Origin of the sequence: Massilia atriviolacea, assembly GCF_003953935.1 — a bacterium.
GTDB classification, from domain to species: Bacteria; Pseudomonadota; Gammaproteobacteria; order Burkholderiales; family Burkholderiaceae_D; genus Telluria_A; species Telluria_A atriviolacea.
The window spans coordinates 1-57363 of record NZ_RXLQ01000011.1 but is presented as its reverse complement, the minus strand read 5'-3'; the positions used below and the strand labels follow the sequence as shown (position 1 = coordinate 57363).

46 protein-coding genes and 1 pseudogene (1 of these 47 only partly in view) are annotated in these 57363 nt (G+C 65.7%); 19 read left to right on the top strand and 28 right to left on the bottom strand.

All coding sequences use genetic code 11. The features are described 5' to 3' along the window. From acnD to EJB06_RS20425, 3 genes are all read left to right on the top strand, one after another. Window positions 1-2379: the 3' portion of a Fe/S-dependent 2-methylisocitrate dehydratase AcnD gene (acnD, locus tag EJB06_RS20435; RefSeq protein ID WP_126075871.1), read on the top strand. The gene continues 219 nt to the left of window position 1, outside the view; only the last 2379 of its 2598 coding nucleotides appear in the window; the start codon falls outside the window, past its left edge; the stop codon is at window positions 2377-2379. After that, window positions 2379-3569 carry a 2-methylaconitate cis-trans isomerase PrpF gene (gene prpF, locus EJB06_RS20430; RefSeq protein WP_126076001.1) on the top strand — a complete coding sequence of 397 codons (1191 nt, stop codon included), beginning with the start codon at window positions 2379-2381 and terminating at the stop codon, window positions 3567-3569. The genes acnD and prpF overlap by 1 nt, the downstream gene beginning before the upstream one ends. Window positions 3570-3747: 178 nt before the next feature. Continuing rightward, the gene (locus tag EJB06_RS20425; RefSeq protein ID WP_126075870.1) at window positions 3748-7368 is read left to right on the top strand and encodes a sensor domain-containing protein; all 3621 of its coding nucleotides are present in this window, start codon (window positions 3748-3750) and stop codon (window positions 7366-7368) included. A 249-nt stretch (window positions 7369-7617) separates the two neighbouring features. On the opposite strand, the gene xth is transcribed toward EJB06_RS20425, so the two are convergent. Beyond that, a complete protein-coding gene (gene xth / locus EJB06_RS20420) occupies window positions 7618-8388 on the bottom strand; it encodes an exodeoxyribonuclease III (RefSeq protein WP_126075869.1) in 771 nt (256 codons plus the stop codon). 473 nt (window positions 8389-8861) lie between these two features. On the opposite strand from xth, the gene EJB06_RS20415 reads away from it, so the two are divergent. The 4 genes from EJB06_RS20415 (at window position 8862) to EJB06_RS20400 (ending at window position 10496) form a co-directional block, all read left to right on the top strand. Continuing rightward, entirely contained in the window at window positions 8862-9239 is a 378-nt protein-coding gene (locus tag EJB06_RS20415) for a phiTE_015 family protein (RefSeq protein WP_054267055.1), read from the top strand. Then, window positions 9239-9427 carry a DUF1653 domain-containing protein gene (locus tag EJB06_RS20410; protein ID WP_126075868.1) on the top strand — a complete coding sequence of 63 codons (189 nt, stop codon included), beginning with the start codon at window positions 9239-9241 and terminating at the stop codon, window positions 9425-9427. Before EJB06_RS20415 ends, EJB06_RS20410 begins: the two co-directional genes overlap by 1 nt. A 60-nt stretch (window positions 9428-9487) precedes the next feature. Beyond that, entirely contained in the window at window positions 9488-9955 is a 468-nt protein-coding gene (locus EJB06_RS20405; RefSeq protein WP_370660142.1) for a CreA family protein, read from the top strand. 88 nt (window positions 9956-10043) lie between these two features. Continuing rightward, the gene (locus tag EJB06_RS20400; RefSeq protein ID WP_126075866.1) at window positions 10044-10496 is read left to right on the top strand and encodes a hypothetical protein; all 453 of its coding nucleotides are present in this window, start codon (window positions 10044-10046) and stop codon (window positions 10494-10496) included. Window positions 10497-10681: 185 nt separating this feature from the next. On the opposite strand, the gene EJB06_RS20395 is transcribed toward EJB06_RS20400, so the two are convergent. Then, the gene (locus tag EJB06_RS20395; protein WP_126075865.1) at window positions 10682-12175 is read right to left on the bottom strand and encodes a leucyl aminopeptidase; all 1494 of its coding nucleotides are present in this window, start codon (window positions 12173-12175) and stop codon (window positions 10682-10684) included. Between the two features lie 59 nt (window positions 12176-12234). Between EJB06_RS20395 and lptF the strand changes: the two genes are divergently transcribed. Genes lptF through EJB06_RS20380 form a run of 3 tightly spaced genes read left to right on the top strand, consistent with a single transcriptional unit; the run spans window position 12235 to window position 14926 of the window. After that, window positions 12235-13377: an LPS export ABC transporter permease LptF gene (gene lptF / locus EJB06_RS20390; RefSeq protein WP_126075864.1), complete on the top strand. Its 1143-nt coding sequence runs from the start codon at window positions 12235-12237 to the stop codon at window positions 13375-13377. After that, window positions 13374-14555, top strand: a complete 1182-nt coding sequence (lptG, locus tag EJB06_RS20385) for an LPS export ABC transporter permease LptG (RefSeq protein ID WP_126075863.1) — start codon at window positions 13374-13376, stop codon at window positions 14553-14555. The genes lptF and lptG overlap by 4 nt, the downstream gene beginning before the upstream one ends. After that, a complete protein-coding gene (locus tag EJB06_RS20380; RefSeq protein WP_126075862.1) occupies window positions 14555-14926 on the top strand; it encodes a sirohydrochlorin chelatase in 372 nt (123 codons plus the stop codon). Before lptG ends, EJB06_RS20380 begins: the two co-directional genes overlap by 1 nt. Window positions 14927-14936: 10 nt before the next feature. Here EJB06_RS20380 and EJB06_RS20375 read toward each other — a convergent pair whose 3' ends face one another. After that, window positions 14937-15956, bottom strand: coding sequence for a LacI family DNA-binding transcriptional regulator (locus tag EJB06_RS20375; RefSeq protein ID WP_229427180.1), 1020 nt, complete (start codon window positions 15954-15956; stop codon window positions 14937-14939). 176 nt (window positions 15957-16132) lie between these two features. On the opposite strand from EJB06_RS20375, the gene EJB06_RS20370 reads away from it, so the two are divergent. Continuing rightward, complete coding sequence (locus EJB06_RS20370) at window positions 16133-17776, top strand: alpha-amylase family glycosyl hydrolase (protein ID WP_126075861.1); 1644 nt, start codon at window positions 16133-16135, stop codon at window positions 17774-17776. Here EJB06_RS20370 and EJB06_RS20365 read toward each other — a convergent pair. From EJB06_RS20365 to EJB06_RS20350, 4 genes are all read right to left on the bottom strand, one after another. Further along, window positions 17773-18099, bottom strand: a complete 327-nt coding sequence (locus tag EJB06_RS20365) for a hypothetical protein (protein ID WP_229427179.1) — start codon at window positions 18097-18099, stop codon at window positions 17773-17775. The two genes, EJB06_RS20370 and EJB06_RS20365, sit on opposite strands and share 4 nt — an antisense overlap. A gap of 70 nt (window positions 18100-18169) precedes the next feature. Then, window positions 18170-18346: a hemin uptake protein HemP gene (hemP, locus tag EJB06_RS20360; protein ID WP_126075860.1), complete on the bottom strand. Its 177-nt coding sequence runs from the start codon at window positions 18344-18346 to the stop codon at window positions 18170-18172. A 33-nt stretch (window positions 18347-18379) separates the two neighbouring features. Further along, window positions 18380-19435 (bottom strand): AraC family transcriptional regulator, encoded by a 1056-nt coding sequence (locus EJB06_RS20355; RefSeq protein WP_229427178.1) that lies wholly within the window; start codon window positions 19433-19435, stop codon window positions 18380-18382. A gap of 7 nt (window positions 19436-19442) precedes the next feature. After that, window positions 19443-20369, bottom strand: a complete 927-nt coding sequence (locus EJB06_RS20350) for a GGDEF domain-containing protein (protein WP_126075858.1) — start codon at window positions 20367-20369, stop codon at window positions 19443-19445. Window positions 20370-21567: 1198 nt separating this feature from the next. Between EJB06_RS20350 and EJB06_RS20345 the strand changes: the two genes are divergently transcribed. From EJB06_RS20345 to EJB06_RS20335, 3 genes are all read left to right on the top strand, one after another. Beyond that, window positions 21568-24144, top strand: a complete 2577-nt coding sequence (locus EJB06_RS20345) for a TonB-dependent receptor (protein WP_126075857.1) — start codon at window positions 21568-21570, stop codon at window positions 24142-24144. 7 nt (window positions 24145-24151) lie between these two features. After that, complete coding sequence (locus EJB06_RS20340) at window positions 24152-25723, top strand: phytase (RefSeq protein ID WP_229427177.1); 1572 nt, start codon at window positions 24152-24154, stop codon at window positions 25721-25723. 216 nt (window positions 25724-25939) lie between these two features. Continuing rightward, on the top strand, window positions 25940-26383 hold the full coding sequence (locus tag EJB06_RS20335; RefSeq protein WP_126075855.1) for a hypothetical protein: 444 nt from the start codon (window positions 25940-25942) through the stop codon (window positions 26381-26383). Here EJB06_RS20335 and cobA read toward each other — a convergent pair. Genes cobA through EJB06_RS20305 form a run of 6 tightly spaced genes read right to left on the bottom strand, consistent with a single transcriptional unit; the run spans window position 26372 to window position 32499 of the window. Next, entirely contained in the window at window positions 26372-27139 is a 768-nt protein-coding gene (gene cobA / locus EJB06_RS20330) for a uroporphyrinogen-III C-methyltransferase (RefSeq protein ID WP_126075854.1), read from the bottom strand. The genes EJB06_RS20335 and cobA overlap by 12 nt on opposite strands. A 44-nt stretch (window positions 27140-27183) precedes the next feature. Next, the gene (locus tag EJB06_RS20325) at window positions 27184-28518 is read right to left on the bottom strand and encodes a sulfate adenylyltransferase subunit 1 (protein ID WP_126075853.1); all 1335 of its coding nucleotides are present in this window, start codon (window positions 28516-28518) and stop codon (window positions 27184-27186) included. Beyond that, on the bottom strand, window positions 28518-29456 hold the full coding sequence (cysD, locus tag EJB06_RS20320) for a sulfate adenylyltransferase subunit CysD (protein ID WP_126075852.1): 939 nt from the start codon (window positions 29454-29456) through the stop codon (window positions 28518-28520). The genes EJB06_RS20325 and cysD overlap by 1 nt, the downstream gene beginning before the upstream one ends. Window positions 29457-29502: 46 nt before the next feature. After that, window positions 29503-30228, bottom strand: coding sequence for a phosphoadenylyl-sulfate reductase (locus tag EJB06_RS20315; protein ID WP_126075851.1), 726 nt, complete (start codon window positions 30226-30228; stop codon window positions 29503-29505). Window positions 30229-30236: 8 nt separating this feature from the next. Beyond that, on the bottom strand, window positions 30237-30818 hold the full coding sequence (locus tag EJB06_RS20310; protein ID WP_126075850.1) for a DUF934 domain-containing protein: 582 nt from the start codon (window positions 30816-30818) through the stop codon (window positions 30237-30239). Then, complete coding sequence (locus EJB06_RS20305) at window positions 30811-32499, bottom strand: nitrite/sulfite reductase (RefSeq protein WP_126075849.1); 1689 nt, start codon at window positions 32497-32499, stop codon at window positions 30811-30813. The genes EJB06_RS20310 and EJB06_RS20305 overlap by 8 nt, the downstream gene beginning before the upstream one ends. 214 nt (window positions 32500-32713) lie before the next feature. Here EJB06_RS20305 and EJB06_RS20300 point away from each other — a divergent pair, with 214 nt between their 5' ends. Beyond that, the gene (locus EJB06_RS20300) at window positions 32714-33655 is read left to right on the top strand and encodes a CysB family HTH-type transcriptional regulator (protein WP_126075848.1); all 942 of its coding nucleotides are present in this window, start codon (window positions 32714-32716) and stop codon (window positions 33653-33655) included. 32 nt (window positions 33656-33687) lie between these two features. Continuing rightward, window positions 33688-34338, top strand: coding sequence for a class I SAM-dependent methyltransferase (locus EJB06_RS20295; RefSeq protein ID WP_126075847.1), 651 nt, complete (start codon window positions 33688-33690; stop codon window positions 34336-34338). A gap of 1 nt (window position 34339) precedes the next feature. Here EJB06_RS20295 and EJB06_RS20290 read toward each other — a convergent pair whose 3' ends face one another. From EJB06_RS20290 to EJB06_RS20265, 6 genes are all read right to left on the bottom strand, one after another. Beyond that, a complete protein-coding gene (locus EJB06_RS20290) occupies window positions 34340-35503 on the bottom strand; it encodes an MFS transporter (protein ID WP_126075846.1) in 1164 nt (387 codons plus the stop codon). 28 nt (window positions 35504-35531) lie between these two features. Beyond that, entirely contained in the window at window positions 35532-36317 is a 786-nt protein-coding gene (locus EJB06_RS20285; protein ID WP_126075845.1) for a DeoR/GlpR family DNA-binding transcription regulator, read from the bottom strand. Between the two features lie 141 nt (window positions 36318-36458). After that, a complete protein-coding gene (locus tag EJB06_RS20280; RefSeq protein ID WP_126075844.1) occupies window positions 36459-37469 on the bottom strand; it encodes a porin in 1011 nt (336 codons plus the stop codon). 250 nt (window positions 37470-37719) lie between these two features. Further along, window positions 37720-38967, bottom strand: a complete 1248-nt coding sequence (locus EJB06_RS20275; RefSeq protein ID WP_229427176.1) for a PAS domain-containing sensor histidine kinase — start codon at window positions 38965-38967, stop codon at window positions 37720-37722. 217 nt (window positions 38968-39184) lie between these two features. Then, window positions 39185-39946: a LytR/AlgR family response regulator transcription factor gene (locus tag EJB06_RS20270; RefSeq protein ID WP_126075843.1), complete on the bottom strand. Its 762-nt coding sequence runs from the start codon at window positions 39944-39946 to the stop codon at window positions 39185-39187. Window positions 39947-40053: 107 nt separating this feature from the next. Beyond that, window positions 40054-41307, bottom strand: coding sequence for a sensor histidine kinase (locus EJB06_RS20265; protein ID WP_126075842.1), 1254 nt, complete (start codon window positions 41305-41307; stop codon window positions 40054-40056). A gap of 299 nt (window positions 41308-41606) precedes the next feature. Between EJB06_RS20265 and EJB06_RS20260 the strand changes: the two genes are divergently transcribed. After that, window positions 41607-42545, top strand: a complete 939-nt coding sequence (locus EJB06_RS20260; RefSeq protein ID WP_126075841.1) for an exopolyphosphatase — start codon at window positions 41607-41609, stop codon at window positions 42543-42545. A 42-nt stretch (window positions 42546-42587) separates the two neighbouring features. Here the strand turns inward: EJB06_RS20260 and EJB06_RS20255 are convergent, their stop codons facing one another. The 3 genes from EJB06_RS20255 to EJB06_RS20245 form a co-directional block, all read right to left on the bottom strand. After that, entirely contained in the window at window positions 42588-44975 is a 2388-nt protein-coding gene (locus EJB06_RS20255) for a sensor domain-containing protein (protein WP_126075840.1), read from the bottom strand. 132 nt (window positions 44976-45107) lie between these two features. Then, entirely contained in the window at window positions 45108-46373 is a 1266-nt protein-coding gene (locus tag EJB06_RS20250) for a nitronate monooxygenase (RefSeq protein ID WP_126075839.1), read from the bottom strand. Between the two features lie 239 nt (window positions 46374-46612). Further along, window positions 46613-47098, bottom strand: coding sequence for a YajQ family cyclic di-GMP-binding protein (locus EJB06_RS20245; protein ID WP_126075838.1), 486 nt, complete (start codon window positions 47096-47098; stop codon window positions 46613-46615). A gap of 115 nt (window positions 47099-47213) precedes the next feature. Here EJB06_RS20245 and murB point away from each other — a divergent pair, with 115 nt between their 5' ends. Together murB and EJB06_RS20235 are read left to right on the top strand one after the other, a co-directional pair. Further along, window positions 47214-48254, top strand: a complete 1041-nt coding sequence (gene murB / locus EJB06_RS20240) for a UDP-N-acetylmuramate dehydrogenase (RefSeq protein ID WP_126075837.1) — start codon at window positions 47214-47216, stop codon at window positions 48252-48254. A 169-nt stretch (window positions 48255-48423) separates the two neighbouring features. Further along, on the top strand, window positions 48424-51546 hold the full coding sequence (locus tag EJB06_RS20235; protein ID WP_229427175.1) for a glycoside hydrolase family 3 protein: 3123 nt from the start codon (window positions 48424-48426) through the stop codon (window positions 51544-51546). 69 nt (window positions 51547-51615) lie between these two features. On the opposite strand, the gene ppnP is transcribed toward EJB06_RS20235, so the two are convergent. The 6 genes and pseudogenes from ppnP to EJB06_RS31945 all read right to left on the bottom strand — a co-directional run. Beyond that, window positions 51616-51927: a pyrimidine/purine nucleoside phosphorylase gene (ppnP, locus tag EJB06_RS20230; RefSeq protein WP_126075836.1), complete on the bottom strand. Its 312-nt coding sequence runs from the start codon at window positions 51925-51927 to the stop codon at window positions 51616-51618. A 12-nt stretch (window positions 51928-51939) separates the two neighbouring features. Continuing rightward, window positions 51940-52938 (bottom strand): diguanylate cyclase, encoded by a 999-nt coding sequence (locus tag EJB06_RS20225; protein ID WP_307720465.1) that lies wholly within the window; start codon window positions 52936-52938, stop codon window positions 51940-51942. Window positions 52939-52991: 53 nt separating this feature from the next. After that, window positions 52992-54011: a chemotaxis-specific protein-glutamate methyltransferase CheB gene (gene cheB, locus EJB06_RS20220; protein WP_126075834.1), complete on the bottom strand. Its 1020-nt coding sequence runs from the start codon at window positions 54009-54011 to the stop codon at window positions 52992-52994. Further along, window positions 54008-56284 carry a hybrid sensor histidine kinase/response regulator gene (locus tag EJB06_RS20215; protein WP_126075833.1) on the bottom strand — a complete coding sequence of 759 codons (2277 nt, stop codon included), beginning with the start codon at window positions 56282-56284 and terminating at the stop codon, window positions 54008-54010. Before EJB06_RS20215 ends, cheB begins: the two co-directional genes overlap by 4 nt. Continuing rightward, entirely contained in the window at window positions 56281-56967 is a 687-nt protein-coding gene (locus EJB06_RS20210; RefSeq protein WP_126075832.1) for a chemotaxis protein CheW, read from the bottom strand. The genes EJB06_RS20215 and EJB06_RS20210 overlap by 4 nt, the downstream gene beginning before the upstream one ends. Beyond that, a pseudogene (locus EJB06_RS31945) lies at window positions 56964-57363 on the bottom strand (CheR family methyltransferase); the annotation flags it as partial. The gene EJB06_RS20210 and the pseudogene EJB06_RS31945, both read right to left, overlap by 4 nt.

Genomic DNA, 57363 nt, shown 5'->3' with positions numbered 1-57363 from the left:
CCGGCGCGCGTGGTCTGCCACGACATCCTGGGCCAGACCGCGCTGGTCGACCTGGCCGGCCTGCGCGACGCCATTGCCCTGCAGGGCGGCGACCCGGCCCTGGTCAACCCGGTGGTGCCGACCCAGCTCGTGGTCGACCATTCGCTGGCAGTCGAATGCGGTGGTTTCGATCCCGATGCCTTCGACAAGAACCGCGCCATCGAGGATCGCCGCAATGAAGACCGTTTCGACTTCATCAACTGGACCAAGAAGGCGTTCAAGAACGTCGACGTGATCCCGCCGGGGAACGGCATCCTGCACCAGATCAATCTGGAGCGCATGTCGCCGGTGGTCCAGGTGCAGGGCGGCGTGGCCTTTCCGGACACCCTGGTCGGCACCGACTCGCACACGCCGATGGTCGATGCGCTCGGCGTGATCGCCATCGGCGTGGGCGGCCTGGAAGCGGAAAGCGTGATGCTGGGCCGCGCTTCGTGGATGCGCCTGCCGGACATCATCGGCGTGGAACTGAGCGGCAAGCCGCAGCCGGGCATCACCGCCACCGACACCGTGCTGGCGCTGACCGAATTCCTGCGCCAGCAGAAGGTGGTCTCGTCCTACCTCGAGTTCTACGGTGAAGGCGCGGCCCACCTGACCCTGGGCGACCGCGCCACGATCTCCAACATGGCGCCGGAATACGGCTCGACCGCGGCGATGTTCTACATCGACGAGCAAACCATCGCTTACCTCAAGCTCACCGGCCGCGACGACGAACTGGTCAAACTGGTCGAGCAGTATGCGAAGCACACCGGCCTGTGGGGCGACACGCTCAACAACGCCGAGTACGAGCGCGTGCTGCGCTTCGACCTGTCGACGGTGGTGCGCACCATCGCCGGCCCGTCCAATCCGCACAACCGCGTGCCGACCTCGGAGCTGGCCTCGCGCGGCATCAGCGGCGTGGTCGAGAACGAGCCGGGCCTGATGCCCGACGGCGCCGTCATCATCGCGGCCATTACCAGCTGCACCAACACCAACAACCCGCGCAACATGATCGCCGCCGGCCTGCTGGCGCGTAACGCCAACAGGCTGGGACTGACGCGCAAGCCATGGGTCAAGAGCTCGCTGGCGCCGGGCTCCAAGGCCGTCACCCTGTACCTGGACGACGCCGGCCTGATGCCGGAACTCGAAAAACTGGGTTTTGGCGTCGTCGCCTACGCCTGCACCACCTGCAACGGCATGTCCGGCGCGCTCGATCCGGCGATCCAGCAGGAAGTGGTGGCGCGCGACCTGTACGCCACCGCCGTCCTGTCGGGTAACCGCAACTTCGACGGCCGCATCCACCCGTACGCGAAACAGGCCTTCCTGGCCTCGCCGCCGCTGGTGGTGGCCTACGCCATCGCCGGCACGATCCGCTTCGACATCGAAAAGGACGTGCTGGGCATCGGCGCCGACGGCCAGCCGGTCACGCTCAAGGATATCTGGCCGAGCGACGAGGAGATCGACGCCCTGGTCGCCTCGAGCGTCAAGCCGGCGCACTTCCACAAGGTCTACATCCCCATGTTCGCCAGGCAGGAAGACGACGGCGTCAAGGTCAGTCCGCTGTACGACTGGCGTCCGAATACCACCTACATCCGCCGTCCGCCGTACTGGGAAGGCGCGCTGGCCGGTGCGCGCACCCTGGCCGGCATGCGTCCGCTCGCGGTCCTGGGCGACAACATCACCACCGACCACCTGTCGCCGTCGAACGCGATCATGCTCGATTCGGCCGCCGGCGAATACCTGGCCAAAATGGGCCTGCCGGAAGAGGACTTCAATTCCTACGCCACCCACCGCGGCGACCACCTGACCGCGCAGCGCGCCACCTTCGCCAACCCGACCCTGAAAAACGAGATGGTCATTGTCGACGGCAAGGTCAAGGCAGGCTCGCTGGCGCGCATCGAACCGGAAGGCACTGTCACGCGCATGTGGGAAGCGATCCAGACCTACATGGAGCGCAAGCAGCCCTTGATCATCATCGCCGGCGCCGACTACGGCCAGGGTTCCTCGCGCGACTGGGCCGCCAAGGGCGTGCGCCTGGCCGGCGTGGAAGCGATCGTGGCCGAAGGCTTCGAGCGCATCCACCGCACCAACCTGGTGGGCATGGGCGTGCTGCCGCTGGAGTTCCTGCCTGGCGAGAACCGCATCACCTTGGCGATCGACGGCAGCGAAACCTTCGACGTGCTGGGCGAGCGCACCCCGCGCGCCACGCTCACCCTGGTGATCACGCACGTCAATGGCGAGGTGGTCGAGGTGCCGGTGATCTGCCGCCTCGACACCGCCGAAGAAGTGGCGATCTACGAGGCCGGCGGCGTGCTGCAGCGCTTCGCCCAGGACTTCCTCGAATCCACCGCGAAGGCTGCATGATGGCGCACGTACCGCAAATCCGCATTCCCGCCACGTATATGCGCGGCGGCACCAGCAAGGGCGTGTTCTTCCGCCTGCAAGACCTGCCCGAGGCCGCGCAGGTGGCCGGCGCCGCGCGCGACGCGCTGCTGCTGCGCGTGATCGGCAGCCCCGACCCCTACGGCAAGCAGATCGACGGCATGGGCGGCGCCACCTCGAGCACCAGCAAGACGGTGATCCTGTCCAAGAGCGCAAAGCCCGGGCATGACGTCGACTACCTGTTCGGCCAGGTCGCCATCGACAAGGCTTTCGTCGACTGGAGCGGCAACTGCGGCAACCTGTCGGCCGCCGTCGGCGCGTTCGCCATCGGCGCCGGGCTGGTCGACCCGGCCCGCATTGCGCAGGACGGCGTGGCGGTGGTGCGCATCTGGCAGGCCAACATCGGCAAGACCATCATCGCGCACGTGCCGGTCAGCGGCGGCGCGGTGCAGGAAACGGGCGACTTCGAACTCGATGGGGTGACCTTTCCGGCCGCCGAAGTGCAGCTCGAATTCATGCATCCGGCGGCGGAGGAAGAGGGCGCCGGCGGCGCCATGTTCCCGACCGGGCAGGTGGTCGACAACCTCGAGGTGCCGGGCCTGGGCACGCTCAAGGCCACCATGATCAACGCCGGCATCCCGACCATCTTCGTCAACGCCGAGGCGATCGGCTACAGCGGCACCGAGCTGCAGGACGCGATCAACGGAGACCCCAAGGCGCTGGCCATGTTCGAAGCGATCCGCGCGCACGGCGCGGTGCGCATGGGCCTCATCAAGCACGTCGACGAAGCGGCCGCGCGCCAGCACACGCCCAAGGTGGCCTTCGTGGCCCCGCCCAGGGACTACGTGTCGTCGAGCGGCAAGGCGGTGGCCGCGGGCGATATCGACCTGCTGGTGCGCGCCATGTCGATGGGGAAGCTGCACCACGCGATGATGGGCACCGCCGCCGTCGCCATCGGCACCGCCGCCGCCATTCCCGGCACCCTGGTCAGCCTGGCGGCCGGCGGGGGAGGGCGTAACGCGGTGCGCTTCGGCCATCCGTCCGGCACCCTGCGCGTGGGGGCCGAGGCGACCCAGGCCGGCGGCGACTGGAGCGTCGCCAAGGCCATCATGAGCCGCAGCGCGCGCGTGTTGATGGAAGGGTGGGTCAGGGTGCCCGGCGACGCCTTCTAGGGGCCTCTGCGGCCCTGCAGCCGCGTTCCGATACAACGCCCACCCCGCCCGGGCGTGGTGGGCGTTTCCGTTTTTTGGGTTTTCCCCGCTTTTCCGGCAAATTCGTCCCAATTGTGGTTTATGATCGAGTTCACCGTTGCCCATCGCAGAGGCGGCGGACCAACGCCGTCGTGGGGACATGGATCGCTTATCAACCAAGCCAGATTTCGTCGCTGAAGCGCTCCAGTTAATCGGGTCGCCCGCCTGCGCCTGCGACGCCGACGGCATCGTCCATGCCGCCAACGCGGCCCTGTGCGGCCTGCTCGGCGCCGCCCCGATCGGGGATCCCCTGCTCGACCTGTTCGCGCCGGAAGCGCGCCACGACGCCTTCCTGCGCATCAATGACGGCAACGGCGCCGACCAGCTGTGGGAGAGCGCGCTGCATGCGCACGGCCGGCCGGTCGCGGTCCAGGTGCTGGCCAAGTCGCTGCCCGGCGGCGGCGCCACCTTCGTCTTTACCGACCTGCGGCGCTTCGAGCGCGACCAGGCTTCCCTGCGCCGGACGGTGATGGAGCAGAAAGCCATCCTCGAAAACGCGGCGGTCGGCATCATCCTCAGCAAGAACCGCGTCATCCACGAATGCAATATCCGCGCCGCCGAGATTTTCGGCTACGGCGCCGAAGAACTGGTCGGCGCGGCCACGGTCACCGTCTTTCCCAGCCCGCGCAGCTACGAGCAGATGAGCAGCGAGGCGGGCCCGCGGCTGGCCGCCGGCGGTTCGTACGCCGGCGAACTGCGGCTGCGCCGCAAGGACGGCGTGCTGCTCTGGTGCCGCCTGTACGGGCGCGCGGTCGACACGCGCGACGCCTCGCACGGCACCATCTGGATCATCGAAGACATCGACGACCTGCACCAGAACGAAACGCGCCTGCGCCGCGCCCTGCTCGAAATGCAGGCCATCATGGACAACGCCCCGCTGGGCATCGCCTTCCAGCGCGACAACCGCATCCTGCGCTACAACCAGCAGTTCGGCCGCTGCTTCGGCTTTACCGGCGAGACGGCGCAGGGCCACGCGGCGGCCGAGCTGTTTGCCTCGGGCGCCGCCTACGAGGCCCTGCAGCGCGAAGCGCAGCCGCTGCTGCGCGCCGGGCGGGCCTACCAGGCCGACATCGAGATGCTGCGCCAGGACGGCAGCGTGTTCTGGGCGCACGCCTACATCTATGCCATCAACGCCGGGCGCGGCAAGCAGGACACGATCTGGATCGTGGACGACCGCAGTGCGCAAAAGGCGGCCGAGGAAGCGACCCGCCAGCTGCTGCTGGAGCAGAAGGCGATTCTCGACAACGCCTCGGTCGGCATCCTGTTCAGCCGCAACGGGATCATGTTGTCCTGTAACCCGCGCATGGCCGAGATGTTCGGCTACACGCGCGAAGAGATGACCGGGCGGCCGGCGGTGGAGGTCTTTCCTTCGCCCGAGGCCTACGCGGACTTCGGGCGCGACGCCACGCCGCTGCTCGGCAACGGCCTGCCGTTCGAAGTTCCCGAATACCAGTTCCGCCAGCGCGACGGCACCCTGTTCTGGTGCCGCGTGCGGGCCCAGACGGTGGACGCCGAACGGCGCGACCAGGGCACCATCTGGATCCTGGAAGACGTGACCGAAGCGCGCCAGACGCTGGTGGAGGTGCAGGCCATCATGACCAACGCCTCGGTCAGCATCCTGTTCACCAAGAACCGCATCATCACGCGCTACAACCGCGGCTTCGCCGACATGTTCGGCTACCAGGGCAACGAGGGCCTGGGGCTGCCGGGGCGCGCGCTGTACCCGAGCGACGAGGTCTACGCCGCCATCGGCGCCGCCGCCGGCCCGCTGCTCTCGGTCGGCAAGCCGTTCCATACCGAAGTCGGCATGGCGCGCAAGGATGGCAGCGTGCTGTGGGCGCAACTGATCGCCTACGTCGTCAATCCGGCCGACCCGGCGCAGGGCACGATCTGGATCATCGAAGACCGCACCGACGCCAAGCGCGCCGAAGAATCGCTGCGCAACGCGCTGCTGGAAAACCAGGCCATTCTCGACAGCGCGGTGCTCGGCATCGCGGTGGTCGAACACGGCATGAACCTGCGCTGCAACGCCAAGATGGAAGAACTGTTCGGCTACGGGCCGGGCGAAGTGGCGGGGCTGTCGGTGCGGGCGCTGTATCCCGACCGTGCCAGCTGGGACCTGGCGCGCGCCGAGACCTCGCGCGACTTCCACGCCGGGCGCGTGCACATGGCCGAATACCGGCTGGTGCGCAAGGACGGCAGCAGCTTCTGGGCGCGCCTGTCGGGGCGTCCGTTCGACCTGGCGCATGCCACCGGACGCTCGGTGTGGCTGGTCGACGACGTGACCGCGCGGCGCGAAGCCGGCGAAGCGGTGCGGCGCGCGCGCGACGAGCTGGAGGTGCGGGTGCTCGAGCGCACCGCCGAACTGGCCGGCGCCAATGCCCTGCTGCAGGGCGAGATCGTGGAGCGGCGCCAGGCCGAAGCGCGGGTCAAGCACATGGCCTATCACGACAGCCTGACCGGCCTGCCCAACCGCGCCTTGCTGTCGGACCGGCTGGACCACGCCATGCTGGGCGCGAAGCGCTCCGCCAGCAAACTGGCCGTGATGTTCATCGACCTCGACCGCTTCAAGACCATCAACGACTCGCTCGGTCACCTGATGGGTGACCTGCTGCTCAAGGAAGTGGCCGGGCGCCTGTGCCATGCGGTGCGCGAGAGCGACACCGTGGCGCGCCTCGGCGGCGACGAATTCGTGGTCCTTGTGCCGGGCATCGCCAGCGCGGACGAAAGCAGCCAGGTGGCGCAAAAGATCATCGACGTGCTGGCGCTGCCGTTCCAGGTCGACGGGCGCCTGCTGCACATCACGCCATCGATCGGCATCTGCCTGTATCCGGACGACGGCACCGACGTCGCGACGCTGATGCGGCACGCCGACGCGGCCATGTACCACGCCAAGGCGAACGGGCGGAATAACTACCAGTACTTCACCGAGCGAATGAACCTGGCGGCGGCCCAGCACTTCGAGCTGGAAAGCGCGCTGCGCGGGGCACTGGCGCACGAAGAATTCGAACTGTTCTTCCAGCCGATCATCGACATCGGCACGCGCCGCGTGCACACCATGGAAGTGCTGCTGCGCTGGCGCCGTCCGGGGCACGGGCTGGTGCTGCCGGACCACTTCATTCCCATCATCGAAGAAAACGGCCTGATCGTGCCGATCGGCGAATGGGTGATGCGGCGCGCCTGCGAGCAAAGCATGGCGTGGCAGCGCGAGGGCATGACGGCGCTGCCGCTGGCGGTGAACCTGTCGCCGCGCCAGTTCATGCACCGGGGGCTGATCGAATCGATCCGGCGCGTGCTGGACGAAACCGGGATCGACCCGGCGCTGATCGAATTCGAGATCACCGAAACGGCGCTGATGCAGCATGGCGAGCAGACCATGGAAATCCTGGGGCAGATCAACGCGATGGGGATTCGTCTGTCGATCGACGATTTCGGCACCGGCTATTCGAGCCTGGCCTACCTGAAGCGCTTTCCGGTCAAGAAGATCAAGATCGACCGGGCCTTCATCAAGGACCTGGAGGAGAGCGCGGAAGACCGCGCGATCGTGGCGGCCATCATGGCGCTGTCGAACAGCCTGCAGCTGTCGGTGGTGGCGGAGGGGGTCGAAACCGAAGCCCAGTACGCGCTGCTGAGCGGCCATGGCTGCCAGTACGCGCAGGGCTACCTGTTCGCCCAACCGCGTCCCGCCGGCGAGGCTCGCAAGCACCTCTCCAGCAACTGATCCCCTCACCGCAATCAGCCCCTTCCTACAGCCGGAGTCAGACCTTTACTACAACCGGGGTCAGAGCTTTAAGTCGAAACATTTTCGATCTATCAACGCCAATCCTCGCCTGTCGGAAAGCCGTTTGGTGCGCACCGGGCATGCGGCAGGCGCCCGCCGCAGCAAGCTTGCCGGGCGGACCGTCGGACGGTCTTTTCGGCCAAAAAGTTGCAAGTTAAAGCTCTGACCCCGGTGTGGGGGCGGTGGGGGTCAGTCGAGGGTGGCGATGACGGGGGCGTGGTCGGACGGCTGCTCCCATTTGCGTGGAATGCGGTCGATCGCGCACGCCGTGCAGCGCTTCTTCAACGCGTCCGACAACAGGATGTGGTCGATCCGCAGGCCTTTGTTTTTCTGGTAGCCGAGCTGGCGGTAATCCCACCAGCTGAACGATTTGTCGGCCTGCTCGAACAGGCGGAACGCGTCGCTCAATCCCAGGTCCGCCAAGGCCGTCAGGGCCGCGCGCTCCAGGTCGGAGCACAGCACCTGGCCAGCCCACGCGACCGGGTCGTGCACGTCGCGGTCTTCAGGGGCGATGTTGTAGTCGCCCAGGATCGCCAGGCCGCCCTCCGCATGCACGCGCATCTCTGCCGCAAGCCATTCGCGCAAGGCGGACAGCCACGCCAGTTTATACGCGTATTTATCGGTGCCGACCGCCTGCCCATTGGGCACGTAGGCACTGATAAAACGCACCCCGCCGATGGTCGCCGCGAGTATCCGCTGCTGCTCGTCGGGAAACAAAGGATTGTTTCTCACGATGTCAGTTAATGGCAGTTTAGATAATATTGCAACGCCGTTATAGGTTTTCTGTCCGCTAAAGGCAACTTGATAGCCTGCAGAATTAATTTCAGAAACCGGGAACTTATCGTCGGTGAGTTTGGTCTCTTGTAGGCAAAGTACGTCGACGGGATTGGCTTCGAGCCATTGCAGCAGGTGAGCGAGTCGTACTTTGAGGGAATTTACATTCCAGGTTGCTATTTTCATAGGAGGGTTTCACGCACCATTGAGGCTAAAAACACGCAGTATCGCGTTAAATGTGGCGTTCGTGCAAGAACATGCTCGGAGTTAACAATCTTGCCCTTGTATGCCCCTTGCATACGCTTGTGTTATCAACACTTTTATCGAAAAAATACCGTGGAGATGTTAAACTTTGTTGTCCCCGGGATTTAACCACTCGCGAGATGTAATTAGATGTAACAACAGGCGGACAAAACAACGATTTTGGACTATTGTTACTCATGGGGAATAAAAAATTGCATTCTTATAACGCACGGAGTAATATACTCAAATCTGGCCGGTGGTGGTGAGAACCAACGGTCGGAATCCGTAGCGTGAAGAGTTACACGCCCTTAAAGTTTGTGACGGCTTCATGACACATTCTGCAAGGTGGTACTAGTTAAAACAATTCTGTTTTGATTAGTGGAGAAATGCGAAGACAGCATTTGTAAAGGATTAAAATGCGAAGTGCATTTGAAGCATGGGCGCAGCGCGATGGTCATATCGTTCGACGCCGAGAAGATAAGCCCGATGAATATCTGGTGTTTGAAACACAACGCCGCTGGGTAATCTGGCAAGCGGCGCTGGCGCACGGCAAAACGGCCGCGGCGACAGCGAAATATTCGGCGCAAAAAGCCGCCTCGAAAGAGTCGGCCGAACCGGTACGCGCAAGCGCACCGGCGTCGGATGAAACCGCAGTGCGCAACCGGGTTCTGAATGAAGTTCTTGACGCTTTTAGCGACCTCGACGATACCGCCGGTATCGAAGGTGTCCTGAAGGTCATCCAGGGCTTGAAGAAGAAGCAGAAAGCTCTCGCCGAAGACAAGACTGAGAGTTGATGCAATACCGGCACTACAAGGGTGGCCTGTACGAATTGGTGTGCGTGGCCACTCTTGAATCGGATCTCTCGGAGATGATCGTGTATCGCGCAGCGGACGGTTCTATTTGGACGCGGCCGAAGGACGTGTTCTTCCAGCTGGTCGACGTCGACGGCATTCTCGTGCCGCGCTTCGCGCCGGTCTCCTAGTCATGCCCGCCGTTCCGGCATCGATCTCCCGTACCATTTTCCAGGAATAACACTATGCGCATGATCCGCCTCGCTCTGAGCCTCGCGCTGTCCGCTGCCGCCGTCGGCGCCGCCGCGGAAACCGTGGGCTCGGTCGATACCGCTTTCAAGCTGATCGGCCCCGACCACAAGGTCGTGGTCGAAGTCTTCGACGACCCGCTCGTCGGCGGCGTGAGCTGCTACCTGTCGCGCGCCAAGACCGGCGGCATCAAGGGGGCCGTGGGACTGGCCGAAGACAAGGCCGAATCGTCGGTGGCCTGCCGCCAGGTCGGCCCGATCGCCTTCAAGGGCAAGGTGCCGCGCCAGGAAGAAGTATTCAGCGAGCGCGCCTCGATCTTCTTCAAGCACGTGCGCGTGGTGCGCATGGTCGACACCAAGCGCAATGCGCTGGCCTACCTCGTGTATTCGGACCGCCTGATCGACGGCAGCCCGAAAAACAGCGTGACCGCCGTACCGGTGCCGGCCAACCAGCCGATTCCGCTCAAGTAGCCGTGCTCCGGTAGTATTCAGGAATCCCGGGCTGCTGCCGTAAACGGGATGGAAGCGTTGGATCGAACGACTACCCTGGATGGACACGATGGCGATTATTTTACGGACCGGCGCGCTGGCGCTGCTTGCTGCCCTGGGCGGCTGCGCGACGATCAGCGAATCGAACCAGCAGCCCCTGATGGTGCACACGATCCTCGACAACCGCGAGATCGGCGGCGCCGGCTGCGTGCTGACCAACGACAAAGGGCGCTGGTTCGTCACCTCGCCCGGCCATGTGACCGTGCAAAAAAGCGCGGGCAATCTGTTCGTCGACTGTAAGAAGGATGGCATGGCCGTCGGGCGGGATGTGGTGGCGTCGAGTGCGAATGCCAGCGCCACCGTCGGCAATGCGGTGCTGACCGTGGGCCTCGGCTACCTGCTCGACAAGCGCACCGGCGCCGGCTTCGATTATCCCGCGACCCTGACGGTGCTGATGCGCCGCACCGGCGAGCGCGATTACCGCAACGATCCGCCGGAGATGGCGGGCAGCGCGCTGCACTAGGGTACCCGCCCAGGAATCAATCCGATTTTTGGCTTCCATCGGCGGCGCGTCGGGCGCCTGGCATCGCATCCGGCGATGTTCGCCAGAATTTCACATGGATGTCTGTCCGGGTCCTTGGCGCGCCGCGTCCGGCGCAAAGAAAAAGCGGCCGCCGGGCCGCTTTTTCGTTTCTGCGAGGTTTGCGCTTACACGCGGTTGATCAGGAAGGTCGACAGCAGCGGCACCGGACGGCCGGTCGCGCCCTTGGCGCCACCCGATTTCCATGCGGTGCCGGCGATGTCCAGGTGCGCCCAGGTGTACTTGCGCGTAAAGTTCTCCAGGAAGCAGGCCGCCGTCACGCTGGCGCCGCCCGGCGTGCCGATGTTGGCCAGGTCGGCGAAGTTGGACTTGAGCTGCTCGTTGTAGGCTTCTTCGATCGGCAGGCGCCATGCTGTATCGCTGGCGGCCTTGCCGGCGGCCAGCAGTTCGCCGGCCAGCTGCTCGTGGGCCTCGTCGCTGCGCGTGAACAGACCGGTGTTGTGATGGCCCAGGGCCACCACGCAGGCGCCGGTCAGGGTGGCGATGTCGATCACCGCGGCCGGGTTGAAACGCTCGCAGTAGGTCAGGGCGTCGCACAGCACCAGGCGGCCTTCGGCATCGGTGTTGAGCACTTCGATGGTCAGGCCGTTCATCGAGGTGACGATGTCGCCCGGCTTGGTGGCGCGGCCCGACGGCATGTTTTCGCAGGCGGCGATCACGCCGATCACATTGAGCTTCAGCCCCATTTCGCCGATCGCGCGGAAGGTGCCCAGCACCGAGGCGGCGCCGCACATGTCGTACTTCATTTCATCCATGCCCGGACCGGCCTTGATCGAAATGCCGCCCGTGTCGAAGGTGATGCCTTTGCCGACCAGGACCACCGGCGCATCCTTGGCCTTGCCGCCCATGTGCTTGAGCACGATGAACTTGGGCGCTTCTTCGCTGCCGTTGGTGACCGACAGGAAGCTGCCCATTTTCAGGGCCTGCAGCTGCTTGCGGTCCAGGACTTCGACGTCGAACTTGTAGTCCTTGGCCAGCTTGCGCGCGGTGTCGGCCAGGTAGGTCGGGGTGCACACGTTGGCCGACAGGTTGCCCAGTTCCTTGGTCAGGTCCATGCCGTTGGCGATCGCAATGGCCTGCGCCAGCGCGGTCTTGACTGCGGCCGTGGCGTCCGTCGCCAGGGTGATCTTGCGCACGCCGGCCGGAGCCGGGTCCTTCTTGCTCTTCTGGCCGTCGGTGCGGAAAACGCTCTCGTGGGCGGCGCAGACGATGGTGCGCACGGCCCAGGAAACGTCGCGCTCTTTCACATCCGTCATGGGTAGTGCGATAATGGCGTCCGCGGCGCCCAGCGAGGCGAAAGCCTTGAGCGTCGCGTTCACTGCGGAAGTGAAGCTTTTTTCGCTGACCGTTTCGTCGTTGCCCAAGCCGACCAGCAGCACGCGCGCCGCGCCGCTGCCGGACATGCCGCGCAACAGCAGGGTCGAACCGGCCTTGCCGGTAATGTCGCCGGACTTGAGCGCAGCCGTGATGTCACCACCCTGGTCGAGGGCTTTTGCAGCCGCCGACAGTTTTTTGTTTTCGAATACCGCAACCGCGATGCATCCGGTTTTGGCCGACGTGATGGTGTTCTTTGTGTCGAATGCTTTTATGCTAAAGTCCATTTGAATCTCCGTTTCGTGTTTGTGACGCGCACTGCCTAACCTGTGATTATAACTTTCGAATGATCTTTCAACGCGCCTTGCAACGTGAATTGGCCAGTTCGGCCGGAACGACTTTCACTGTGCTGTTTTCCATCGTCGCCACCTGGACCCTGATCTCCATCCTCGGCAAAGCCGCGGGCGGAAAGGTCGGTTCGAGCGACGTGCTGGCGTTGATCGCCTTCGCAACGCTGAATTATCTGCCAACTATCCTGACTCTCACCAGCTTTATTTCGGTGCTGGCGGTGGTCACGCGCAGCTACCGCGATTCCGAGATGGTGGTGTGGTTCGCCTCGGGCCTGTCGCTGACGCGCTGGATCCGTCCCATCCTCACCTTCGGCATTCCGATGATGGTCCTGACCGGGGCCCTGAGCCTGTTCGTGACGCCATGGGCCAAGATGAAAAGCACCGAATTCGTCCAGCGCTTCGAAAAGCGCGAGGACCTCAAAAAAGTCTCGCCCGGCCAGTTCAAGGAATCGTCGTCGAGCAACCGCGTGTTTTTCGTCGAAGCCGTGACCGGCGAATCGACCGTGGTGCAGAACGTGTTCGTCAACACGGTCGACAAGAACGTCAACTCCGTCATCGTCGCCAAGGAAGGCGTGATCGAATCGGACGGCAAGGGCGGCCAGTTCCTGGTGCTCAAGAACGGCCGCCGCTACCAGGGCGTGCCGGGGCAGGCCGATTTCCAGTCGATGGAGTTCGGCCGCTACAGCATGCGCGTGGCCAGCAAGAGCGCCTCGATGGATGGCGATGTGTCGTCGGACGCCATGTCGACCCGCGAGCTGCTCGAAACCCCGAACCGCTTCACCCAGTCCGAACTGCTGTACCGCATCGCCGCGCCGATCACCTGCCTGCTGCTGGTGCTGCTGGCGGTGCCGCTCGGCTTTGTCAATCCGCGCGCCGGCAGTGCGGCCAACCTGATCATCGCGCTGCTGATCTTCTTCACCTACATTAACCTGACCAAGCTGGCCGAAGCCAATGTCCGCCAGGGCAAGGCCGATTTCTACATGGCCTGGTGGCCGCTGCACCTGATCGTCGCCATCTGCATCGTCGTCATGTTCGCGTGGCGCCTGAACGTCAACCACCGTTACCACCCGCTGGTGCTGTGGGCGGCGATGAAGCGCGGCCGCATCGACCACGCCGCACCTGCGGGAGGCGCGCAATGAAGGTCCTTCAACGCTATTTCGCGGTCTCGATCGCGCAGGCCGTCGCCTTTGTGCTGGTCGCCTTCCTGGCGCTGAGCGCCTTCATGGACCTGACCGGCGAACTGCCTTCGGTCGGCAAGGAAGGCTACGCGATCCAGCACGCCTTCCTGTACGTGCTGCTGCGCGTGCCGTTCCACGTGTACGAGGTGATGCCGGTGGCGACCCTGATCGGCACCATCTATACGATGGCGCAGTTCGCGTCGAGCTCCGAGTTCACCATCATGCGGGCGTCGAGCATGTCGACCCAGATGGCGGCCTGGATGCTGTTCAAGATCGGCTTCGTGTTCGTCATCATCACCTTCGTGTTCGGCGAGCTGATTGCGCCGCGCACCGCGCCGCTGGCCGAAAAGCTCAAACTGAGCGCGCGCGGCGCCACCGTGTCGCAGGAGTTCCGCTCCGGGATGTGGACCAAGGATATCGTGCGCAGCGAAGGCACCAAAGGCGCCGTCACCGGTTCGCGCTTTTTCAACGTGCGCCAGTTCCGCACCGACGGCCAGATGCTCGATGTGCGCCTGTACGAGTTCGATACCAACTTCCGCATGCGCTCCCTGATCACCGCCGCGCGCGCCGTCTTCACCGGCAACAGCACCTGGCGCCTGGAAGAGGTGACCGAGACGCGCTTTACCAACACGCGCGAACTGCCGCCGCCGGGCGGCAAGATCGCCGCCGCCGGCACCCAGGGCACCTTCGGCCAGGAGACCAGCATGGTCGCCACGCGCAAGCTGCCGAGCATGGACCTGGTGTCCGAGATCACGCCGAAGATCATCTCGGTGTCGGCCTCCGACCCGGTGCGCATGTCGGCCACCGAGCTGGCGATCTACACGCGCCACCTGTCCGAGAACAAGCAGGAGACCGAGCGCTTCAAGATCGCGTTCTGGAAGAAGCTGTTCGACCCGCTCGCCATTTTCGTGCTGATGGCGCTGGCGCTGCCGTTCGCCTACCTGCACACCCGCAGCGGCGGCGTGAGCCTGAAGATCTTCATCGGCATCATGATCGGGGTCGGCTTCATCCTGATCAACAACCTGTTCGCCCACGTCGGGCTGCTCAGTTCCATGCCTGCCGTGCTGACGGCGATCGCCCCGAGTTTGCTATTCCTGCTATTGGCCCTTGCGGCGCTATGGTGGGTGGAAAGACACTGATGACCCGCGCCCTGATCCTGTTTGCCCACGGCGCCCGCGCCGCCACCTGGGCCGCGCCGTTCGAGCGCTTGCGCGAGCTGACCCAGGCCCGCGTACCAGGCGTGCCGGTGTCGCTGGCTTTCCTCGAATTGATGGAGCCGCGCCTGCCCGAGCGCGTGGCCGAACTGGCGGCGCAGGGCGTGACCGCGCTGACGGTGGTGCCGGTATTCCTGGGGCAGGGCGGGCATCTGCTGCGCGACCTGCCGCTGATCGTCGAGGAACTGCGGCGCGATCACCCCGGCATGGCCATCACGGTGTCCGGCGCGGTCGGTGAAGACGCCAGCGTGCTGGCGGCGATGACCGATTTCTGCGTGGCGCAGCTGTCGACGTAGACCGGCGGGGTTAACGCACCCGGCGCGTGGTTTCGCGCACCACCAGTTCGAGCGGCGGGATCTGCGCCATCACCGGTTCGCCGTTGATCAATGCCAGCAGGGCATTGGTGGCGATGCGGCCCATGTCGTACAAGGGCTGGCGGATGGTGGTCAGCGGCGGCGTGGTGTACGAGGACCCCGGCAAATCGTCGAAGCCGACCAGGGAAATATCGTCCGGCACCCGGATGCCCTTGCGGTACAGGCACAAGCGCACCCCGTACGCGCTCAGGTCATTCGCCGCGAACACCGCCGTGAACTGCTGGTTGGTCTCGAACAGGTGGTTCACCGCCAGCAGGCCGCCGGACTCGTGGAAGTCGCCGCCGACCACCAGTTTCTCGTCATACTCCAGGTCCGATTCGGCCAGCGCGCGCTTGTAGCCGACCAGGCGTTCGTCGGCGTCGCGGTGATGCGACGGCCCGGTGACGAAGGCGATGCGGCGGTGGCCCAGTTCGACCAGGTGGCGCACCGCCATGAAGGCGCCGTTTTCGTTATCGAGCTTGAAACCGAGCGCGCTTCTGGTGCGCAGATCGCGCCCGGTGGAGACGATCGGGCGGTGGTTCGCGAACTGCAGGATGGTGTCGTCTTCCAGATGGCCCGACAGCAGGATGATGCCGTCGACCTTGCGCGCCAGCAGAAGGCGGATGCGCTCCGTTTCTTCCACCGCGTTCCAGTGGCCGGAGACGATCACCGAGGCGTAACCGGTGCCCTTCAAGCCATCGTCGACGCCGCGCAGGGTCTCGTCGAAGAAGGGGCTCGAAATGTCCTGCACCACGATCCCGATGGTCATCGAACGCCCCTTCTTGAGGCCTTGCGCCATCTGGTTCGGGGCGAAGTGCATCTTCTCGATCGCGGCCATCACGGCGGCACGCTTGTCGTCGGAGACTTTGGCGGTGCCGTTGAGGATGCGCGATACGGTGCTCGGCGAGACGCCGGCGTGACGCGCGACATCGATCAATGTGGAGGGTGGGGCAGCGTTGTCGTGGTCGGTCAAGGGATGGTCCTGGTAGGGTGCGGAACGGCTGTCACCGCGAGATTACCATAACTGGAACGACCCACGAAATAAACAGCCGCCCGTAGTGTACACAGCTTGCCGACCTTTGAAAACGTTTTCATGCACGCCGGCTGGATCGACGGCCGGTGCAGCCCCGGCGCGGTAGAATACCGGCCATGATCGCACCCGTCCGCACCCCCAGACGCACCCCCACCCGCACCCGCTCGTCGCTGCTGCCGCACCGCGGTGCCCACGGCGTGCGCTTTACCTACAACGGCGCGCCCGGCACAAGCTCGGTGGCGCTGGCCGGCACCTTCAACAGCTGGTCGGGTCAGGCGGCGCCGCTGGCGCGTGTCGGCCCGCTCACCTGGCAGCTGGACTTGCCGGTCGCGCCGGGACGACATCATTACAAGTACGTGATCGACGGCGTCGACTGGATCGCCGATCCGGCCAATGGCTGGATCTCGGAAGACGGGCAGGGTAACTCCTGCTTTACGGTGTACGACGCGGGCGAGGTGTTCGTGCGCGACGGCGCGGCCTCGCGCGCGGCGCCCGGCACGCTGTATCGCGAGTGCGCGGCCGTGGCCAGCCCGGCATGGCTGAACGATGCCGTCGTCTACCAGCTGTCGGTGCGCGCGTTCGGCGGCACGTTCAAGGGCATGCGCGCGCGCCTGGCTTACCTGCAGGACCTCGGCGTAAACACGGTCTGGATGATGCCGGTCCATCCGGTCGGGCTGCTGCGCCGCAGCGGCGCCCTGGGCGATCCTTACGCGGTGCGCGACTTTACCGCCATCGACCCGGCGCTGGGCGAAGCGCACGATCTGTGCGCGCTGATCGCCGACATGCAGCAGCGCGGCATGCGCGTGATCTACGACTGGACCCTGAACCGCGCCAGTTGCGACAATGTGCTCACGGCCGACCACCCGGACTGGTTCACGCGCGATGCCGATGGGCAGATCATGTATGCGGTGCCGGGCCGCGACAGCTTTGCGGGTTTCGATTTCGGCCACAGCGACTTGCGCGCCTGGCTGATCGCGGCCATGCAACAGTGGATCAAGCGCTTTTGCTTCGACGGCCTGCGCTTCGACGATGCCGATATCACCCCGCGCGACTTCCTGGAGCAGATCCGCGCCGCGCTGCTGCCGGTGCGCCCCGGCCTGGCGCTGATCGCCCACTCGTGCGACGAACTGCATCACCTGGCCGCCTGCGACCTGACGCACGACGGCAGCCTGCGCGAGACCATCGACGGCATCGCCGCCGGCCGCGCCACGGTGGCCGACCTGCACGCGCTGTGGGAAGAGTCGACCTACACCTTCCCGCGCGGGGCCTTGCGCCTGCGCTGGCTGGAAGAAAAAGAGCAGGGCCGCGCGCTGGCCTTCTTCGTCGCGCAACCCTACCGTTGCCCGTCGCTGCACATCGCCGCCGCCGCCGTGCTGCTGACCATGGACGGCGTGCCGCACATCATGATGGGACAGGAATTCTGCGAGCCGCGCTGGCGCGGCTGGACGTCGCTGTTCGACGATTTTTCGCTCGACTGGAACGGCTACGACGCCTACACCGCCGGTCATTACCGGCGTTTGATCGCGCTGCGCGCCGCCTGTCCCGCCCTGCGCGAGGGCACGCTCGACTTTGTCGATACCGGCTCGCCCGGCGTGCTGGCGTACTGGCGCAGCACCGCCGCCCAGCGCGTGCTGGTGGTGGTCAGCCTGACGGCGCAAGGCGGCGTGCCGCCGGCCGCGCTGGACGGCTTGACCATCCTGGCGGCCGACCATGCCGACGCCGGCGACCTGTGCGGCTTCGGCTACCTGATCGCAGCCTAGTGCTGGCGCGCGCCGCCCACGAAGCGCTTGAACAGGGTCGGGCGCGCCGGGCGCGGAAGCGCCTGGTCGACCACCGCCGCCCACTGCTCCGACAATTGCTGGCAGGTCGCGCGCAGCACAGGATTGAGGTCGCCATGGCTGGCCAGCGCCTTCAGGTGGCGCTCGATGACCGAGGCCAGCTTCAGGCACGGCCCGGCCTGGGCGGCATTCGCACTGTAATGGGACATCAGGTGCAGCGCGGCCGAGACCAGCAGTTCGGGCTGGGGCGGCGCGCCGGCCGGTGCGGTAACTGCGGGTCCTGCCATGTCGATAGCGATAGCCATTGCGTTGCTCCTGTCGAAAAAAGGGGGGCTGGCTCGCGGGTGCAACGCTGGCTGGCTGGGGGTTGGTGGTTCAGGCGGTCAGGATCAATTTGCCCAGCCGGGTGACCCGCAGTTCGTAGATTTTGCCGTCGTGTTCGATCTGGATCGACTTGCCCTGGCGCAGCAGTTCCTGGCTGTTGACGCGCAGCGGAAGCGCAGGTGCGGCTGGCGCCGGGATCGCGCGCACGGGTTGTTGGGTAGTATTCATCGCTGCCTTTCAGTGAATGAGAACAATTCTCATTTAGATTATGGCCGATGTGTCTCCCGATTGCAAGCGATAAGCGTCCAGGCTCTGTCTTAACAGCATGGGCGTCATGCCGGTCCAGCGTTTAAATGATCTACGGAAATTATTTGCGTCATGGAATCCGAGATGGCGCGCCACCGCATCGTTGTCGTGGCGCCCGCCGTGGAACAGGTGCAGGGCGACATGGGCGCGCACCTGGTCGAGTTCGGCCTGGAAGTGGCTGCCGTGGCGCGCCAGGTGGCGTTTCAGGGTGGCCGGGCTGACCCCGAACTTGAGCGCGCACTGTTCCAGCGTGGGCGCGCTGCGGATATGCGCGAGCAGGTAATCGTAGAGGGCGCACAGGATGCTGCGCTGGCCGCCGGCGTGCGCCGCATCGACGCTGCGCCGCGCCACCGCCGCCGCCATCGCGTTGGCGCGCGGCCAGGGGCGGTCGAGCCAGGCCGCGTCGATCAGCATGGCGTCGAGGTGGCAGTGAAAGCGCAGCTGCTCGCCCAGGTGCACCTCGTGCTGTTCGGTGTAGCGCGGCGGGGTGCGGTTGAAGCAGTAGCGCCACGGCAGGCGCTCCCCGCTCAGCCAGCGGCACATGGCCGTCATGGCCGTCATGTGCATCTCCACCAGGAAGCCGCGCTGCTGGCCGGCGCCGAAACTGTCGGTCCAGTACAGCACCGCCAGGGCGCCATCGTCGCGCAGGCGCGGCGACAGCAAAGGGCACAGCTGCATCTGGAAGCGCACCAGCAGGGCGATTGCCTCGCGCAGGCTGTGGGCGTGCATCAGCGCGTGGCTCAGGGCCCCGAAGTGCCCGGGCAGCATCTGCTGGCCCAGCATGAAACTGGTCTCCGGGCTTTTCAGCCCGGCCGCCACATTCGCCAGCAACTGCAGATATTCGGCGGGGCTGATGGCTTGCTGCGCGTCCGGCGCCTGCAGGTCGTCCATGCCGGTGCCGGCCAGGATCGCGCGCGGCGCCAGCTCGCGCGAACGCGCGTAGTCGAGCACCAGCGCCGGCTGGTGCTGCGCCACGATGCAGGCGTCGCCCGCTTGCAGAAGGCGGCTCAAGACCGGCTCACGCGGGCGCGGCGAAGCTGCTGGCATCCTCCGTCGCCGCTGGCGGCTGCGGCATGCGCCGTTCCAGCGCGCGGTTGATTTCCTTGAGCAGCTGGCGCGGCTCGATATCCACATGGCGCACCGCGTAGCGCACCGTCACCTGCAGCGCTTCTCCGCTGCCGTTGGTGTGGTGGCGCAGGGTCGCCACGGCGCGCCGCAACTGCTCGGCCAGCGCGCGCGCGGTATCGCCGTCGGTGGCCGGCAGCAGGATCGCGAAGCGGTCGCCCGCGTAGCGGCACAGCAGGTCGGTGCGGCGCAGGTTCAGGAGCAGGGTATGGGTGACCGCCTGCAGCAGGCGGTCGCCTTCGCGCTGGCCGTGGCTGCGGTTAATCAGGTGGAAGCTGTCGATATCGACCATCAGCAGGCAGCATGCCGGGCCGGTGCCGCGTTCGTGCTCGATGCGCAGCTGCGCGCGCAGGTAGTCGGCGTCGCCCACCTGCGTGAGCGGATCGAAGGAGCGGTGGTCGCGGAACAGGCGCTCGCGCTTGTGCAGGTGCTCGTTGAGCATGAACTGCTCGCGGCGCCAGTCGAGCAGGCCGCAGGTGAGGGCGGCCATGCCGGCCAGGCTCAGGCCGCTCTCGATCACATGGTTCCATAGCTGGCCTTTGGGCACGCTGAAGAATTCATCGAGGCAGTCGGCGCAGGCGCCCAGCATCAGGCCGGCCAGGCCGGCGGCCAGCAGCGCCGTCACGCGGCCGGGCGGGCGCGAGCTCAAGACCAGCACGAACCACACGCCGGCCATCAGCGCGATGCTCGCCTCGCTGGCGATATCGATCCACTTCCACTCGGCCGGCGGCTTCGGCACGCCGGCGAACGCATATAAAAAGCAGCAGGCGAGAAAGGCCAGCAGGGCCAGGACGAGCGGAGTGCGATGTGAACGGAGCATGGGCGGAAGGCCGAAGCCTTGCATGAGGGTGATACGTTCCGATACTAGCCCGCGCACGTGACAGGACGATGACAGGCGGGGGTGCAAACAGCGCAGCGGCCCCAGTCCGATCGGCTCACCCCGTGTCCACCCCGGTGCCAGGTCTGACAATCGGACACGGTCTCAGCCTTAAATAGTTGTTTTCGTGTCTTTGTCCACCCCTGTCCACCCCGGTGCCAGGTCTGACAATCGGACACGGTCTCAGCCGTAAATAGTTGTTTTCGAGTCTTTGTCCACCCCGGTGCCAGGTCTGGCAATCGGACACGGTCTCAGCCTTAAATTGTCCACCCCGGTGCCAGGTCTGACAATCGGACACGGTCTCAGCCTTAAATAGTTGTTTTCGTGTCTTTGCAGATCAGTTTGTGTCCGATTGTCAGACCTGACACCGAAGTGGACAGACACCGAAGTGGACACGGTCTCAGCCTTAAATAGTTGCTTTCGTGTCTTTGCGGATCAGCTCGTGTCCGATTGTCAGACCTGGCACCCAAGTGGACACAGATCAGTTTGTGTCCGATTGTCAGACCTGACACCGAAGTGGACACGGTCTCAGCCTTAAATAGTTGCTTTCGTGTCTTTGCGGATCAGCTCGTGTCCGATTGTCAGACCTGGCACCCAAGTGGACACAGATCAGTTTGTGTCCGATTGTCAGACCTGACACCGAAGTGGACACGGTCTCAGCCTTAAATAGTTGCTTTCGTGTCTTTGCGGATCAGCTCGTGTCCGATTGTCAGACCTGGCACCCAAGTGGACACAGATCAGTTTGTGTCCGATTGTCAGACCTGACACCGAAGTGGACACGGTCTCAGCCTTAAATAGTTGCTTTCGTGTCTTTGCGGATCAGCTCGTGTCCGATTGTCAGACCTGGCACCCAAGTGGACACAGATCAGTTTGTGTCCGATTGTCAGACCTGACACCGAAGTGGACACGGTCTCAGCCTTAAATAGTTGCTTTCGTGTCTTTGCGGATCAGCTCGTGTCCGATTGTCAGACCTGGCACCGAAGTGGACAGGCACCGAAGTGGACATCGGGGGAGGGGGCATTTCAGCTCACCGGGGGCCGTTAATGGCGCTAGCGGCCTTGGTGGCGGCCTGCGTGTCACGAGATGGACATAATCGGCCTCTAGACTTCGCCCTGTTTTTCACCCATCCCACGGCGATTCCATGAACAGCGACAAACAACAACAGCGTCAGCGTGCAGTGCCGGCCAGGCTTCCGCGCCTGTCCTTCATTGCCTTCGGCATCCTGCAACTGTGCGGCGGCGCCGCCCACGCGGCCGACAGCGCCGCCGGCGCGAGCGAGGCAAGCGCCATCCCGGCCGACACCGTCGTCATCGCGGGCCAGCGCTCCAGCATGAAGCGCGCCCTGGCGGCGCAGCAGAAGGCCGACAATATCGTCAGCATCGTCAGCAGCGACGATATCGGCGGCCTGCCCGACAAGAACGCCGCCGAGGCCCTGGCCCGCCTGCCCGGCGTGGCGGTGCAGCGCGACCAGGGCGAAGGCCGCTACATCGTGGTACGCGGCATGGGCCCCGATTACAACGCCGTCACCATCAACGGCGCCTCGGTGCCGTCGCCGGAAGCGGGCCGCCGCGCGGTCGCTCTCGATGTGCTGCCGGCCGGCCTGATTCGCTCGCTGGAAGTCTCCAAGACCCTCATGCCCGACCAGGATGCGAATTCGCTGGGCGGCTCGGTCGACGTCAAGGCGCTGTCGGCCTTCGACTTGCCCGGCACCGCGCTGTCGTTCCATGCGGGCGCGAGCCGCGACCAGAATACCGGCAAGACCAGCCCCAACGCCGGCGCCTTGTGGGCCGAGCGCTTCCTGGACGGGAAACTCGGCGTGGCGGCCGGCATCAGCGGCGAGCGGCGCAAGTTCGGCTCGGATAACGTGGAAACCGGCGGCGCCTGGAGCGGCGGCAAGCTGTCCGGTTTGGAGATGCGCAATTACCTGCCCGAGCGCGAACGCAATGCGCTGGCGCTGAACCTCGACTACCGCCCGCAGGCGGGCCAGTCGCTGTTCCTGCGCACCTTCGTGAGCGAGTTTTCGGACGATGAAGTGCGCGACCGTCTGTCGATCAGCAATATCGGCGGGGACCACGTGGCGCCCGATACGCCCTTTACCGCCCGCGCCGAACGGCGCCTGCGCCAGCGCAAATACACGCAGCGCATCACGTCGGCCGTGACCGGCGGCGAGGCCCGCTTCGGCGAATGGAAACTGGCCGCCTCGGGGGGCGCCAGCCGCGCCACCGAAGTTACACCGGAGAGTATCAACGATGGCCGCTTCCGCGCATCGTCCAATGTGGCCGGCCTGCGCTTCTCCGGCACCGAGGTGCCGCGCCTGAGCGGCCCTGCCAGCCTGTCCGACCCGGCCAGCTACAAGCTGCAGGGGATCACCCTGCAGGCGCGCGACAGCGCCGACGCCGAGCGTCATGTCAGGGTCGACCTGGGCCGCAGCCTGGCGCTGGGCCAGGCCGCCGCCGACGTCAAGGGCGGCATCAAGATCAGCCGCCGCAGCAAGGAAAACGACACCGAGCAGTGGGGCTACACCAGCAGCAAAGCGACCAGCGGCAATTACTGGGGCCCCGGCGCCGTGGGGATGAGCGGGTTCACCCAGGGTGCGCTCGATTATCCTTTCGCCAGCCTGGGTCCGGGCCTGGATGCGGCCGCGATCCGCGCGCGGGTGTCTGGCCTGGACCGCGCCGGCGCCAGGCTGACGGAGGAGTCGAACCTCGACGACTTCAGCATGGACGAGGATATCGACAGCGCCTATCTGCAAGCCGGCGCCGACATCGGCCGCTGGCGCCTGCTGGCCGGCATGCGCCACGAGCGCACCAGCTTCGCCGCGCGCGGCCGGCAAGTGTCGGAAGATGGCCTGCAGCCGCTCTCGCGCAGCAAATCGTATTCGAACTGGCTGCCCAATGTGCAGGCGCGCTTCGACATCGACAAGGACACCAGCGTGCGGGCGGCGTGGACCAACGCCGTCGTGCGCGCCAACTTCAGCCAGCTGGCGCCGGGTATCAGCCTGGCCAGCAATACCGAGGCGGTGATCGGCAACCCCGACCTGAAACCGCTGGAAGCATCCAACCTGGACCTGGGCATCGAGCGCATGCTCGGCGCGGACGGCGCCATGTCGGCCTACCTGTACTCGAAGGACATCAAGAACTTCAGCTACACCACCGACCTCGCGGGCAGCGGGGCGTGGGCCGGCTATACCACCGCGACCAGCTACGCCAACGGCGACAAGGCGCGGGTGAACGGCATCGAGCTGGCGTACTCGCAGTCGCTGCGCATGCTGCCGGCGCCGTGGAACGGCATCATCGTCGGCGCCAACGCCAGCTTCAACGACGCCAAGGCCACCATCGGCCGCTTCGACAAGGCCAGTGGCGGCCAGTTGACGCGCCAGATCCGCCTGCCCGGCCAGTCGAAGCGGATCCTCAACCTGATGCTCGGCTACGAAAGCGGCCCGCTCAGCACCCGCCTGGCGCTCAATCGCAAGTCGTCGTATCTGCTGGAAGTGGCGGACGACATGCTCGATGCCTCGCAGGACCGCTATGTCGATGCCCAGCGCCAGGTCGATTTTTCGCTCGGCTACCAGATCAACAAGCGTGTGCAGCTGGTCTTCGAGGGCATCAACCTGAATAATCAAACCTATTATGTATATCAAGGCACGAAGCCGTATAACGTCCAGTACGAGCAGTACGGCCGCACCTTCAAATTGAGCCTGAAAGCGAATTTTTTCTGAGATGACCATGCAAAAACACCTTACCCGCGCAGCCGCCGTGCTGTGCATCCTGGCCGGCACCACGGCGCACGCGGCCGACCGCATCGCGCTCGGTGGCGGCGGCTGGCTGTCGCTCGACAAGCACGCCTTGCAGCTGACCGACGCCGCCGGCAAGGAGCTGGCGCGCCTGCCGATGCGCGCCAGGCAGCTCGATGCGCGCACCAGCAAAGGCAGCGGCATCGCCGTGGTGCTCGATGCCGATACCCAGCACGCGCTGCCGATCCGCGTCGACGTGCGCCGCGGCGAACTGGCGCGCCTGGCGCCCCTGCCGCAGCAGCCCTTCGGCCTGGAAGGCCTGTGCCTGTTCCGCGACCGCCAGGGACTGGACTTCCTGTTCGTCGCGGCCAAGGACGGCCAGGCGGAGCAATGGCTGATGCACGGCGCCACGCCGCAGCTGGTGCGCAGGTTGAGCATGCCGCTCGATTCCGGCCAGTGCAAGGTGGACGACGCGCGCCACACCCTGTATGCGAACGAGGAGGGCGTCGGCACCTGGGCCTATGAGGCCGACAGCGAGGCCGCGCCGGCGCGCCGCCTGCTCAAGGCCGGTGCGCGCCTGCCGGCCGGGCCGGCCGCGTCGCCGGCGGTGGTGGTCGAGCCGCGCGCGCAGACCATGCCGGTGGCGCGCCTGGGCGACGTGGCGGACGATCCGGCGATCTGGGTCCACCCGGTCGACGCGAGCCGTTCGCGGGTGCTGGGCACGAACAAGAAGCAGGGGCTGATGGTGTACGACCTGCAGGGCAGACAGCAGCAGTTCCTGGACGTGGGCCGCCTGAATAATGTGGACCTGCGCCAGGGCGTGATCATGGACGGCAGGCCGCTCGACCTGGCGGTGGCCAGCCAGCGCGACGACAACAGCGTGGTGCTGTTCGGCGTCGACGCCGACGGCAAGGTGGCCGAGCTGGCCCGCTTTGCGACCGGCCTTCGGGAAGTATACGGCATCTGCCTGTTCCAGCCGCGCAGCGGTGGGCTGGAAGTGATCGTCAACGACAAGGGCGGGGCGTTCCGCCAGTTCCGCATCGCCCGCAGCGGCGAGGCGTGGAGCGGCACGCTGGCGCGCGAGTTCAAGGTGGACAGCCAGCCGGAGGGTTGCGTCGCCGACGAGCGCAACGAGCGCCTGTTCATCGGCGAGGAAAAGCGCGGCGTGTGGACCCTGGCGGCCCGCAGCGACCAGCCGTCGGCGCGCAAGATGGTGCTCGGCGTGGGGCGCGACCTGCGCGCCGATGTGGAAGGCATGGCGATCTACGAGGGCGCCACGGGCGCGTACCTGATCGTGTCGAGCCAGGGCGACAGCAGTTACGTGGTGCTCGATGCGCAGGCGCCGTACAAGGTGCGTGGACGCTTCAAGGTGGGCTTCAACCTGGCCGACGGCATCGATGGCACTGCCGATACCGATGGACTGGATGTGACGCCGAAGAACCTGGGCGGGCCGTATGCGCAGGGCATGCTGGTGATCCAGGATGGCTACAAGCGCATGCCGGACGGGCCGCAGAACTTCAAGTATGTGAGTTGGGAAGACGTGGCGAAGGCGCTGAAGCTTTAGTCGCGTACGTGTTGCGTACGTATTGCGTACGTCTTGCGAGCCGTCGTCCCCGCGAGCGCCGCCCTGGCGCGGGGATGACGGCGATCGCTGGCGGGAAGGCCGTCAGGGAATTTGCGGTCGGTTTGTTCTGGATCAGTTACGGGCGTGTGCGGGGTTTGACTGGGCTGGCGTTTGCGCTCAGAATTTCCCGAATCCCTATTCTGTCCGGTATCCATCATGCTCAGTTCACTCCTGAAGCTGCTGCTCCGCGAAGTCTCCCAGATCGCCCGGCACGGCCGCAATTCGCTCATCGCACTGGCGGCCGAACGGCGCGCCGCCATGCGCCTCGACCGCCTGGCCGACCGCCTCGCGGGCATGGGCTACAAGATCGAACTGCTGCGCAAGCGCATGGAGCAGGGCCTCGACGATGCGCTCGACGCCGACGCCACCTTGCGTGAAGGACTGAGGGGATTGAAGGACGATATCCGCACCGTGCGCAGCCAGCTGGTTTCGCTGAGCGGGCCAGGCAGCTCGCCGCGCCTGCAGCGCGCCTTCAACCGCCTGTCGGCCATCGCCGAAAAAACCTACGCCGCCGCCGACAAGCTGCAATGGGAAATCGATGCGCTGGAACCGCAGGGCGGGCCGCAACAAGCGCCCCCCGACCAGCGCTCAAGCGCTTAGCTGCGCTCCATCCACGCCTACGCCGCCTTGCGCGGTATCGAGCGGCTGCCTGTCGCGCAGCTTCATGGCGTCTCCCAGCATCACCAGCACCGGGCCATGCGCCGGCCCCAGGCCGTGCGCCAGCGTCGCCAGGGTCAGGCGCAGGATGCGCTGTTCCGGACGGCTGCAGTTTTCGATCACCACCACCGGGGTATCCGGCCTGCGGCCCTGGTCCAGCAGGCGCTGGGCCGTGACGATCGCTTCGCGCCCGCCCATGTACTGGACCAGGGTGTCGGTATCGGGGATGGCGGTCTGGCCGTCCAGTTCGGGCGCGGTGCTGGACGTGAAAAACGCCACGCTGCGGGCCACGCCACGCTTGGTCAGCGGCTGCCTGGTGGCCGCCGCCGCCGCCACCGCCGTGGTAATGCCCGGTACGACTTCCACCTCGATGCCGGCTTCTTCCAGCGCGCGCAATTCCTCGTCGGCGCGCCCGAACAGCATCGGGTCGCCGCCCTTGAGGCGCACCACCAGCGCGTATTTATGCGCGCTGTCGACCAGCTGCTTGTTGATGAAGGCTTGCGCCGTCGAGAGCTGGCCGCAGCGTTTGCCGACCGCGATTCTCACCGCCTGCGGACACAGTGCCAACATCTCGTCGGTCACCAGGGCATCGTGCAGCACCACGTCGGCCTGCTCCAGCAGGCGCGCGCCGCGCAGGGTGATGAGGTCCTGGGCGCCGGGGCCGGCGCCGATCAGATAGACTTTTCCGAGTGTTGACATGCTGTGTTCCTTTTGCTGGCTTCCTGAGCTGGCGCCGACTGTTTTTACGCGTCCAGCCGGATCATACCAGCGGCGACCGTCTGGTGAGTAACTTCATCGATCAGGATGAAGGCGCCCGTTGCGCGGATGTCGGCGTAAGCGTCGGCCGCCAGCGGCTGCTGCACGGTCAGGCCGATGCGCGCGATGTCGTTCAGCTTCAGGCCGTCGGCCGCGTGGCGCTGCTGGGTATTGATGTCGAGCAGGGTATCGACGCCGGTGATCTTGGCCGAAGTCTGCTTGGTGCCATGCTTGATCCAGTACTTGCGGCGCATGTCGAGCGGCTCGTCCGACATCCAGCACACGTCCGCCTTGAGCGTCTTGAGCAGGGTCGCCGGCTGGCCGGCGCCGGCCAGCAGGTCGCCGCGCGAGATGTCGAGGTATTCGCCCAGCAGCAGGGTGATCGACTGGCCCACCACGGCCGACTGGTGCGAGCCTTCCAGGGTCAGGATATCCTTGACGGTGGCGCTCTGGCCCGACGGTTGGACCACCAGCTTGTCGCCCACGCTGACCTTGCCCGCTTCGATGCGGCCCATGTAGCCGCGGAAGTCGTTCGCTTCGTGGCCGTTGTGGCGCGCCACCAGCTGGACCGGGAAGCGGAAGGGCGCGGCGTGCGATTCGTCGTAGACCGACAGCGATTCGAGCAGCGAGATCAGGGTCGGACCCTGGTACCAGCCCATTTTTTCGCTCGACTCGACCACGTTGTCGCCGGTCAGGGCGGACAGCGGAATCGGCGTGATGTCTTTCAGGCCCAGGGTTGCGGCGAACTCCTTGTAGGCCTTGACGATGCGGTCGTACACGGCCTGGTCGTAGTTCACCAGGTCCATCTTGTTGACGGCGACGACCACGTGCTCGATCTGCAGCAGGTGGGCGATGGTCGAATGGCGCTTGGTCTGGATCAGCAGCTCGACATCATTGCCGTCCGCGCCGCCGTCTTCGCGCAGCTTGACCTTGGAGACGTCGATCAGGATGATCACCGCGTCGGCGGTCGAGGCGCCGGTGACCATGTTGCGGGTGTACTGCTCGTGGCCCGGGGTGTCGGCGATGATGAACTTGCGCTTGGGCGTGGCGAAGTAGCGGTAGGCCACGTCGATGGTGATGCCCTGTTCGCGCTCGGCTTCCAGGCCGTCGGTCAGCAGGGACAGGTCGACCGCGTCGCCCACGGTGCGCTTGTGCTTCGAGCGCGACATGGCGTCGAGCTGGTCGGCGAAGATGCCTTTGCTGTCGAACAGCAGGCGCCCGATCAGGGTGCTCTTGCCGTCGTCGACCGAGCCGGCGGTGATGAAGCGCAGCAGGCCGCGTTCGGTCGGGGTGTCGTTATGATTGTCGATACGGGCGTTCATCAGAAGTATCCTGCTTTCTTGCGTTTTTCCATCGAGGCTTCGGAGGTCTGGTCGTCCATCCGGGTGGCGCCGCGTTCGGTGATCTGGGTAATGGCGGTTTCGGCGATGATCGCTTCGACCGTCGAGGCGCTCGAGCTCACGGGGCAGGTGCACGAAATGTCGCCGACGGTGCGGAAGCGCACCACCTGGGTTTCGACGGTTTCGCCGTCGCGCGCCGGGGTCAGGTCGGTCAGCGGCACCAGCAGGCCGTTGCGCGGGATGACCTGGCGTTCGTGCGCGAAGTAGATCGGCGGCAGGGCCAGTTTTTCGCGCTGGATGTAGAGCCACACGTCGAGTTCGGTCCAGTTCGAAATCGGGAACACGCGCATGTTTTCGCCCGGGTGCACGCGGGTGTTGTACAGGTCCCACAATTCCGGGCGCTGGCCCTTCGGGTCCCACTGGCCGAATTCGTCGCGGAAGGAGAAGATGCGTTCCTTGGCGCGCGCCTTTTCTTCGTCGCGCCGCGCGCCGCCGATGCAGGCGTCGAATTTGTGTTCGGCGATCGTTTCCAGCAGGGTGACCGCCTGGGCGGCGTTGCGCGAGTCGGTCTGCGGATGACGCAGGCGCACGGTGCCGCGCTTGATCGAGTCTTCGACCGAACCGACGATCAGGCGCTCGCCCAGTTCCGCCACGCGGGCGTCGCGGAAGGCGATCACTTCCTCGAAATTGTGGCCGGTGTCGATGTGCACCAGCGGGAACGGGAATTTGCCGGGGCGGAAGGCCTTTTCGGCGAGGCGCAGCAGCACCACCGAGTCTTTGCCGCCCGAGAACAGCAGGGCGGGGTTGGCGCATTCGGCGGCGACTTCGCGCAGGATGTGGATCGCTTCCGATTCCAGCGCATCGAGGTGGCGCGCATTGACGTCGGTCAGTACGCGCGGGGTGTCGGTCAGTGTAGTCATGGTGGCTAGGGCCTTTGTTTTTCTATGGTGGCGCTGAGGGTGAGCTCTATGCGGCCACGGATTTAATGCGAATCAGTTTTCCATCGACCATATGCAGGCCGCATTCCTTGGAGTCCGGATTTTCCCACCACCAGCGGCCGGCGCGCACGTCTTCGCCCGGCTCCACCGCGCGCGTGCAGGGTGCGCAGCCGATCGAAGGGAAGCCCTGATCGTGCAGCGCATTGTATGGCACGCCGTTGTCGCGGATGTAGTTCCACACGTCCGCCTCCGACCAGTCGGCCAGCGGGTTGAACTTGGCCATGCCGTGCGCGGCGTCGTCTTCCTGGATGTCGAGCTGCGCGCGCGTGCTCGATTGCGAACGGCGCTGGCCGGTCACCCAGGCCCTGTTGCCGGCCAGGGCGCGTCCCAGCGGTTCGACCTTGCGGATGCGGCAGCACTCGCGGCGCATGTCCACGCTCTCGTAGAAGGCGTTCAGGCCGTGCTGCGCCACGTAGGCGTCGACCGCTTCCGGCTGGGGCTTGTACAGCTTGACGTCATAGCCGTAGGCGGCCTTGACCTGGTCCAGCACCGCCAGCGTTTCCGGATGCAGGCGGCCGGTTTCGAGCGAGAAGATCCCGATCGGCAGATTGGCCTTGAGGATCAAGTCGGTCAGGACCATGTCTTCGGCGGCCAGGCTGGAGGCGAATACTGCCGGCGAATAGTCGGCGGCGATGCGCTCCAGGGTGGCGCGGGTGCTGGCGACGAGGGCGAGGAGGGCGCTGGTGTCGGTCATGGCGGGCCTCAGATGCCGTAGCCGGCGTCGCTGCTGTCGATGCGCACGTCGCGCTCGTGGCGGCGGAACAGCGGCGCCTTGACGTCGACCGAGGCCTGGTAGACCTCGGAAAAATCGGTCAGGCCCTTGAGCGCGTCGTGGATGTTGCGGTCCTGGCGCGTGGCAAAGGCGTCGAAGCCGCAGCGCTGCATCTGGAACAGCTGGTCGCGCAGCACGTCGCCGATGGCGCGCAGTTCGCCGGTGTAGCCGAGGCGCATGCGCAGGTTGAAGGCGGTCGAGTAGCCGCGGCCGTCGGTGAACTTGGGGAAGTCGATGGCGACCACCGCGAATCGGTCCAGCTCACCCTTGAGCGCTTCGGCGCGTTCGTCGGGCGCCAGCCAGACGCCGATGTCGGCGCGGGCCGATAGCGCTGCGCGCTGCGCCTGCCATACGGCCAGCGGCACGATCACTTTGCCTTCCGGGACCACGACCGCGTCCGGCGCTTCGGCGGCGCTGCCGGCCTCAGGATCGGCTTGCGCCAGGCGCAGCACGCTCCAGTCGTCGGCGACGACCGCGCGCTGTTTGATGATTTCTTTGTGCGACTCAAGCATAGTGGTCTTCTCCAACCAGTTCGCCCGCCTTGATCGGCGTGGCATACACATGTTCCTTGAACGGGGCGACACCGAGGCGCTGGGCGGTGTCGACGAAGCGTTCGTCTTCGTGGCGTTCGCGCACGTACACCTGCAGCAGGCGGTCGATCACTTCCGGCATTTGCAGCGCCGAGAACGACGGGCCGATGATCTTGCCGATGGCCGCGTTGTTGCCCTGCGCGCCGCCGATCGAGACCTGGTACCACTCGCTGCCATCCTTGTCGACACCGAGCACGCCGATCGAGCCGACGTGGTGGTGGCCGCAGGCGTTGATGCAGCCCGAGATATTCAGTTCGATCTCGCCGATGTCGTGCTGGTAGTCGATGTCGTCGAAGCGTTCCGCGATCGCGGCGGCGATCGGGATCGACTTGGCGTTGGCCAGCGAGCAGAAGTCGCCGCCGGGGCAGCAGATGATGTCGGTCAGCAGGCCGATGTTCGGCGTCGCCAGGCCGTGCGCCTTGGCTTCCTGCCACAGCGCGAACAGGGCCGACTGCTTCACGTCCGCCAGCACCAGGTTCTGCTCGTGCGTCACGCGCAGTTCGCCGAAGCTGTAGCGGTCGGCCAGGTCGGCCACGAAGTCGATCTGCGTGGCGGTGGCGTCGCCCGGCGGCACCCCGGTCTTTTTCAGCGACAGCAGCACGATGGCGTAGCCGGGCACCTTGTGCGGCTTGACGTTCCGGGTCAGCCAGTTGCCGAAGGCTTTGTTGTCGGCGTGTTCGGCGCGCGCATCGATGTCCGGCAGCGTCTCGTAGGCCGGCGGCGCGAAGTAGGCCGCCACGCGCGCCATCTCGTCCTCGGTCAGGGTCGATGCGCTGTCTTTCAGGTCCAGCCATTCTTCCTCGACCTGGCGCGTGAATTCCTCGGCGCCCATGGCCTTGAGCAGGATCTTGATGCGCGCCTTGTACTTGTTGTCGCGCCGGCCGTAGCTGTTATACACGCGCATGACCGCTTCGATGTAGGTCAGCATGTGACGCCACGGCAGGAAGTCGCGCACCACGCTGCCCAGGATCGGGGTGCGGCCCATGCCGCCGCCGACCATGACCTTGAAGCCGATCTCGCCGTCCCCGTTGCGCACCACGGTCAGGCCGATGTCGTGCACGGCGATCGCCGCGCGGTCTTCGACGGCGCCGTTGATCGCCACCTTGAACTTGCGCGGCAGGGCGGCAAATTCGGGGTGGAAGGTGCTCCACTGGCGCAGCACTTCGGCGTACGGGCGCGGGTCGATGATTTCGTCCGCCGCCACGCCGGCGTATTCGTCGGAGGTGATGTTGCGGATGCAGTTGCCCGAGGTCTGGATGGCGTGCATCTCGACCGAGGCCAGATCGAGCAGGATGTCGGGCGTCTGTTCGAGCTCGATCCAGTTGAACTGGATGTTCTGGCGCGTGGTGAAGTGGCCGTAGCCGCGGTCGTACTTGCGGGCGATGTGGCCGAACATGCGCATCTGGCTCGAGGACAGCAGGCCGTACGGGACGGCGATGCGCAGCATGTAGGCGTGGCGCTGCATGTACAGGCCGTTTTGCAGGCGCAGCGGCAGGAATTCGGCTTCGGTCAGCTCATCGTTGATGCGGCGCTCCACCTGGCTGCGGTATTGGGCGATGCGCTCCCTGACGATGAGATGGTCGTATTGGTCGTAACGGTACATGTGTCATCCTGAATATGTGTGTGCCGGTCGGGCTTCTTCGGGGTCATAGCCATCAGACTGTCCCCAAACTAGCCTCAATAGTAATAAACTCGGCCTTTATTCCAAAGGACTAAGAATTTATTTGCTTATATGCGTATCCGGCATAAGCATTCTTATAAAATGCTGGTAGATATTTATTTTGAGTATCTTTCCGGCCTGCGAGATCAAAAAAGCAATGAACCTCCATCAATTACGCTTCGTGCGCGAAGCCGTGCGGCAGAACTACAACCTGACCGATGCGGCCAAGGCCCTGTTTACATCCCAGCCCGGGGTGTCGAAAGCCATCATCGAGCTGGAAGAAGAGCTCGGCGTGGACATCTTTACACGCCACGGCAAGCGCATCCGTGGCTTGACCGAACCGGGCCGGCTGGTGCTGGAGTCGGTCGAGCTGATCATGCAGGAAATCGATAGCCTCAAGCGTATCGGCAAGGAATACGCAGCCCAGGACAGCGGCAGCTTCACCATTGCCACCACGCACACCCAGGCGCGCTACACCCTGCCGAAAGTGGTGCAGGCCTTCATGCTGAAGTACCCCAAGGTACGCCTCTCCCTGTTGCAAGGCAACCCGCGCCAGATCGCCGAAATGGTCCAGCGCGACCAGGCCGACCTGGCCATCGCCACCGAATCGATTGCCGGCATCGACGGCCTGATCACCTTGCCATGTTATCAATGGGAGCATGTGGTGGTGGTGGTGCCCGACCATCCCTTGCTCAAATCCAAGGCCGTCTCGCTGGAAGAGATCGCCGGTTATCCGCTGATTACCTACGACGGCGCCTTCGCCGGGCGCAGCAAGATCGACCACGCCTTCGGCCTGCGCGGGCTGAAACCGGACGTGCTGCTCGAAGCCATCGACGCCGATGTCATCAAAACCTATGTGGAACTTGGCATGGGTATTGGTATCATAGCGGGCATGGCCTTCGACGCCGAGCGCGACAAGAACCTGCGCGCGATTCCGGTGGGGCATCTGTTCGGCATGAACATTTCGCGCGTGGCAGTCAAGCAGGGCGCCTATCTGCGCAGCTATATCTATACCTTCATCGAATTGCTGGCGCCGACCCTCAACCGCAAGCTGGTCGAGTCGGCCATGAGCGGCACCAAAGAAACCTACGAGCTGTAACAGCCTGACACGTCCATTACTTCAAGAAAAACATGATCACCGAACAATCTGCACAGTTTTACGCCAAGAGCGCCTCCAACCACGACCGCATCTACGACCGGCCGGAACGCAAGGACGACCTGGCCGCCATGCGCGGCCACGTGGCCGAGACCCTGCGCGGGCATACCGTGCTGGAGCTGGCCTGCGGTACCGGCTACTGGACCGCCGTCATCGCCGGCACGGCCGACAAGGTGGTCGCCACCGATATCAATCCGGAAATGATCGCGCTCGGCAAGCTGCGCGCGCTGCCGGCCGACAAGGTGGAATTCAGGGTGGCGGACGCCTGGAACCTGCCGGACGATATCGGCAGCTACACGGCGCTGTTCATCGGTTTCTGGTGGTCGCACGTCAAGCGCGAAGAGCAGGAGCGTTTCCTGGCGCACTTGCGCAGCAAGGTCGGCGACGATATGTTCCTGGTCCTGCTGGACGATGTGTATGTGGAAGGCAGCAGCGACACCGTGGCGCGCACCGATATGGAAGGCAATACCTACCAGATCCGCATCGCGCCCGATGGCGAGCGCTACGAGATTCCCAAGACCTATCCCTCCGACAGCGCCCTGCGCAAGAAGCTGGCCTCGTCCGTGCGCGAAATCAAAATCGTGCGCCTGGAATATTATTGGCTGCTGACCTGCCGCCTCAAGTAAGTCAGCTCGCTCCCGCCTTGGGCGCGCTCGACGCGCCCAGTTTCGCGCTGGCCGCGATCAGCAGCATCGCGCAGCCCAGTCCGGCGAACGCCAGCGGCAGGCTGAAGGCATGCGCCACGAAGCCGATCGCCGCCGGCCCGGCCAGGATGCCCGCATAGCCGAGCGTGGTGATGGCCCCGATCGCCAGGCTGGCCGGCATGGCGCGCTGGCTGCCGGCGGCGGTAAACAGGATCGGCACGATGTTCGAGGCGCCCAGGCCGATCAGCACGAAGCCGGACAGCATGGCGGGCACGGAGCCGGCCAGCACGGTGCAGAAAAAGCCCGCGGCCGCGCACAGGCCGCCCAGCAACAACACCTTCTGCCCACCCAGTTTGCCGACCACCCTGTCGCCCGTCAGGCGGCCGAGAGTCATGGCAATCGCAAACGCTGCGTAGCCGAGCCCGCCCTGGCCGGCACTGCCCGTCGCTGCGCGTCCCTCGGTCAGCAGCAGGGCGCTCCAGTCGAGGATCGCGCCTTCGGCCAGGAAACACAGGAAGCACAGGCCGCCGATCAGGATCACGGCGCCGTGCGGCAGCACGAACAGCGGCGCATCGCGCACCTGCGCATCGGGCTCGCGCAACAGGCCCGAGGAGGCGCCGGCCAGCACCGCGCCGACCGCGATCGCCAGCACCGTGCTGGCGGCCAGCGCGCTCAATCCCAGCCACAACAGCAGCGCCATGCTGCCCGCGCCCAGGAAGCCGCCCACGCTGAACAGGCCGTGAAAGCCGGACATCAGGGCGCCGCCGCTGGTCTTTTCCACTTGCACCGCCTGGATGTTCATCGCCACGTCCAGGGTGCCGATGGACGCGCCGAAGCCGAACAGGGCGCAGCCGAGCAGGACGGGCGTCGGCGCGACCGCCAGGCAGGGCAGGAACAGGCACACCAGCGCCCCCGAGCACAGCACCACCGGGCGCACGCCGAAACGCGCGGTCATGAAGCTGGTGGACGGCATCGCCAGCATCGAGCCCGCGCCCAGGCACAGCAGCAGCAAGCCGAGCTCGCCTTCGCTCATGCCGAGGCGCAGCTTGGCCAGCGGCACCAGCGGGGCCCAGACCGACATGGCGAGGCCGGCGGCAAGAAAGGCGAGGCGGGTGGAAAGGCGTTGTTGCGGTCCGGTATCTGGCATGCTGTCTTTCGAAAAACGGTGGGGAGGGTCAGGGCCTGGCGGCGCGGTGCACGCGCACGCCGCGCGCGGCGAAGGCGTCGAGCTGGCGCGCGTCGATATCGTGCTCGGCCACCAGGTCGGCGATGCTGGCGGCGGCCAGCACTGCGTAGGGGGCGGCGGTGCCGACCTTGTCGCTGGTGGTGGCGACCAGCACCGCCTTGCTGAGGGCGGCGACGCGGCGCTTGAATTCGGCTTCCTCGAAATGGATGGCGCTCACGCCGGCCTGGGCATCGACGCCGCAGGCGCCCAGGATGTACAGGTCGGGGCTGATCAGCTCCAGTTCGCGCAGGGCGGTGCCGCCGATGCTGGCGCCCGTCTCTGCATGGATACGCCCGCCAATGACGATCAGCTCGATCGCGGGCTTGTCGATCAGGGCGGCGGCAATCGCCGGGGCGTTGGTGATGACGGTCAGGCGCTGTTCGCCCAGCGCCTGCGCGATCGCCAGGTTGGTCGAGCCGGCGTCGATGAAGACCACGCTGCCGGGCGCCACGCAGGGCACGGCGGCGGCCGCCAGGCGCGATTTGCGGTCGGTCTGGGTACTGCGGCGCTGGGCCGGGGTGCCGCCCGGGGCGGCGGGCAGCGCCATGCGCAGGGCGCCGCCATACACTTTCTGGCACAGGCCGGCGGCGGCCAGGTCGCGCAGGTCGCGCCGGATGGTGTCTTCCGACACCTGCAGCCATTGGGCCAGGTCGGGCGCCAGCACGCGGCCGTCGCTTTGCAGGCGTTGCAGGATCAGGGCGTGGCGTTCCTGCAAGAGAAGGGGATCGGTGGACATTGGAGCATCGGACAGGAAGGAATGCGCACAAATATACAGGAATGCGCACAAACGTGCAATCGGGCATAAAAAAACCCCGCAAGCTGCCAGGCAACTTGCGGGGTTTTTCGGTTCAGCTAGACGCGGTGAGCGTCAGTGAATTTAGAACGAGTGACGAACGCCGACCGAGAAAGCGCTTGGGTCGGAACCGACTGCGCCTGCTGGTGGAACAACGGTTGCGCCAGCGGAGAAGATACCGAAGGTTGCTTTGTTGTTGTTGCGGATCGTTGCGTACGAGGTGTACACATTGGTGCGCTTCGACAGGGCGTACGAGTAAGCGACCGAGTAACCGTTACCCTTGGCGCCGCCTTCCAGTTTGCTTTGCTGGAAGTTACCGTAGATCTTGTTCGAACCGAAGGTGTACGATACGCCGGCGTTGGCCTGCTCGTACTTGTTGTTGTTACCGGTTGGGTTGGCAACCATGTAGTTACCGCGCACTTCGATCGCGCCAGCGGTGAAGCCTGCGCCGAAGATCATTTCCTTGTCGTCGCCCGAAGCCAGACGCTCGATCTGGTGGTAGCCGGCACCGAGGTAGATGTTGTTGGCTTTGTATTCAACAGCCAGGCCCATCAGATCCAGCGAAGGACCGGTCAGGGTTTCGCCCAGGCCGTAGCCGGCGCTGACGATGACGCCGCCCATCGAGTTCGATTTGTAGTTGACCGAGTTGCTGATGCGACGGGTCAGACGGTTTGCGCCGAAGGAATTCAGGTTGGTGCCGTAGAAGCCCTGGCCGTTGATATCGCTTGCGTTAGCGACGTCGGCGATCGGGGTGTATTCGCGACCGACCAGCAGGGAGCCGAAGCCACCTTTCAGGCCGACCACCGAGCGGCGGCCGAACAGGCTCGAATCGCCCATGCCGGTGTCGAGTGCAACGCCAGCTTCCAGATTGAACACAGCGCTCAGGCCATTGCCCAGATCTTCAACGCCACGGAAACCTACACGGCTGGTCGACTGGTTGCCCGAGTTGACGACCGTACGGCTCCCGCCTGGAGCGCCCGTGTCTTCTTTCGCCAGCGCCGCGTCAGCCACGCCGTAGATCGTGACGCTCGATTGAGCGGAAGCGCACAGAGGAATCGCAGCGGCCAGGACAGCGGCCATCAGTTTGCATTGCATATAAATCTCCAAAAGGTTGCACAGATGAGTGTCGATTAACTAGGGATGCTCTTAATCGGACGTAATTATAGCTTCCACGTATGTCAAATCCATGACAAAGTGAAATGTGGTAAGAATGAGACAGTCTGTTTTTGCCCTGCAATAGGGCGTCAATGCCGCGTAAATGCACGCTTCAGGTGCATTAAATGCAAGGCTTGGGAAATGCTGCGACGCCGCATAACGCCCGCCGTTGCAGGCGTTCCGGGAAATCTCAGGGCGCCGGCGGCGGCGGCGGGGCGGTCCGTTCCGGTGCGCCGGCGGCGCGCTCGCCAGGGCGTTCGCCGATGGCTTCCTCGTCGCCGCTGTCGGGCAAAGGCAACACGATATCGATGCGGGTACCGGGCGGATCGTCGCCGCTGACGGTGATGTCGCCCTTCATTCCCCATACCCGTTCGCGCATCCCGATCAGGCCGAGCGACTGGGCTTTTTCCATGTCCGCGGCCTGGATGCCGCGCCCGTCGTCGCGGATCGAGACCAGCAACTGGCCGTTGATGCGGTATACATACATGGTCACATTGCTGGCCCCGGCATGGCGCGCGATGTTCGTCAGCGCTTCCTGGACGATGCGGAAGATGGCGGTGCTGGCGGCGTCGTCGAGGCGCAGCTCGGCCTCGTCGGCGAACAGCGCGCAGGCGATGCCGTGCCGTTCGACGAATTCGTCGCGCAAGCCCTGCAGCGCGAAATACAGGCCGCCCTCGTCGAGCGCGCGCGGGCGCAGGTTGGTGGCGATGCGGCGCAGCGAGGTAATCGCCGTGAGCAGATTGTCTTCCATGCCGTTCATCAGGCGCTGGCCGTTATGGCTGGCGCCCGGTTCCTTTTGCAGCAGGTTCAGGTCCATCCGCAGCGAGGCCAGCAGCTGGCCGAGGTCGTCGTGCAGCTCGCGCGCGATGTGGGCCCGTTCTTCCTCGCGCACGGTTTGCAGGGCCGTCGAGAGCTGGCGCAGCTGCGCATGCGAGCGCGACAGCTTTTCCTGCACCTGCTGGCGCTCGGTCACGTCGCGCAGGATGATGGTGTAGATGGTGCGGTCGGCCTCGATCATGCTGGAAATCGAGCCTTCGAGCGGGAAGGTTTCGCCGCTGGCGCGCACGCCCGTGACCGCGTAATCGGTGGCGCGGCGCCCGGCGCGCCCGGCCCCGTCGCCGAAATAGGCGGGCGCGGCGTCGCCGCTGACGGTCGGCAGCGGGGCGATGAACTGCTGCAGCGGGCTGCCCTGCATGCGTTCGACCGTGGTCGAGAACATCGCCGCGGCCGAGGGATTGGCCAGCACGATGGTCTGGGTGTCGTCGGTGGAGATGATCGCTTCGCTCGCGTTCTGGATGATCTCGCGGCTGTGGCTGCGCGCGAAGCGCGGCCAGCGGTTATACGCGAACAAGCGTGCCAAGGAGTGACCGCCCAGCAAGCCGAGGACAAACATGACCGCGCCCCAGCTCAGGAAGCGGGAAGAACGCTGTTGTGCCATGCGCGCCTGCCGTCGAAGGCCCGCGGGACGCGGACCGTGGGCTGATTATAGGAGCGCGCGCGCCGCACGGCTTGAGGCGCCGCAAAGGGTGGGCCAGCCGCAGGGGCCGGGGCCGCGACGAGGAAAGCGCAGGGCGCGGCGGGGAACGGTGTCTCATGTCGTGTCGCAAGGTGGCGCATGGAATGGAAAGCGGGCGCCGCATCGGCGCGGCGCTGGTTTACATTTGCTTGAACAGGTGCAGGAAGCTGCGGCTCACTTCGAGCTTGTCGGGCTTGCCCTTGATGAGCACCAGGTGGCGTCCGCGAATGTCGCGCGTGACCCCTTCGATGGCGTTGACGTTGACCAGGGTGGCGCGGTGGATCTGCCAGAACAGGGCCGGATCGAGTTCCTCGGCCAGGTCGCGCACCGGCTTGCGGATCAGCGCCTCGAAGCGCTCGGTCTGTACGCAGGTGTATTTTTCGTCGGAGCGGAAAAACAGGATGTCCTCGACCGGAATCATGCGCAGGTCCTGGCCGATGCTGGCCTGGATCCATTGCAGGTAGCTCGGCTTGGGCGCCGCCATTTTTTCGGCCAGCTGCGAGAGCATGGCGGTGACGCTGTCGTTGACCGCTTCCTTCGGCTTGGCCAGGCGCGACTTGAGGCGGTCGATGGTCACCTGCAGGCGCTCGGCCTCGGGCGGCTTGAGCACATAGTCGACCGCGCCGCGCTCGAAGGCTTCGACCGCGTACTGGTCGTAGGCGGTGACGAACACGATGTTGCTGCCGGTGCCGATCGCGCGCGCCGCTTCCATGCCGGTCTTGCCCGGCATGCGGATGTCGAGGAAGGTCAGGTCCGGCTTGAGCTGGCTGACCAGCTCGATCGCTTCATCGCCGTTCTTGGCCTCGCCGACGATTTCCAGTTCGGGCCAGGCCTGGTTCAGGCGCAGGCGCAACTGGTCGCGCATCAGTCTTTCGTCGTCGGCAATAATAGCGGTAGGCATGGTGCGTTTCTGGTGATGGGCAAGAGTGCCAATTATTCAATGAATCGCCTGTTTAATCAATCACTTCCTTGGGCCGTTTTTTTTGAATAGCCGCGCTTGCTTGTGGATTACTTCGATACCTGATAAGGCACCTCGATGGTGGCGATCACGCCGCTCGGCGTGTTGGCCGCGATGTGCAGCTGGCCGGCGTCGCCGTGCAGCAGCTTGAGGCGTTCGCGGATCGTCATCAGTCCCAGCCCGGTGCCGTCGCTGGGGAACTTGCCGAAGCCGACCCCGTCGTCGCTGACGATCACGCGCAGCTTGTTGTGCGCCACCTCGGCCAGGATGGAGAGCGCGCCGCCCTCGGGCTTGCATTCGAGGCCGTGCTTGATGGCGTTCTCGACCATCGACTGCAGCATCATCGGCGGGAAGGCCGCGCTGCGCAGGCCCTCGGGAATGCGCAGGTCGACCTGCAGGCGCTCCTCCATGCGCATCTTCAGCAGGTTCAGGTAAGCCTTGACCATGTCCGCCTCGCGCCCGAGGTTGGTGACCACGGCGTTGTCGCGCATCTGCGGCAGCACGGCGCGCAGGTACTGGATCAGGCTGCGCTGCATGGCCGAGGCGCGCGGCGGGTCGGTCTCGATCAGGTACTCGACCGAGGCCAGGGTGTTGAACAGGAAATGCGGCTCGACCTGGGCCTGCATCATCTGCATGCGCGCTTCCGACAGCTGGCGCTGCATCGATTCGCGCTCGGCGGCGGCGTTGGCGGTCTGGGTTTCGGCTTCGGCGCGCTTCTTGCCGCCGACCAGGGCCTTGGTGGCGAACAGGGCCAGCACCAGCAGGGAAATGAAACTCTTGAACCAGGTCGAGGCCTGGCCGTGGTACACCTTCACTTTTTCTTCCGCCGCATTTTCGACGGCCGCTTCGATCGCGCTCGACAAGCCTTCGACGATCTGTGGCGGCAGCGCGACGCGCACTTCGCCGTCGGCCGTGACCGGCATGGACGCGGTGTCGGGAACGGTCGGCTCGGCCGGATTGGCCGGGGCCTCGGGCGGCTCCGGCGCTTCCGGGGCCTCGGGCGCCTCGGGCGGCTGCGGCGGCGCGCTGCGTTTTTTCGGCGGGCTGTAGCTGATGCCGCCGTCGTCGAAGATGATATTGCCTTCGCGCTTGTCGCGCTTGCGCTCCTTGCGCACCTCGATCACATCGCCGCCGGAAAACAGCTCGTTCTGCAGGATCGAGGCGGCGATCAGGGCCAGCGCCGCGAACAGGAAAAACTTCCACCACGATAGCTGGCTGACCCAGGTGGCGGTGGCGTCGAAGGCGCGCTGCAGCCATGCCAGGACGGTCGCGATGGCTTGTTCGGGAGGACGGCGTGCTTCCATGGTGGGTCAATTCCGTAAAGTTGCGCACGCTTTAGTCGGAAAGCGTGAGATTGCGTGAGTTTGTCGTAGCGGCGAGTGTAACTGCTGCGCGCCTCCCGGGGCCGTAAAAAGCGCCGCGCGGCCCCCGATACGGATGAGATGTTGCCACTTTAGGACAGCGCCCGGCCCGCCGCGCGGCCTTTGCGACAGGCTGCATAAATGGAGGAACAGGGTGCAGCGCCGATCATCGCGCCGCAGTGCCCGGTTGCGCGGTATGATGAAGGATCAAACCGCTGTTCCACCGCCCAAGGGGATGTCCTATGTCTGCCGATGTGAAAAAATACCGTTTGATCACGCGTAGCGATTTCGATGGCCTGGTCTGCGCCGTCCTGCTCAAGCACCTGGATCTGATCGACGATATCCTGTTTGTCCACCCCAAGGATATGCAGGACGGCAAAATCGTGGTCAGCGACGGCGATATCACCACCAACCTGCCGTACGCGGCCGGGGTGCACCTGGCCTTCGACCACCACCTGTCGGAGACGATCCGCAATACCGGCGCGCGCGCCAACCACATCATCCATCCCGAAGCGCCCTCGGCCGCACGGGTGGTGTACGACTACTATGGCGGCGCCTCGGCCTTCCCGGCCGCCTGGTACGACATGATGGCCGCCGTCGACAAGGGCGACGCGGCCCGCTTCAACCAGCAGGAAGTGCTGGCCCCGCAAGGCTGGGACTTGCTCAACTTCCTGATGGATGCCCGCACCGGCCTGGGCCGCTTCCGCGATTTCCGCATCTCGAACTACGCGCTGATGATGGACTTGATCGATTATTGCAAAAATCACACGATCGACGACATCATGGCCCTGCCCGACGTCAGGGAGCGCATGGACCTGTACTTCGAGCACAGCGACAAGTGCAAGGAACAGATCCGGCGCTGCGCCAGCGTGCACCGCAACCTGGTCGTGCTCGACCTGCGCGAGGAAGACACGATTTACGCCGGCAACCGCTTCATCATCTATGCCCTGTTCCCCGACACCAACATCTCGATCCACGTGCTGTGGGGCCTGAAAAACCAGAATACCGTGTTCGCCACCGGCAAATCGATCCTGAATCGGACCTCGCGCACGAATATCGGCGCCCTGATGCTCGAATACGGCGGCGGCGGGCACGAAAACGCCGGCACCTGCCAGGTCTCGAACGAGCTGGCCGAAGAAGTGCTGGGCGCGCTGATACAGCGCATTACCAGCGAAGGCTGAGCGCGGCCGAACGGCGCCGGCGGCCTCAGGCCGGCGCCAGCCTCAGGCCGCCGGCGCCGCCACCAGCATGTCGTGCAAGGCGTGCTCGGCCAGCGGGGCGCTGAAATACGTGCCCTGCAGCTCGTCGCAGTGATTGGCCCGCAAGGACTCCATCTGCAGCCGGTTTTCCACCCCCTTGGCGATGACGCGCGCGCCGAGGTCGTGGCCGACATCGATCAGGGCCTTGGCCAGCGCGCCGCTGCGGGCGTCGGCCGTGATCTGGTGCACCGCCACCTTGGCCAGCTTGACGTGGGTCAGCGGCAGCTTGTGCAGGAAATTCAGGTTCGACAGGCTGTCGCCGAAGGCGTCGACCGAGCGCAGCACGCCCAGTTCGTGCAATTGCGACACCACCTCCACGCTCAGGTGCGGATTGGCGTTCAGGCTCTCTTCGCGCAATTCCAGTTCCAGCCGCGCCGGCGCGATCCTGTGGGCCGCCAGGATGCAGGCGACGTGCTCGACATACCGGGGCTGGGAGAATTCGCGGACCGAGGCATTGAGCGCCACCGGCAGCGGGGGGAAGCCGGCGCTGTCCATGCGCTGCATGAAGGCGCAGGCCTCGTCCAGCACATACTTGCCGATGGCGACGATCATCCCGCTTTCTTCGGCCTCGGGCAGGAAGGAGGCCGGCGCCAGCACCCCCAGTTCCGGATGGCGCCAGCGCAGCAGCGCCTCCAGGCCCTGGATGCGGCCGCTGCGCAGGCAGATCTTGGGCTGGTACAGCAGGAACAGTTCGTGGCGTTCGAGCGCGCCGCGCATGCCGTCGTCGAGTTTTTGCTTGGCCTGGGTGGTCGACTTCATGTCGGCCGAAAAGAAGTGCACCTCGCCCGTCTTGGCCGCCTTGGCGTGGTACATCGCCACGTCGGCCGCGCGCACCAGGTCGAGCGCGCCGCCGCCGTCGTGCGGATAGACGCTGACCCCGATGCTGCCGCCGACCGCGATGTCGGTGTTGTCGAAGCTGACCGGCTGCGACATGCTCACCCGCAAGCGCTCGATCATGCGCAGGGTGTAGCGCAGCGAAGGCTGGTTGACCAGCACCAGCACGAATTCGTCGCCCGACAGGCGCGCCACCGTGTCGCTCTCGCGCACCGACGATTGCAGGCGCCGCGCCACCATCCGCAGCACCTGGTCGCCGGCCTCGTGGCCGTAGCTGTCGTTGATCTGCTTGAAGCCGTTGAGGTCGACCAGCACCGTGGCCACCAGCGACTTGTTGCGCTGGGCCATATGCAGCGCCTGTTCCAGCCGGTCCCACAGCAGGGTGCGGTTGGCCAGCCCGGTCAGCGCGTCGTGGTTGACCTCGTGTTCGAGATGGGCGGTGCGCTGCTTGACCGCCGTGACGTCGTTGATGACGCCGATGAAATGGGTGACCTTGCCGGTGGTGTCGCTGACCGGCGTGATGGTCAGGTCGTTCCAGAAGATCTCGCCGTTGCGGCGCCGGTTGCGGAACACCACGTTCACTTCGCGCCGCTCGCGCACGGCCGCGCGCAATTGCTCGCGTTCGTCCTCGTCCATGCCGGGCATGCCCATGAAGCGCGCATCGCGTCCGATCGCTTCCGCGGCGCTGTAGCCGGTGATGCGCTCGAAGGCCGGATTGGCGTACTCGATCGGGTTGTCGCGGCCGGCGCAGCGCGAAATCACCAGGCCGCTGCTGGTGGCGTGCAGGGCCCGTTCGCGCAGGCGCAGGCGGTCTTCCTGGGCGCGCCGCTCGGAAATATCGAGCCCCATGCCGCACAGGTAGTGACGGCCGCGGCAGCTGATGCGCGCGCCGCACAGCAGGTAGGGCGTGACCTTGCCGTGCTTGTCGAGATAATTGGCCTCGACCATGGCCTGGGTGCCCTGGTCGAACACATTGCGCATATTCGCGGCGATCAGGCGTTTTTCGGCCAGGTGGTACAGGTCGACCGCATTCGCCTGCCGCAGTTCCTCGGGCGTCATGGCCGTCACTTCTTCCAGCGTCCTGTTCCACAGCGCAAAGCTGCCATCCTCGCGCAGCACGTAGAAGGTGCCGGGAAGCACATCGATGATGGTGGAGAGCGGCATGCGCCCGACCGCCTCGGAATCGGACTCGTCGCAGGCGCCGTCGAGCATGGCGACCACGTGGCTGAGCGCGCCGTCATGGCCGAACTGCGGCAGCAGGGTCAGGAAAATGCTGTGGACGCTGCCATCGGCGCGCAGGAATTCGAGCTCGGCGGCATCGCAATCGCTGGGAAAGGCGCTCCAGCGCTGTTGCCAGTGCTGGCGGCTGCGCTCGCTGAGCAGCGCCGTCAGGGGCTGGCGCAGGGCGTCGGCGGCGCCGATCCCCAGCACGTGTTCGCAGGCGGCGTTCCAGCTGACGATCTGGCCGCCGGCATCGATCAGCAGGGCGGCCAAAGGGGCGTTCTCGCGGACAGGCATGCACCTCTCCAATCAACCGTAATCAGGATTAGACAGGAAAAAGCGCAGAAAGTTCGCCGCGATGGGCAATTTAGTGAAAGCAAGGTGCGGCGGGCAGGCAGCCCGCCGCGCAATCGATTCTTCGCCGCCCCTTCAAGCGAGGGCGATTTCCTGGCGCACCGGCAGGGCGATCTGGTTATCGACGCTGAACTGGTAATCCTGGAACACGTGCTCGGCCGTCAGCATCTGGTAGCTGCCGTCGGCCAGCTTGTGGGTCGTGTCCTTGAGGCGGTAGGTGTAGTGGCCGCAGGTCCAGCAATTGAAATTGCGCATATGCGTGCACAGGCAGGTCTTGTCCATCACCACCACGGTCTTGCTGTCCGGATTGGCCAGCACTTCGCGGTTGTACGAATTGATGTAAGAACAGTTCCCCGTCGCATCGAGCAGATAGCCATACGATTCGCAGCCCGGACGGATGCCCGCGCCGATGGCCGGCGTGCTCTTGAGCATGCGCATCGGATAGCCGGTCGGCGAGATGCCGTTGACGATGATGTCGTCTTCGGTGGCGCGCACGTACTCCTGCTTGACCTTGTCCGGCAGGCCGCACTCGTTGGTGATGGTGAAACGGGTGGCCACCTGCACGCCGCCCGCGCCTTTTTCCAGGAAGCCGGCCGCGTCGGTGCCGGTGAACACGCCGCCGGCCGCGATCAAGGGAATCTCAAGCTTTTCTGCGCGCATATAGGCATGGATGTCATCCATGATGGTGTGCAGGTCGTACTCGGCCCAATCCATGCCGAAGCCCAGGTGGCCGCCGGCCAGCGGGCCTTCGACGATGATGAAGTCGGGCAGGCGGTTCAGCTTGGACACCTTGCGCAGGAAGATCTGCAGCGCGCGCACGGACGAGACGATGATGCCCAGCTTGGCGTCGCGGAAGCGCGGATGGTCTTCGATCAGGGCGAACGAGCCCAGGTGCAGGCCGGCCGACATGGTGATCCCGTCGATGCCGGCGTCGAGCGCGGCCGACAGGCGCGTGCGCAGGGTTTCGCGCGGCGAATTCATGGTCAGCTTTTCCATGCAGTTGACGAAAATCAGGCCATCGCCGCGTTTCGCCTCCATGGTCGCGCCGACATGGCGGCGGGTCGCATCGGCCAGGCGCGCCAGGTCGAACTGCACCACCGCCTTGTCCATATTATTGATATTGAACTTGTAGGTCTTGGTCTTGTCTTTCACATAGCTGGTGTCGAACTTGCGGTCCGAGACATCCTCGACCATGGCATCGGAAATATGCCCGATCCCGCCCAGGCGCGCCGCTTCGAGCGCCAGTTCGGAGGTCGAAATATCGACGCCCATGCCACCGATCATGATGGGCACATAGTCCTTGTTGCCCAGACGCAGGCGGAAATCATCAACACGTTTCATTGCTATCCTTAGACTGCCAAGTTTTACCGGTGCGCTGGCGCGGCCGCCGAGGCCAGCTTGCGCACCCACAATTCTACCCCAAGCGACCCTGGGAGTTCTCCGTTCCGGCGAGCAAAACCGGGACAATACTCCACGGTATGTTCGCGCTTCTGCGACGCCGTCCTTCGGCACCCCAGGCCGCAGCTCGAGGGATGCGGCCGATTGAGCGACGATGCCGATCGATCGGCGCGCGGCGCCGCTTAATCGCGGAAGTTATTAAATTCCAGCGGCATCTCCGGCACATCCTTGCGCAGCATCGCCATGGCCGCCTGCAGGTCGTCGCGCTTGGCGCCGGTCACGCGCACCGACTCGCCCTGGATGCTGGCCTGGACCTTCATCTTGCTCTCCTTGATGACCTTGACGATCTTCTTCGCGTCCTCGGTCTCGATCCCGTTCTTGACCTTGATCACCTGCTTGACCTTGTCGCCGCCGATCTTCTCGATCTTGCCTTCGTCGAGGAAGCGCACGTCGACCTTGCGCTTGGCCAGTTTATTGGTCAGCACATCGCGCACCTGCGAGAGCTGGAAATCGGAATCGGCGAAGGCGGTCAGTTCGGTGTCCTTCTGTTCCACCTTGGCCGAGCTGCCCTTGAAATCGAAACGGGTGGTGATTTCCTTGTTGGACTGCTCGACGGCGTTTTTCACTTCAATCATGTCTGCTTCGGAGACGACATCAAACGACGGCATAATGGGATCCTTTGTACTTGCAAAATGTAGAATGCCGATATTTTAACGGACAACGGGGGCGGCGCCCCTGAACTGAACCGGTTTTTTCCCCTAAATGCCTCAAGAACGCTCATTCATGCACCCAGACCTCGCCATCGTGCCCGACTTTTCCCTCCGCAGCGTCAATACATTCGGCATCGACGCGCGCGCGCGCGCCTACCTCAGGGTGACCCGGGTCGACCAGCTGGCGCAGGTGCTGGCCGACCCGGTGCTGGGCGCCATGCCGCGCCTGCTGCTGGGCGGCGGCAGCAACATCGTGCTCACGGGCGACGTCGACGGGCTGGTGCTGCACATGGCGATCGCGGGGCGCGCGATTGTCGGGGAGCAGGCCGATGAGCACGGCGGCAGCGTGCTGGTGCGGGCCGGCGCCGGCGAGAACTGGCACGATTTCGTGCAATGGACGCTGGCCCAGGGGCTGGGCGGGCTGGAAAACATGGCGCTCATTCCCGGCACCGTGGGCGCCTCGCCGATCCAGAATATCGGCGCCTACGGGGCCGAAGTCAAGGACCGCTTCCATTGCCTGACGGTGTTCGAGATCGCCTCCGGCACCCTGCGCACGATGGACGCCGCGGCCTGCCGCTTCGCTTACCGCGACAGCGTGTTCAAGCATCCCGACGGGGCCGGGCTGGCGATCGTCGACGTCACCTTCGCGCTGCCGCGCGCGTGGGCGCCGAACCTGAAGTATGGCGAGCTGGCGCAGGAACTGGCCGCAAGCGGGCTGGCGGCGCCGAGCGCACAGCAGGTCAGCGACGCGGTGGTGGCGATCCGGCGGCGCAAGCTGCCCGACCCGGCGCTGATCGGCAACGCCGGCAGCTTTTTCAAGAATCCCGTGGTCGGCGCCGCCCAGTGCGCCGCCTTGCTGGCCGCCCACCCGGCGCTGGTGCACCATGCGCAGAGCGACGGCAGCGAAAAGCTGGCGGCCGGCTGGCTGATCGACCAATGCGGCTGGAAAGGGCGCAGCCTGGGCGCGGCCGGCGTCTACGAGAAGCAGGCCCTGGTGCTGGTCAACCGTGGCGGCGCGACCGGCGCCGAGGTGCTGGCGCTGGCGCGCGCGATCCAGGCCGACGTGCTGGCGCGTTTCGGCGTGTCCCTCGAAACCGAGCCGGTCTTCATCTAGCTTTTCCTCCCTGCGCGCCGCCTACGGCGCGCCGCCCCGTCAATGAGCGCGCCATCGCTGCGTATCGATCAGAAAACATTATCTTTTTAATCAATTCTGATAAATAATGCCTGTACACCGGAAGCGCTTCCAATTTCGGGCGCCGGCGATTCATTCGGGAGACAATCATATGCAAGACAAGTTAGGTAGCGCGATCCGAAGCGCTCTGGCAGCGGCCGCCTGTGGCGCCATGCTGGCCGCCTGCGACGGCGGCAGCGACCCGGCCACGCCGGACATCCCCACGCCGCCGGTCGCCGTCGACAAGGTGACGCAGTACAGCGACTTCCCGAGCATAAGCAGCGATATCAAGAAAGATGCGGCCACCGAGTCCGCCATCGCCGCCATCGTTGCCGGGATGAGCCTGGCGGAGAAGGTCGGCCAGATGACGCAGCCGGAAATCAAGAGCATCACCCCGGAGCAGGTGCGCCAGTACTACATCGGTTCGGTGCTGAACGGCGGCGGTTCTTTTCCGGGTAATAACAAGCTGGCGGCGCCGGCCGACTGGCTCAAGCTGGCCGACGCCTACTGGAAGGCGTCGATGGCCACCGATGCCAAGGTCAGGATCCCGGTGATCTGGGGGACCGACGCGGTGCACGGCCACAACAACGTATTCGGCGCCACCATGTTCCCGCATAACATCGGCCTGGGCGCCGCCAACGACCCCGCCCTGATGCGCCGCATCGGCGCGGCCGTGGCCGCGCAGGTGTATGCCACCGGGATCGACTGGACCTTCGCCCCGACCCTGGCGGTGGTGCGCGACGACCGCTGGGGCCGCACCTACGAAGGGTATTCCGAAGATCCCCTGATCGTCACCAAGTACGCGCGTGAAATGGTGAAGGGCTTGCAGAACGATTTTGCCGGCAGCGGCAACGTCATCGCCACCGCCAAGCACTTCATCGGCGACGGCGGCACCGATCAGGGCCGGGACCAGGGCGTCAATATGTCCAGCCGCAACGACATGATCAACATTCATGGCCAGGGCTATTACCACGCGCTCGGCGCCGGGGCCCAGACCGTGATGGCGTCGTTTAACAGCTGGGACAACGAGAGCCTGGCGATCAAGGTCGGCAAGATGCACGGCAGCAAAGAGATGCTGACCGATGTACTCAAGACCAGGATGGGCTTCGACGGCTTCGTCATCGGCGACTGGAACGGCCACGGCCAGGTGGCCGGCTGCAGCGACGGCGCTTGCCCGCAGGCGATCAACGCCGGGGTCGACATGATCATGGTCCCGGACAAGTGGAAAGAGTTCATCGCCAACACCATCGCCTCGGTCAACAAGGGCGAGATTGCGCTGGCGCGCATCGATGACGCGGTCACCCGCATCCTGCGCGTGAAATTTCGGGCTGGCATCATGAGCGCCAAGGCGCCGCTGGAACGCCCCCACACCGAGGCCAGCCGCCTGCAGCATCGCGCACTGGCGCGCGAAGCGGTGCAGAAGTCGCTCGTGCTGCTCAAAAACGACAACAAGCTGTTGCCGCTCAAGCGCGGCGACAAGATCCTGGTGGTCGGCAAAAGCGCCGACAGCCTGTCGAATCAAACCGGCGGCTGGTCGCTCACCTGGCAAGGTACGGCCAACACCAACGCCGACTTCCCGAACGCCGACAGCATCCTGACGGCGATCCGATCGGTGGCGGGCGAGGCCAATGTGGTCTACAGCCAGAGCGGCGCCGGCGTCAAACTTGCCGACTTCAAGGCGGTCATCGCCGTCATCGGCGAAACCCCCTATGCCGAAGGGGTGGGCGACATCGGCAGGAGCGGCACCCTGGAGCACGCGCGCCGCTTTCCGGAAGACCTGGCCGTGCTCGATGCCGTCAGCGGCAAGGGCGTGCCGGTGGTGACCGTGCTGATCACCGGCCGTCCGCTCTGGGTCAACAAGGAACTGAACCGCTCGGACGCCTTCGTGGTGGCCTGGTTGCCCGGCACCGAAGGCAAGGGCGTCACCGATGTCCTGTTCCGCAAGGACAATGGCGACGTCAACGTGGACCTGAAAGGCAAGCTGTCGTTCTCCTGGCCCAGAACGGCGTGCCAGATGCCCAACAAGGGCGACCCCAACTACGATCCGCTGTTCGCCTACGGCTTCGGGATGCGCTACGCGGACGATGCCAGGCTGGCCAGGCTCGACGAAACGGCGCCGACCCTCGGTTGCGCCCAGGGTGCGGGCAACGGCGGCCAGGCCAGTGTCGATCTGGAGGTGTTCCGGTCGGCCGACCAGGCGCCCTACACGACCCGCATCGGCGACCCCAGCGCCTGGTCGGTGCCGCTGGGCGCCGACCTGAACGCGGTCACGACCTTGCCGAACGTCAAAGCCGAGACCACCCAGGTCAATGTCCAGCAGGACGCCAGGAAAATCACCTGGAGCGGCGCCGGCCAGTTTTATGCGCAGGCGGCCGGCACGGCCGACCGGGAAGCCTACCTCAACGCCGACGCGGCCCTGGTGTTCGACACCATCGTGCACAAGGCCCCGGCCGGCGCGGTCAAAATGCGGGTGGACTGCAAGCACCCTTGCCTGGGCGAAGTCGACGCCACGACCTTGTTCAAGGGCCTGGCGCCGGATCTGAAGCGGACCGTCAAACTGCCGCTGTCCTGCTTTGCCGCCAAGGGGGCCGACTTCACCCTGATCGATACGCCGTTCCTGGTCTACACCGAGAAGGCCTTCGTCGCCTCGTTCGCCAACATCCGCTGGGTGCCGGGCGCGGCCAGGGATGCCGATGCCGCCGCCTGCGCCAGCCTGGTGCCGGAACCCCCGGTCTTCGGGCCGCCCGTGCCGGGGCCGAGCTACCCCATCCTGAATGCGGGCGCGCTGGCGGGCGACCTGGCGCTGAGCACCTACTCGTCCAATGGCAGCCACACCAAGGCCGCCATCACGGCCGCCGACGGGCTGGAGATGCGCTTCGCCGCGGACGGCGGCGACGGCCTGGTGATGATTACCGGCACACCTGTGAATCTGAGCAATTTTGCCGGCGGCACCTTGCAGTTCGAGATCAATGTCGGCAGCTACGGGGCCAACACGGGCGGCCTGGCGGTCAAGATGGAAAGCCCGGGCAACAATTGCAAGTCGGGCGATTACCTGTTCGGCCGGCCGGCCCCGGGCATCTGGACGCCGGTCTCGGTCAAGGTCGGCGCCTTGACTGCGGCGGCCGATCCCTGCTTCGACCTGCGCAACATCGGCATGCCGTTCGGCACCTTGCCGAAGTGGGGCGACCAGCAGGGCGTGCAGTACAGGCTGCGCCAGATCCGCTTCGTGCAGTAAGCGCCGGCAACGGGACAGGAGGGACGGCGGGCGGCGTCCCTTGTTCGGCGGGGCTGTGCCCGCCTGAGGTCAGCCGAAGTGGCAGACGTAGTCGAGCGTCTCGGTGACGTCGATGTCGAAGGCGGTATTGGCGCCGACGCTGAAGCGCTCGCCCGCGCCGTAGGCTTGCCAGGCGTCGCTGCCGGCCAGCTTGACCCGGCACTGGCCGGCGACGATTTCCATCACTTCGGGCGCCGCCGTGTTGAAGGTCAGCTGCGCGGGGAAGATCACGCCGACCGTTTTCTTGCTGCCGTCGGCCAGCAACAGCGTGTGCGAGACGCATTTGCCGTCGAAGTAGATATTCGATTTCTTGCTCACTGCGACGTTGTGAATCATGCTCATGGACTTCCTTCTTCAGGTGGGAGGGATGGCGTCGCCGGCCACGCAGACGCGGTTGCGCCCGGCCGACTTGGCGGCGTACAGGGCCTTGTCGGCGCGCGCGGTCAATTGTTCCGGCGTGTCCCCGCGCGCGGGGACCACGCTGGCCACGCCGATCGACATGGTGACGATGCCGCCCGGCGCTTGCGGGTTGTCCATCGCCAGCCGTTCCAGGTGGCCGCGCACGGCGTTGGCCACCACCTGCGCGCCGGCCAGGCTGGTGTCGGGCAGGATGATGGCGAATTCTTCGCCGCCGTAGCGCGCCGCCAGGTCGGCCGGGCGCTTGAGGTTTTCGGTCAGCACGGCGGCCGCCTTCTTCAGGCACAGGTCGCCCGGCAAGTGGCCGAAGCTGTCGTTGTAGGCCTTGAAGTGGTCGATGTCGCACATCAGCAGCGAGAGCGGCTTCTGTTCGCGCTGGCCGCGCTGCCATTCGAGCTTGATGACGTCGTCGAAGCGGCGCCGGTTGGCGATCCCGGTCAGGCCGTCGAGCGCGGCGAGCTTTTGCAGTTCGATGTTCGCTTCGGCCAGCCTGTGCTGGCTCTCGCGCAGGAAGCGGAAGGCTTCGTCGCGCTGCAGCCGGCTGATGTGCCCCGCCGAGTGGTAACGCACGCGCGCCAGCAGTTCCAGCCGGTCCGGCAGCTTGACCATGTAGTCGTTGGCGCCGACCGCGAAGCTGTGCGCCTTGAGCTTGGGGTCTTCCTTGGCCGACAGCACGATCACCGGCACCTGGCGCAGGCTCTCGCGCTCGCGGTACTGCCCGATCAGGCCGAAGCCGTCGATGCCGGGCATGACCAGGTCCTGCAGGATCACGGTCGGCTGCAATTCTTCCGCGGTGGCGGCCGCCAGCGAGGAATCGAGCACGTAGTGGTACTCGATGTCGGCCTGGTCGGCCAGCATGCGCCGCACCGCCTCGACGATGATGGCCTGGTCGTCGACCATCAGGACCCGCACTTTGAAAACAGCCGGCTCCGGCATATAAGGTTTGTTTAGGTCAGACATCGATGCTCAGCTTTTCGGTAGTGGCGGCGCTAGTTCCCGGCCAGTTTAGACCCAATTCTACTGCGCAATGCCCGTCCGATGTTTTCCAAGGATAAAATTTGCTGCGCGGCATCGATTTCAGCGGCGGCGCGCGGCATGCCGTACACGGCGCTGCTGGCCTGGTCCTGGGCGATGGTGTTCTTGCCGGCCTGGCGCATGGCGAGCAGGCCGGCGGCGCCGTCGCGCCCCATCCCGGTCAGCAGCACCCCGGTGGCGTCGCCTTCCCAGTGCCGCGCCACGCAGTGGAAGAACACGTCGACCGAGGGCCGGTAGGCGTACTCGCGCGGGACCTCGTCGTAGTGCAGGCGATGGCGCGCGCTCATCACCAGGTGGTCGTTGGTGCGGGCGATCTGGACGCAGCCCGCTTCCAGCGGATCGCCGTCTTCGACCACGCGCACCGGCACCAGGAGCTGCTCGCCGAGCCACTTGGAAAAATGGGCGGCGAAGTTTTCGTCGATGTGCTGGACCACCACGATGGCGGTGCCGGGTGCCGGGTTCCAGCCGGCCAGGATCCTGGCCACGGCGATCGGGCCGCCGGTCGAGGAGCCGATCGCCAGCAGGTGCTTCACCTTGCCGTCGGGCCGCTCGGGCGCATGCGCGGCGGGCGTCTCGGCGCCGCTGACGCGGATCAGTTTGCCGATGGTCTTGATCTTGTGCAGCAGCGCGGCATCGCCGCCGCCGCCGCGCGCCAGCAGCGGCGTGGCGGTGACGTCGAGCGCGCCGGCGCCGAGCGCGCGGAACACCTGGCTCACGTTGTCCTGCGGCTGGCCGGTGACCACCAGGATCGCGCACGGCGTCCTTTCCATGATCTGGCGGGTCGCTTCGACCCCGTCCAGTTCCGGCATGTTCAGGTCCATCAGGATCAGGTCGGGCAGGTTGTCGGCGCACATGCGCACCGCTTCCAGGCCGGTGCGGGCGATCCACGCGACCTGGTGCTCGCTGGTGCTGGCCACCACCCGGCGCAGCGCTTCGGCCGCCATGGCGACGTCGTTGGCGATCCCGATCTTCATAGGCCGGCGTCCCCGATCAGGTCGAACACGGCGTCGAGCAGGGTCTCGTCGTGGAAGCTGCCCTTGGTCAGGTAGTAGTCGGCGCCGGCGCTCATGCCGCGCGCGCGGTCTTCGGGGCGGTCCTTGTAGGAGACGATCATCACGGGCAGTTTGTACAAGTGGATATCCTTCTTGACCAGGCCGACCAGTTCGATGCCGTCCATGCGCGGCATGTCGACGTCGGTGATCAGGAGGTCGTAGTCGCCGCTGCGCACCACGTTCCAGCCGTCGATGCCGTCGATGGCGATGTCGACCTGGTAGCCGCGTCCCTGCAGCAGCTTGCGTTCCATCTCGCGCACGGTGAGCGAGTCGTCCACCACCAGGATGCGCTTGACCTTGCGTTTTTCGGGGCCGCCGCGCGCGCCCAGCTGGTGCAGGCCGCCTTCGTGCAGCAGTTTGTCGATCGACAGCAGCAGGTCGGGCACGTCGAGGATCAGGACCGGGGCGCCGTCGTCGAGCAGGGCGCCGGCGCTGATGTCGCGCATCTTGCCGAAGATCGGGTCGAGCGCCTGCACCGCCAGGCTTTGTTCGCCGCGGATGGCGTCGACCACCAGCGCGTAGCGGCGCTGGGCGGCGCCGATCACCACCACCGGCAGTTCGGCCGCGCCGGCGCCGATCTGGCCCAGTTCCAGCACCTGGGCGGCCGAGACCAGGCCCAGGTGCTCGCCGCCGAAGTCGAAGAACTGCTTGTTTTCCAGGGTGTGGATCTCGCTTTGCGGCACCTTGAGCACGCGTTCGATCTTGACGATGGGGATCGCGTAGGCTTCGCCCTGCACGTCGACCACCAGCGCGCGCACGATCGACTGCGTCAGCGGCAGGGTGATGAAGGTGCGGAAGCCCGCGCCCGGCACCGACTCGATGCGCACCGTGCCGTTCTGTTCGCGGATGGTCTGGTGCACGATGTCGAGCCCCACGCCGCGTCCGGATATGGCGCTGGTGGTTTCCTTCAGGCTGAAGGCGGGCAGGAACAGGAATTCGATCAGTTCGGCCTGCGACATGGAGGCCGCCATGGCGGCGCTGGCCATCTTGCGCTCGGCCACCTGGCGCCGGATGCGCTCGATGTCGACCCCGCGCCCGTCGTCGCCGATCTCGATACTGAGCATGCCGGCGCGGTGGCGCGCTTCGAGCACGATGGTGCCGAGCGCCGGCTTGCCGGCGGCGATGCGCTCGGCCTGGGTTTCCATGCCATGGTCGACGGCGTTGCGCAGCATGTGGTTGAGCGGGCTTTCGATGCGCGCCAGGATGTCGCGGTCGACCAGGGTGTCCTCGCCTTCGATCACCAGCTGCGCTTCCTTTCCCAGGCTGCGCGCCAGGTCGCGCACCATGCGCGGGAAGGCTTGCACGCCGTCGCGGAACGGGCGCATGCGCAGGGTCAGGACTTCGTCCACCAGGTTTTTCGACACGCCCAGCAGGCGCCGTTCGTAGCTCTCGATGTCGGCCATGTGCTCCAGCATGAACTGCTTGAGCGGGTGCGCCTTTTGCCCGGTCAGGGCCGACTGTTCGATCAAGGCCGGGTCGCCGCCGCGCACCACGGCGTCGTGCAGCTGTTCGAGGGCCTGGAACAGGTTGGCCTGGTTGCGCTTGAAGCGCTGCAGCTGCGCGATGAAGGGGTGCATCTGGTGCGCGTTGATGCGCGATTCGCTGGCCAGGGCCAGCAGGCGGTCGAAGTTCTGGGCCGCCCTGGGCCCGCCGTGGGCGCGCTGCGGCGCCGCCTCCTCGGGCGCCGGCGCCGCGGCCGGCGCGGCTGCTTCGAGCGCGGGCGGCGCGGGCGGCGGCGGCGTTGGCGCCGGTGGCGGCATCTCCAGTGTCGGCGCCGACTGGATCTGCGCAATCCCGGCGATGCTGTTCATGGTCGTGCTGATGCGCGCGCCTTGCTGTTCCAGCCAGGCCGGCAGGCCGGCTTCGTCCAGGGTCGAAAACTGCAGGATCAGGTCGACCCCGGCCAGCAGCACGTCGATGCGCGCGGGGGTGAGCTGCAACTGGCCGTGCTGGGCGGAGATGAAGGCGTCTTCCATGCCGTGCGCCAGTTGCACCACCACGTCCAGGCCGACGATGGCGGCCGCGCCCTTGATCGAGTGGGCGGCGCGCATCATCGCCTCAAGGGTGGACGCGTCGCCGCCGCCGCGCTCCATGGTGAGCAGGCCGTCGGTGAGGATCTGGGTCTGGCCGTCCGCCTCCATGCGGAACAGGTCCAGCATCGAGAACTGACTGAGGTCGCCGCCGCCGGTGCTCATCGCAGCAGCCTGGTGAGCTGGTGGCCGATCAGCGGCGCATCGAGCACGCCGATGCGCATCTCGCCATGGGTCAGCACGCCCGTGATGAAGCGCTGCAGGCCCTTGTTGAGGGTGGCCGCCGGGGCGCCCACGCTGGCCGCGCCGTAGCGCAGGATGCCGTGCAGGTCGGCCACCGGCAGGGCGAAGCGCTGTTCTTCCCAGACGATGACGAGCAGGCGCGCGAACACGTGGCGCCCGCCCTGTTGCGGGGCGTCGTTTTCGTCGATGCCGAGCAGGGTGGCCAGGGAAATCGACGGCGCCAGCGTGCCGCCGACGTTGACGATGCCGGTCAGGCCGCCGCCGCTGCGGTGCGGCAGCGAGTGGCTGGCGGCCAGCGGCGCGACCGATGCCACGATCCGGGTCGGCAGCATCAGCCACTCGCGCCCGAGGCGAAACACCAGGCCCGAGCTGTCGTGCTGCGCGCGCGCGGCCTGCGGCTGGCGCAGCAGGGCGGCCCAGTCCTCGCGGTAGGCGCTGTCGACCGGGCGCTGCATGCTGCGGCTGGCCGCGCCCGCGTACACCTCGCAGTTGCGGCAGTGGACGTGCTGTTCCAGCTTGGGGCAGCTCATGTCGCCGGCCACGCCGATCCGGTTCCAGCAATCCTGGTCGTCGAGCGCGTGCAGGGTGTCCGGGGCGCTGCTCATCGGGCATCCTTGCGCGGCGCCGCGGCGCTATCCCTGCCGCGCTGGTAGACGCGCGCGGCGCGCTGCTTGAAGGCGGCCGCCTGCGGGCGGTCGCCGTTCTGTTCGGCCAGCAGCGCCAGGTGGCACAGCGCCTCGTAGTGGTCCGGCTTCAGGTAGACGCAGCGGCGCCAGTAGTCGCCGGCGGCGTCCATCTTCTGTTCGCATTCGCTGACCATGCCGAGGATGAAGTAGGCGTCGGCCGAACCGGGATCGGCCGCCAGCAGTTCGCGGCAGGCCGCGGCGGCGCCCTGGTAGTCGCCCAGGTCGGCCTGGCGCCGCGCGCGCGCCAGCAGGTCGGGCGGCGCCGCAAGCGGTGCGGCCGGCAACGGCGCGCGCGCCGGCCGCGTTGCGGCGGGC

Excerpts from the sequence above, each read along its gene's own strand:
- prpF (WP_126076001.1), top strand. The coding sequence starts at position 2,379 with ATGGCGCACGTACCGCAAATCCGCATTCCCGCCACGTATATGCGCGGC.
- EJB06_RS20425 (WP_126075870.1), top strand. The coding sequence starts at position 3,748 with ATGGATCGCTTATCAACCAAGCCAGATTTCGTCGCTGAAGCGCTCCAG.
- xth (WP_126075869.1), bottom strand. The coding sequence starts at position 8,388 with ATGAAAATAGCAACCTGGAATGTAAATTCCCTCAAAGTACGACTCGCT.
- EJB06_RS20415 (WP_054267055.1), top strand. The coding sequence starts at position 8,862 with ATGCGAAGTGCATTTGAAGCATGGGCGCAGCGCGATGGTCATATCGTT.
- EJB06_RS20410 (WP_126075868.1), top strand. The coding sequence starts at position 9,239 with ATGCAATACCGGCACTACAAGGGTGGCCTGTACGAATTGGTGTGCGTG.
- EJB06_RS20405 (WP_370660142.1), top strand. The coding sequence starts at position 9,488 with ATGATCCGCCTCGCTCTGAGCCTCGCGCTGTCCGCTGCCGCCGTCGGC.
- EJB06_RS20400 (WP_126075866.1), top strand. The coding sequence starts at position 10,044 with ATGGCGATTATTTTACGGACCGGCGCGCTGGCGCTGCTTGCTGCCCTG.
- EJB06_RS20395 (WP_126075865.1), bottom strand. The coding sequence starts at position 12,175 with ATGGACTTTAGCATAAAAGCATTCGACACAAAGAACACCATCACGTCG.
- lptF (WP_126075864.1), top strand. The coding sequence starts at position 12,235 with ATGATCTTTCAACGCGCCTTGCAACGTGAATTGGCCAGTTCGGCCGGA.
- lptG (WP_126075863.1), top strand. The coding sequence starts at position 13,374 with ATGAAGGTCCTTCAACGCTATTTCGCGGTCTCGATCGCGCAGGCCGTC.
- EJB06_RS20380 (WP_126075862.1), top strand. The coding sequence starts at position 14,555 with ATGACCCGCGCCCTGATCCTGTTTGCCCACGGCGCCCGCGCCGCCACC.
- EJB06_RS20370 (WP_126075861.1), top strand. The coding sequence starts at position 16,133 with ATGATCGCACCCGTCCGCACCCCCAGACGCACCCCCACCCGCACCCGC.
- EJB06_RS20365 (WP_229427179.1), bottom strand. The coding sequence starts at position 18,099 with ATGGCTATCGCTATCGACATGGCAGGACCCGCAGTTACCGCACCGGCC.
- hemP (WP_126075860.1), bottom strand. The coding sequence starts at position 18,346 with ATGAATACTACCCAACAACCCGTGCGCGCGATCCCGGCGCCAGCCGCA.
- EJB06_RS20350 (WP_126075858.1), bottom strand. The coding sequence starts at position 20,369 with ATGCTCCGTTCACATCGCACTCCGCTCGTCCTGGCCCTGCTGGCCTTT.
- EJB06_RS20345 (WP_126075857.1), top strand. The coding sequence starts at position 21,568 with ATGAACAGCGACAAACAACAACAGCGTCAGCGTGCAGTGCCGGCCAGG.
- EJB06_RS20340 (WP_229427177.1), top strand. The coding sequence starts at position 24,152 with ATGCAAAAACACCTTACCCGCGCAGCCGCCGTGCTGTGCATCCTGGCC.
- EJB06_RS20335 (WP_126075855.1), top strand. The coding sequence starts at position 25,940 with ATGCTCAGTTCACTCCTGAAGCTGCTGCTCCGCGAAGTCTCCCAGATC.
- cobA (WP_126075854.1), bottom strand. The coding sequence starts at position 27,139 with ATGTCAACACTCGGAAAAGTCTATCTGATCGGCGCCGGCCCCGGCGCC.
- EJB06_RS20325 (WP_126075853.1), bottom strand. The coding sequence starts at position 28,518 with ATGAACGCCCGTATCGACAATCATAACGACACCCCGACCGAACGCGGC.
- cysD (WP_126075852.1), bottom strand. The coding sequence starts at position 29,456 with ATGACTACACTGACCGACACCCCGCGCGTACTGACCGACGTCAATGCG.
- EJB06_RS20315 (WP_126075851.1), bottom strand. The coding sequence starts at position 30,228 with ATGACCGACACCAGCGCCCTCCTCGCCCTCGTCGCCAGCACCCGCGCC.
- EJB06_RS20310 (WP_126075850.1), bottom strand. The coding sequence starts at position 30,818 with ATGCTTGAGTCGCACAAAGAAATCATCAAACAGCGCGCGGTCGTCGCC.
- EJB06_RS20305 (WP_126075849.1), bottom strand. The coding sequence starts at position 32,499 with ATGTACCGTTACGACCAATACGACCATCTCATCGTCAGGGAGCGCATC.
- EJB06_RS20300 (WP_126075848.1), top strand. The coding sequence starts at position 32,714 with ATGAACCTCCATCAATTACGCTTCGTGCGCGAAGCCGTGCGGCAGAAC.
- EJB06_RS20295 (WP_126075847.1), top strand. The coding sequence starts at position 33,688 with ATGATCACCGAACAATCTGCACAGTTTTACGCCAAGAGCGCCTCCAAC.
- EJB06_RS20290 (WP_126075846.1), bottom strand. The coding sequence starts at position 35,503 with ATGCCAGATACCGGACCGCAACAACGCCTTTCCACCCGCCTCGCCTTT.
- EJB06_RS20285 (WP_126075845.1), bottom strand. The coding sequence starts at position 36,317 with ATGTCCACCGATCCCCTTCTCTTGCAGGAACGCCACGCCCTGATCCTG.
- EJB06_RS20280 (WP_126075844.1), bottom strand. The coding sequence starts at position 37,469 with ATGCAATGCAAACTGATGGCCGCTGTCCTGGCCGCTGCGATTCCTCTG.
- EJB06_RS20275 (WP_229427176.1), bottom strand. The coding sequence starts at position 38,967 with ATGGCACAACAGCGTTCTTCCCGCTTCCTGAGCTGGGGCGCGGTCATG.
- EJB06_RS20270 (WP_126075843.1), bottom strand. The coding sequence starts at position 39,946 with ATGCCTACCGCTATTATTGCCGACGACGAAAGACTGATGCGCGACCAG.
- EJB06_RS20265 (WP_126075842.1), bottom strand. The coding sequence starts at position 41,307 with ATGGAAGCACGCCGTCCTCCCGAACAAGCCATCGCGACCGTCCTGGCA.
- EJB06_RS20260 (WP_126075841.1), top strand. The coding sequence starts at position 41,607 with ATGTCTGCCGATGTGAAAAAATACCGTTTGATCACGCGTAGCGATTTC.
- EJB06_RS20255 (WP_126075840.1), bottom strand. The coding sequence starts at position 44,975 with ATGCCTGTCCGCGAGAACGCCCCTTTGGCCGCCCTGCTGATCGATGCC.
- EJB06_RS20250 (WP_126075839.1), bottom strand. The coding sequence starts at position 46,373 with ATGAAACGTGTTGATGATTTCCGCCTGCGTCTGGGCAACAAGGACTAT.
- EJB06_RS20245 (WP_126075838.1), bottom strand. The coding sequence starts at position 47,098 with ATGCCGTCGTTTGATGTCGTCTCCGAAGCAGACATGATTGAAGTGAAA.
- murB (WP_126075837.1), top strand. The coding sequence starts at position 47,214 with ATGCACCCAGACCTCGCCATCGTGCCCGACTTTTCCCTCCGCAGCGTC.
- EJB06_RS20235 (WP_229427175.1), top strand. The coding sequence starts at position 48,424 with ATGCAAGACAAGTTAGGTAGCGCGATCCGAAGCGCTCTGGCAGCGGCC.
- ppnP (WP_126075836.1), bottom strand. The coding sequence starts at position 51,927 with ATGAGCATGATTCACAACGTCGCAGTGAGCAAGAAATCGAATATCTAC.
- EJB06_RS20225 (WP_307720465.1), bottom strand. The coding sequence starts at position 52,938 with ATGCCGGAGCCGGCTGTTTTCAAAGTGCGGGTCCTGATGGTCGACGAC.
- cheB (WP_126075834.1), bottom strand. The coding sequence starts at position 54,011 with ATGAAGATCGGGATCGCCAACGACGTCGCCATGGCGGCCGAAGCGCTG.
- EJB06_RS20215 (WP_126075833.1), bottom strand. The coding sequence starts at position 56,284 with ATGAGCACCGGCGGCGGCGACCTCAGTCAGTTCTCGATGCTGGACCTG.
- EJB06_RS20210 (WP_126075832.1), bottom strand. The coding sequence starts at position 56,967 with ATGAGCAGCGCCCCGGACACCCTGCACGCGCTCGACGACCAGGATTGC.